Genomic DNA, 57,002 nt, shown 5'->3' on the forward strand with positions numbered 1-57,002 from the left:
CGAGATGCGCGGGTTCCTTCATCGCTTTGAACGAAAGTAGGCGAACGTCGTAAGGCTGGCCAACTTCTTCGAGCGCCCAGCGAACGCGCATATCACGCGCCAGACCCTTGCCGCCATCAGGCGACCGCTCAAAGGCGGTAATAGTAATCGTCATTTTGTTCTCCACAGCTTGTCTGTCTCTAAGACGACCGGCTAAACGAGATTCCGACGCTTATGCTCGAGATAGTTCTTGCGGTCAGCGTAGTGGGTTCGGTCCCGCCGCTGTTGTGCGCGTCAGGTTTCTCCGCAATACAGTTTGGCAAACTCAGTTTCCACCTGATGTAACATCGTGATTCAAGTGCGGCAGTAGGACCTGCCAAGGATCCGGAATGGGCGGCGCGGACTGATTCATCCCGAATCTAGATGCGAGCTTCTTTATGACCAGCTTCTCGAGAAACCGGAATAAGCCACGTTGTCGCGAATGCAAGCATTGCCACGATGAATACGCCCCAGAAAGTCCAATGCAATGCCGAATGAAACACCGTGCGGATCGCCGGCGTTGTGGCAAGGTCAGTCAGCCCAGCAGGTTGGTTGAGGACCTCTTGGAGTTTCGTGGCAAGATCGCCGCTACCAAAATAGAATATGCCCATGTTAAGAATTGCACCAAGTATCGTTGCTCCGAGGGTATTTCCGAGGCTCCTTGAAAAGATAATCGAAGCAGTCGCGCTGCCCCGCATTGACCATTCAACGCTTTCCTGGACAAGCACCACGCTCGTGATGCTGATAAGGCCCATGCCAAACCCCATCAGGAATGAACCGAGACCAGCCGAAACGGGGCTGCTGTCGGGGGTGAGGAATAGGAGAAACGCAGCGCCAACCGGAAACAACAGGCTACCAGAGCGCAGGGTATTGCGGATTCCAAAGGCGCGATAGAACCGATTTGACAACATAACCGCCATTGGCCACCCGACAACCAGCATAGTAAGCGTAAATCCCGCGACGAGCGGCGATTTACCGAGCACGCCTTGCACGTAAATAGGAAGGACCGTTGTAAGTCCGATGAGCGCCATACCGGCAAGCAGTGTAGCAACATTGCTGGTTGCGATCAGCCGTTGGCTCCAAAGGGCTAATGAAATGATGGGTTCAGGGGCACGCCGCTCTTGTGCCAGGAACAGAGTACCACTGACGCAAAAAACGGCTGCAAGACTGGCAATGGTACCAAAGCTTGAGGTTGTTTCGGTCAGCATAACCAGAAGGGAAATAATGGCGACCGAAAAAAATAGCGTCCCAAGATAATCGATTTGAACCCTTCGCGGTTTAACAGATTCATGCAGAAAGAGCACGAACCCAACAATTGTCAAAAGACCAAGTGGGAGGTTAATCCAGAAAATCCATCCCCAGGAAACGTTATCGACGATGACACCGCCTGCAACGGGTCCGGTAACCGCCGATATCGCCCAAACACTGGCGAGCACACCCTGCACCCTGGCCCGCTCTTCCAGCTTATAGAGGTCTCCGACAACCGTCATCGTTACCGGTTGGATCGCCCCTGCACCAACGCCCTGCAGGAGACGGAATGCGATCAGCGAGCTCATCGACCAAGCGAAGCCGGCAGCGGCGGAAGCGATGAGGAATATAATAATGCCCCCGATAAGAATTGGCTTCCGACCGAACACGTCGGACAATTTGCCGTAGATGACAGTTGTCGTGGATTGCGCCAGAAGAAACGCCGAGAACACCCAACTGTAATATGTGAAGCCGCCGAGTTGGCCGACAATTCGCGGCATCGCCGTTGCCACGATTGTGGCCTCTATCGCTACCATGAATGTCGCGAGGACAATGGAGGCAATAATCCAGGGGCGTTTCGTTTTGTCGACTGTTCCAGACATGGCATCTTCTTCTGACTGTCCACCCGGCGAAATCACGGGGACCGCTGGCGAGAAAGCCAGCGAACGAAAAAAACAATGGGGAAGTTGGGTCTCGCGGAGGCAACGTGTTGCTTGTCAAAGCAGCGCAAGTTCAATCCCTCCTGACGGTGAATGTCAAATCATAGTTGGACGATGTCAGGACACTGCTGCCACAAGATCGTGCTGCGAATGAACTTGTCTATCCATCGCGCCTGAAGATGCTCCGCCATATGCGCGAGCAGTTACGGGCGGCAGAAGCTGTCTTGCCGACCCGCCAACAACGTCGGGCTTGCCGCCAGGCACTGAGCATAAGCCCGTATCAGCTTTGTCAGTTCGTCTGAGACAGCTATTGCCCTGTCGGCAATAATTGTCGTCTCCCTTGCTTGGCGGCTGTCCAACCTTGTTTGACGGGTACTTCTGCAAAATTGCACGCCTGCCGATCCAGTCATAAACTACCCGGTCAAGCGGTCCCTGGGGTCGACTCGGCCCTCGGTATGCATACGACTCTGCCGCAGCCATGACCGTCGGGGCCTCGAACAGGAGACACCAGAATGACAACGCCGCGGTTTCCCGTCTCGCACCTCCGCTTGAAACGGGCTTACGAGCCGGTCACGCCCGACGACGGCATGCGGATCCTTGTCGATCGGCTTTGGCCTCGCGGGCTGAGCAAGGCCGAAGCCGCTATCGACGACTGGGCAAAGGATATCGCCCCGAGCACCGAACTTCGAAAATGGTTTAATCACGATGCCGGTCGCTGGCTGGAGTTTCAGCGCCGATACAGAGCGGAACTTCAGCCACATTCACCGCAACTTGACCGCATCCGGAGCATGGCAGAAAAACAAACGATCACTCTGGTCTACAGCGCGCGTGACGAACTGCACAATGATGCAATCGTATTGAAAGAAGTGCTTCTTGAAGGCTAGACGTTTGTCCCGGCATTTGATGGATCGGATTTAGCCTGAATCGTTTTGGCTGATTTGTCCATTGTTTGCAGATGAACTGGTAGGGCGTGAGACCGACCTCGAAGCGTCTTGAGCCTGCGGCCGAGATTGTAGGCTGCTATGAAGTCTACCCGGTGCCGACGCAGTTGTTCATGATCGTCGTAGTGAAAAGCGTTTGACAGTTACGTCCTTTAGCGTTTGCCGCGAAAGTCTCGTGAGAGGGCGATTTATTCATTCTCGTTGTCCAACATCGCTCTGGATCGAAGTGCAGTCGGTCGAGGGCGATGGATGCGTTCGCATCTGATGCGCAAAAGGCCGACCGCCAGAAGGTGCTACCAGTCAAATCATCGCAGCGGCTCATGCGCTTCACCTCCCAAGCAACCAGACCCGGGTAGGGGGTATTTGACGCAAACGCTACCGGCTTTATTCGTCGGGTTTTGTCAGCTGGGTCTCATCGGTATCGACTACGAAAACCGCGAGTATCTTCGCAGGTTCCGTCTCGCTGGCGTTGGCGCTGACGCGGTGGTGATCGCCCGGAACTTCAATCCAGTTTTCACCAGTATTGTAAACCTTCACCTTGCCGTCGTTGATCTGGCTTTTGATGCGCCCCTGGATGACCGTGGCATAGATAAAGGCGCTCTTGGCGTGAGTGTGTGACGGGTTGGATCCACCGGGACCGTATTCAACCAATACGCCGCGCATGCTCTTTCCTGGCACGTTCGGAAGCTTGTGATCGAAGACTACCGTAACTTTGGCATTGTGTGGTTTGTCGGCTGCTGCTGCGGGTAAAGCAACCAGTGCCGCGCAGAAACAAACACTCGCGAGTATTCGCATCGAAGTTCTCCTTCGTCAGATCGGACATGGCGGACTATATGCGACGTGCATGGGGAGAAATAACTATACGCACGTCTAGAGCACCGGATCCTTCGGTAGTGGTCGCAGTTGCTTTTGGATTAGTTCGGTGCAACGCTCGATGATGTTGTTGAGGAAACGCTCTACGTGCTTGACATCGAATCTGCATTTGCGGCGGCCAGCAAAGTTCGTAAAGAAATGTTCGGAACCGAGAGCACGCAATGCGCGACCTCATTGGTACCACCCGGCTCGCTTTTCCCCAACAACTGGTAGAGGTAACATTTCGGGGCGTCCTCGGCTGCCCCGTCGGTTAACAAAGCTGGGCAACTTCCGGTTGCATTGTTTTTATGCCTGGCTTTCCTGGTTGGCAGTTATGGCGAAAACGTCGTGCTTACCGCCCAGGCCTTTCAGTTCGAACTGACCAATGTTTCGCACGATCGTTGCGGGTAGATCGGAGGCAAAGGATCCGGAGCAAACCAATGTCTGCCCGTTCGCCTTGGCAATCGCCTCCAGACGGCTGACAACGTTCACCGCGAGACCGACTACCGTAAAATCCAGGCGATTGATACTTCCAATATTTCCGTACATGACCGGCCCGACGTGCAGAGCACCCACGAAGGGAGGCAGACCCTCCGCCCGCGCCCGCGCGACGGCCTGCGACGCGGCACACACGGCCGCGGCACAGGCGGCGGCACGGCCGGTATCCGTAACCTCGAAGGCTGACAAGACCCCATCGCCCATAAACTTGAGAACATCGCCTTCCTCTGCCCGCACAGCATCCACAACTACCTCGAAGTAACGTCCAAGGGTGGTCAATAATTGGAATGGTGATGAGGAAAGCGAGAGCGGGGTGAATCCGCGCATATCGGTGAGCAGAATGGCCGCTTCGGTCTCGACGATATCGCCACGTCGGATTGCGCCGGCCTGCACACGTGCTGCCGGCCCTTCGCCGAGGAAGGTTGCCAGTAGGCTTGCGGTCGAGCGGCGCATGGCGATTGGTTCGAGCGCGGCCGATAGCGGAACGGAGAGGTCCTTGATCAATGTTGCGTGGCTGTCGGCAAACCCCCTACCGTGGCGCGTTGCGAACATCGCGGCTTGGGTGATTCCATTCCCGAATGCGATCGGAACCGCGATGTAATCTGTAAAGCCCTCACGCGCCAACTCCCGGAGAACTGTGTGATCTTCAGGTCCCAGATGGTCAAGCCGCTGCCGGAGCCACGTTCCCTTCTGAATGACCTGCTGGGCGGGGCTGCCGATGTAGGCTGGCGTATCCAGTAGAGCGCGGCTGATGGAAAAAATCTCGGCGGCCTTTTCCGGTGTCCAGACAATACCCCATGCAGTCACCAGTGGATTATCGACCCGCATGGCGATCCGCAGCCGATGCAATGGAACATCCATCCCAGTCAACCACTGTGCGAGGCCGGATGTCACTGTAACAGCGTCGCCGGACAAGCGCCCAGGGCCGATCAGCCACGCCGCTAGTTCTTCCGATTCCCGTGAGATCCTGTGCATGAGATAGACCTTAACCCGCTTTGTCCAACATTAGGCCATCAAGAGGTGGGGGAGGGCCTTAAAAACAAGTCCACTTTAATGGATGTCCACGAACCCCATTTCAAAACAAGATGTTGTTCGTCTCCCTCAATAGGTTTCAGGTCGCTTGAGTTGCCAATCATGCCCCGCATGGTTGTATCGATTTTTCGGGTGATGGACGAGATCGGCACGTCAGAACTTCATGGCCTTTATTGCGCGAACGTAGCGGGCTCTTGGATCCCATCAGTCCGGTTCCACCGATAATAACTATTTTCATAACCTATCTCCTTGCCTTACTCTCTATCCCCCGATCATGAGTCAGGGGCGCGACGGCTATCTGATTTCTCACCTGGGCCTGCCGCCTTATCCGCTTTTCTTTAGGACCGCTTCGGTTATCGAGTTGGGCAGCCGTCGCGGTGTCTCGATCAGACCCAGCAGCGGCAGGATGACAATGAAGAACGTGAAATAGTAAAGCGTCGCCATCTGGGACAGGATGACGTAGGCGCCTTCCGGTGGCCGCGAGCCCAGCCAGCCAAGGAAAAGACCGTTGGCGACGAAAAGCATGAAGAACAGCCTGTACCAGGGCCGGTAGACCGCCGAGCGCACCTTTGCCGTGTCGAGCCACGGCACGAAGAACAGAACGGCGATGGCGGCGAACATGGCCAAGACGCCGCCGAGCTTGGAATCGATCGGTCCGATGTTGAACGTAATGGCCCGCAGGATTGCGTAGAATGGCAGAAAGTACCATTCGGGCACGATGTGGGCCGGCGTCTTCAGCGGGTCGGCATTCGTGTAATTGTCCGGGTGGCCGAGAAAGTTCGGTATGTAGAAGACGAAATAAGCCAGAACGAGCAGAAAGATCACAATCCCGAAGGCGTCTTTGACGGTCGCGTGCGGTGTGAAGTCGACGACATCGGTTGCCGACTTTACGTCGACGCCGGTTGGATTGTTCTGGCCGACCACGTGCAGCGCCCAGATGTGCAAGGCTACGACGCCCGCAAGCATGAATGGCAGCAGGTAGTGCAGCGCAAAGAAGCGATTGAGGGTTGGATTGTCGACCGCAAAGCCGCCTAAAAGCAGTTGCTGTATCCAGTGTCCGACCACCGGGATGGCCGTGAAGAAGTTGGTGATCACCGTAGCGCCCCAGAACGACATCTGTCCCCAAGGCAAGACGTAGCCCATGAAGGCCGTCGCCATCATCAACAAAAAGTTGGTGCAGCCGAGCACCCATAAAAGCTCGCGTGGCGCCTTGAACGAGCCGTAATAAAGGCCTCGGCCGATGTGGATGTAGACGGCGATGAAGAAGAACGAGGCGCCGTTCGAATGCAGATAGCGCAAGAGCCAGCCGGAATTCACGTCGCGCATGATCGTCTCGACTGAACTGAAGGCGAGGATCGTATCGGGAGCATAGTGCATTGCCAGAACGACGCCGGTGAGGATCTGCGAGGCCAGCATGACCGTGAGAATGCCGCCAAACGTATAGGCGTAGTTCAGATTGCGCGGGACCGGATAAACGATGAAGGAATCGTACACTAGCCGTGGCAACGGAAGACGGGCATCAACCCAGCGTTCGGTGCTTGTCTTTGGCGTATACGGCGAACCCACACCGCGCATCGAATTTCTCCCCGTGGCTTGAATTTCAGCAATCGGTGATAGAGCGGTGTTCTCTGCCGGTTGGCTTTTTCTCCAGGGAGACGCACCTTCGACGGCTGCGTGCATACGATAGCTGAGCCGCCGCGTTTATTAAGTGATCCGAACTGCAATCCTGTCTTTCCAGCAGCATCGCCGCGTCAACGCCCCAAAGTCTCAAGATCGCCGGCACCAATTTTGAAAGTACGAAACGTTGCGTCATTTTCGATCTTCCTCGTACTAATTTGCGGACCCCAGTCTGCCGTGACTTGGAGATGTCAACAATTGTGCCGAGGAAGTGGGCGTTGGATACTTTGGTATATGGATGCCTGCGTGTAGAACTATAAAGTGGACTGTCGAAAACGCCATGGACAATGGCTTTAATCATCAGTTGCGATCAAGATAATGAATGTGGTGAGGATCGCTAAAACGGCCTGAAAAATCCCATCGATGCCGGTCATCAAGCCTCTTTCCACCAGCAGTCTATCACTGAACGGCGCGCTCACCGCCTAACGACAACCATTCGAAAAACCGTTACTGCGACGCTGCCGCCGGTATCCGCTCCGTTTATTCGCCGCCCACCAACCTCAATTACCGGGCCTATACCTCTGTATGGCTTGCCCTGTCCTCGGCCCCCAATTGTCCGAAGACATGCCCCGACGTAGCCTCGTCGATGCCGTTCTAGGCGGCGCTCAGCAGGAGACAATCAACAGGAGGCAGTCATGAACATACAGCAGACCTCACACCCCGTTAGACCGGGGTCCGACGAGCTGGTTCCGTCGCGCTACGCGCTGCGCGTCGGCGAGATTGACGTAATGGTGGTTAGCGATGGGGTGATATCGATACCAGCCGAGACGATGGCCACCAACGCGGACCCGGCCGTACGGTCGGCATGGCTGCACGAGAGGCTCCAGCCGGAGGTAATGGATTGGGCGCTGAATGAGGTCGTGGTGAGTAGCGGTGGCCGGACCATACTCATCGACTCTGGGCTAGGATTGGAGGCCCCTAATTTCCCGCGAACCGGACAGTTGGCCCATCGACTGGAGGTCGCTGGCATCGATCTTGCGTCCGTGACCGACGTGGTGCTCACCCATATGCACTTCGACCACATTGGCGGACTACTCGTCGACGGGGTGAAGGATCAGCTGCGTCCGGACCTGCGAATCCACGTCGCGGCCGCCGAGGCCGAGTTCTGGGAGAAGCCCGATTTTTCCCGCACCGCCATGCCGGGGTCAATTCCGGACATGATTCGGTCAGCCGCCAAGCGGTTCTTGACCCAGTACGGCGGCAAGTTGCGGACATTTGAGGCGGACTACGAGGTTGCGCCGGGGGTGGTCGTCACCCGTACAGGTGGCCACACCCCCGGGCACAGCGTGGTGCGCCTCGCGTCCGGCGGCGACCGCCTGACGTTCGTCGGCGACGCCGTGTTCCATCACGGGTTCGAACACCCAGACTGGCACAACGGCTTCGAACACGACCCCGAGGAGGCGGTCCGCGTCCGGGTTCGTCTTTTGCGGGAGCTTGCGGCGACCGGCGAGCCGCTGTTGGCCACTCACCTGTCGTTTCCGTCCGTCTGCCGGGTGGCCGTGGTCGGCGGCGGCTATCGTTGGGTACCAGCCTTTTGGGACTACTGACCGCTTGTTGGGTTAGGGCGCGTATTCATAGCCTCAATGGCTCCGCGCCCTGGATGACTTGTCTCCATCTGCGCCACACGGGCACGGCGTCGCAGTAAATGCTGGACTGCGATCGGCTGGCTCGCGCATTCAATCGTCTCCCCGTCTTATTTTGATGACGAATAAGCCATGTCGATGACTTTTCCCGCGTTGCACTCCTGACCAAAAGCTCCCCCCGATTGCCAAGCACCTCCAAGACCGGATCTCATAATGCGTGTCGATCGCATCAATTGACTGTTGCGATGGTCGCAACGGCGAGGATTCGACACGGCTTGCGATCCGGGAGGTAGGTGGCTGAGTTCGTAGATTCGCTAACCACAGGCTGCGAAGGCCCTCCTACGCCTTTTTCTATAAAAATTTACCGTTTATTAACCACACATTGTTGCAATGCGTTATAGAATGTTACTAATGGATGATGACTATGATTGGGGGCCTACCAGTTCAGAAGAAAAGTCAGCGGGAAAATATCCCGTCGAAGATCGTATCCGATGGCATCTCTGTGTCTTCGATGAGAACTTTCTGGGGGCTGATGCGGGCCTATTGGGTCTCGGGCCAGTGGATGGAGGCATGGACGCTGTCAGCCGCGATTGCGCTTCTGACTGCGGCCTCGAGCAAGGCCAGCGTATGGATGGCGGAGGCTTCGGGCGAATTCCTCAACTCTCTCGTCAATATCCATGATCCCTTCAACCAGAATCCGCTCGGCCTTATACTGACCAACGCTGGAGTTCTCGTCTTGCTCCTAGTGATGAAGGAAGCGGGTTTCGTCGGATTGCGTCATCTGCTTTCGACTACTTTGCACCGTAAATGGCGCGGATGGTTAAACGCACGGTTCAATGATGCTCTCCTCGACGCCAATCATGCGCATTACCATCTGCAGCAGGGCGACCGTGAGGCAATGCCCGACAATATAGACCAGCGCATGCAGGAATCGATTAAGGGCATGACAGGTGGCGCTATTGGTCTTTCCATGGGTGTGCTCGGCGTGGCGATGTCCGTCATCTTTGTCGGTCAAAAGCTCATCGAGATGTCCACGGAAGTGGGCGGGCTCGAATTTCTCGGTTCATACGGCAGCGCAGTTCTCGCTTTTTCTGCCATCGCTGTTTATGTGCCGTTGAGCACATGGATCGCCGTGCGTATCGGCAGGGTCCTCGAGCAACTGACACTTCAGATGCAGCAGACGGAGGGGAGCTACCGCAGTGAGCTTACCACTTTTCTGCGCCGCAGCTTCCAAGTCGCCGCCTCCGGAGGTGAAGGCGTTCAGAGAAGGGTGAACGCCAGAGTTTATGCGGGTGTCGACGGCACATGGGCAAAGCTGAACGTCTTCGATGCCGCCTATTTGTCTTTCACGGCGGTGTACAATTTCTTTGCAGCGCGTGTCGTGGCATATCTTCCGGGTCTCCTCCCGTACATGAGCAATACGATCAGCCTCAAAAGCTATATCACGGGGGCTGAACTTGTCGGGTCGATGATTAACGAATGCTCGTGGTTCATTCAGGTAATGCCAGCGATAGCAAATCTGAAGGCTAACGTACGGCGCATCACCGAGCTCGCTTGCGCGGTGGACGCGGTCGGCGTTTCTGCTGCCTTCTACAGGACGAGCGGCGTCAGCGAATTCGCTTACAGCACCCAGCACGAACTGTTTGGTCTCACACTTAAGAATGTTGAGCTGATGCACCGGTCAGATGAAGCCTTCTTGAAGGCGGATCACATCCACTTTCATAAAGGTGACTGGATTTATCTCAGGGGCGAATCCGGTTGTGGCAAGACGAGCCTGCTCAAGGCAATGAACGGTCTCTGGCCCTACGGCCGAGGCGAAATCATTTTTCCGGAGAATGCCCGCACGATGTATGCGGCTCAGGAAGTGAAGCTTCCTGGCGTTACGCTCAAGCAGCTAATAAGCTTGCCATTGAACGATGCCGCCTTCAGTGATGCAGCCGCGGCTGCTGCTCTCCACCGTGCCGGCATGGGAGAGTTTATCGAGCACCTCGCTCAGGAGGAGCGGGATGGAACATCATGGGACCTTCTCCTTTCAGGCGGCCAGAAGCAGAAGCTGGTGCTTGCTAGAATTCTTCTTCACAAGCCGAGTATCCTGTTCCTCGATGAAGCGACCGGAGCTTTGGATCCCGAGTCCAAAATCGCTTTCCATCAAGCGATAAAAGACAACTGTCGGGGCGTGACGGTTATCAGTGTCATGCACGAGCTGGAGCCTCCAAAGTCGGTCGACGGCCAGGATTTCTATTCACGGGTACTCGATATCAGCAGCGGCCGGGCGGATCTGAATAGACTCCGGATGGTCACCGTTCACAACCAGAACGAAGATGTCGTCCGGCCCCTCATTGCGGCCGAATAGGCGCCCGTACGGATCCGTGTTTCAGTTCGCCTTAAGGTCCAATCGCTGCGGCAGCGGCCGACTTTAGCTTTTCGGCGTCGCCTCGAGCAGCGTATGAGAGTGCTTGCACTTGCGGTGTTCGCCCGCCATAAAGCCTGTAATGGCTCTGACCAGGGCGCCACTTTGGAGGAGGGTGTCATCCATGCGCGTAGCAACATGCCGATGCGGACAGTTTCAGGCGACCTGCGAAGGTGAACCGGTCCGCGTCTCGGTTTGTCATTGCCTGGATTGCCAAAAGAGAACCGGAAGTGCGTTCTCCGCTCAGGCGCGATGGCCTGATGAGCGCGTGAGGGTGACAGGCGAGTTTCGTACCTGGGTGCGGGTAGCTGACAGCGGCCATAAGGCCACGTACCAGTTCTGTCCGGTTTGCGGGTCGACCGTCGCATACATTATCGAAGGCTGGCCCGGCGTCACGGCTGTACCTCTCGGCGCGTTTGCCGATCCGAGCTTTCCCGCTCCCAAATTTTCCGTGTACGAGCATTGTAAGCACGTTTGGACTACGGTTTTAGGCAACGAGGTCGAGCACTCGTCCACTCCAAGTACCCAGCGGCGTCCGGGTGATGGATTGCATGACGTCGCCGGCCGATAAATGGTATTGTGACATACACCTGCAATCCCGACTCAACCAAGGTCCGGTATAACGTATTCCGGTCCGCAGACGCGTTATATCGAGCACCAAGGGCGCTGCGATCGCCCAGCCAGGACGCGTTGTCCACGATGTTCCATTTACGCTCACTCGACGAAGGTAATGGCGACGCGGCGCAAACGATTGAGGTAAAGCATCCGGACAATAGAGAAAATGAAGGGCGCGAAATGACGGCCCAAGGACAAGGATCGTTGCGATCTACCAGTAGAAAGAGGGATTTCGAGAGCGTTAAAATCCGTTCTGCCCAGTATTTTTGCGGTCACACCAATAGCATTTTTACGAGTCGGTAAAGCCGCTGTGATCGACGTGGGTTACGCTCGTTTATAGTAGCTTGATTTTTGTGGAGGCAAACAAGGCGGAGCAATTCGTGCATTCTTGTGAGTTTTCCGGGTTCAACGACCTAAGCAAAGCTGAGTGCCTGCCATGCGGCCATTTTCTGCGTTTCACGCCGGTGATAACGCTTCGCTAAAGTGGAGGATAGCTTCGAAGCCGTCATTTCGATTTGTTGCTGGAGAACGAAAGTTCAATGTTGCATTCATTTGCCGGGCCAGGGCCAGGACGATGGAAAGGCCGAGCCCCGCACCTGACGCAGAGGTCGTTCCTCGGGCAAACCGCCTTTGATTAAGTTCGATCTCATCCGGGGTCAGTACCGGACCACCATTTGCCACACTTATTGTCCCTTGGGCATCAAGATGAATGGAGACCGCCTCGTCCTGACTACCATGCTTGAGAGCATTTTCGATCAGGTTACGCAGCGCGATGGCGAATATATCTTCGCTGATGAAACGCCGCAGTTCCGCTCCTTCCTCTCGAATATATTCGATCCGCGCTCCATCGTGGCTGGCACGCTGGAATTCATCAACAATCAGGTCCAGAACGTGGGCGAGATCGACAAGTTCGCTTGTTTGTCCGAGATCGGCTTCTGCTCGTGCCAGCTGCATCAGCTTTTCAACAAGTCCGTTCAGTTTCTGGAGCGCTGTTTCAATTTGAAGCGCCCTGAATTTGGTTTCCCGACCACGAACTTCCATTTTGAGCAACTGCGTCTGCGCCAGTGCGCCAGCAAGCGGCGTCCTTAATTCGTGAGCGCTATTGGCGGTAAATTCCCGCTCGGCGGCCAAGGCGGATCGTAACCGCCCCAACAGCCGATTGACGGAATGTGCGATCGGCTGGAGTTCGCGCGGCAGTGCGATCGGCGCGAGGGGGGCAAGGTTTCCGCTGTCCTTGCTTGCGATCGCCTTGCCCAAGGCATTGACGGGCGCAAGGGATCTGCGGATGACAAACCTCACCACAAAGATACTCAACGGAATGAGAATAAGTAATGGAAGGAGAAGGGCAGTCCCCCCTTCGATAGCCGCCTCGTTACGATGGGCTTTTAAATCGGCGACCTGAACAAAAATGCTGCCTTCAAGTGCGGCGACGGTATAGAATCGCGTATAATCGTCTTCCCAAAACCCCTGCTCCAAAGGAGCGGAGAACGGCCTTGGCGAAATGTCCTCCGAGTGCAGCACAACTGTTCCGGTGGCGTCCCTAACCTGATAGGTGAGATAACTTTCATCGCGCGACCGTGTCACATTCTGTAGTCTTCTGGGCGCCAGGTCGCCTTCATTCTGCAAAAGATCGTCAACGACGAGAGAGGCTAGTCTCTCTGTTGTCTCCTTCAGTGAACTGTCGAATATTTCCCCGAACTCGTCCTGCATTACGTAGACGCCTGCCGCGACGGCGACAAGCCAGAAGCCAATCAGGGCTAGTGTCAGTGAAAAAATCAGGCGACCCGTCATGCCAAGGCTGCTCATGTGCGCCCTTCTATCCTGTAACCGACCCCCCACACCGTTGCCACATATTCACGCCCAAGCTTTTTGCGCAGGCGGCTAATATAGACTTCGACAGTGTTGCTTTCGATTTCCCAGCCGAAGGAGTAGAGGGTCTCTTCAATTTGGCCTTTGGATACCACTGCCCCCGCGCGCGCCAACAATCTTTCAAATACCGCCCATTCACGGCCCGATAGGACTATTTCTCCCTTCGTAGAAATAATCCGCCGGTCGGCCAGGTGGACTTCAATTTCGCCCAATCTGACTACTTCGCCAGAATTTCCGGCGTGCCTCCTTGCCACTGCATGCATCCGGGCGGTCAATTCATCGAGATCGAATGGCTTGACCAGATAGTCATCTGCCCCAGCATTCAGCCCCCGGATCCGTTCAGAGATCTGATCGTGTGCGGTCAGGATGATAACGGGTGTAGTAACGCCGCTTGCACGAAGCTCCTTGAGAAGGTCCACTCCACTCCCGTCAGGGAGCCGGATATCCAGCAATACGAGACCATAGCTTGTCACGCGGATGGACGTTCGTGCGTCCTCTATGGCCTTCATCCAGTCGACGGCGTGATTATTACGCACGACATGATCACGAACCGCCGCCCCGAGAGTCGCGTCGTCTTCAACAAGAAGGACTCTCAAAACCTGCTCCTCATAGCGATCGTCCACGCCATACGATCGACCGACACGATCGGATTTTCAAGCCAAGTTTTGAGTTGTCCTGATGAAGTCTGCGTCGAGTGCGGTGTCAGCTGGCCCCGCGCTGCTCTAAGTCCCCCGCGGACCGGTGTTATTAGGAGGTCCCGCTTCGGCACGAAGACAGGGTATCGACAGCCGCATCGTGAACAACGGTTTCCACGTGCATCATGCCCAACACCGTATGGAAGAGGTTATCGTGCGATTGCTGCTTGAGTGCCTCAACGCTCAGGCAATTGGCATCTATTTGCGATTTCGCGTCGGCACCCAGCCAAAGAACGAATGGCACATGCGTTTGCTGTGACGGTGCCACGAGGTACGGCGCTCCGTGCAGATACAATCCATACTCGCCCGTCGACTCCCCGTGATCCGACATATAGATCATGGAGGGTGACAACTTCGACTCTCGATCTTTCAGCTTCTCAATGACGCTCGCGAGGATATGATCCGTATAAAGGATGGTATTGTCGTAGGCATTGATAATCTCTTCGCGCGAGCATTTTGCGAAGTCTGGGGTCCGGCAATCAGGGGTGAAATGACGAAATTCATCGGGATAACGCGAATAGTATGCGGGCCCATGGCTCCCCAGCTGGTGAAAAACCAGTACCGAGTCAGTTTTGACGTTGTCGAGCCATTGATCCAGACGATCAAGGAAGATTGAATCCAGGCACTCTCCCTCGTGGCAGAAGACTTTGTCACCGGACTTGAATAGCGGCTGATACTTTACCCTCGTCGCAACGTTCTTGTCACCCGTGTTGTTGTCCCACCATTCCACCTCGATCCCCGCATGATGAAGAACGTCGAGCAGATTTTCAGTCTGGAGACCCTTCAGATGGGTATAGTTCCTTCGCGTATAGGACGAGAACATGCAAGGGAGAGAAACGGATGTGATGGTGCCGCAGCTGCTTGTCGAGGGAAAATATGTGATATCCTGCTTCGCCAGCTCCGGGTTCGTCATGCGAGCATAACCACCCAGCGAGAAACTCTCGGCCCGTGCGGTCTCCCCGGCAATGACGACTGTCACGCGCGGCTTACGCGTGAGAATGCCGGGGCCAGCGACATGCGCGTCGAGACCCAAGGGGGTAATGACAACGTTCGTGTCTGCGCTGGCACGGGCGGCGAGCTTGACCGAGTTTACGATAGGCGCCAACGGATTGAGTGTGGTGAACCAATCGCGATGTTCGCGGATGAGCGACATGTAGATGCTGGCATTGATCAGGCCTGACGCCGCGAGGACCAGAAGCGCAGGCACAATGACAACGAGGTTCCATTTCAATTTTTGCATGCACGTTCGGTGCGAGATTCGCACCAGAAAAACCATGACAGCTGGCAGCACCCCGATCACCAGCATATGCATGAAGAATGGAATCGTAAAAAAGTGGCCAGCTTCCGCATTGGTTGTGTCGACCGCACTTTGCAACATTTCAACATCGATGATGACGCCATAGTGGTCCATGAACCACGCGGTGGCGGCACTCAGGATCAAGAATGTGGCAAAGAGTGGCTTCGCCGCGTACTTTACTGACATGGATACAAAGAGCGCAATGAACCCACACGTTATGCCTATGACAAGGGAGACCAAGGCGAGCGGTTGATCCTGCAGCAAGGTCGCCGCTTTTCCCCAGAATGTCGAGTTTGCCACGGCGAGAATGTACGTCGCCACAACGATGCTGAGAGAAACGCTACCGATTGTTGGACGAACCGAGCGTCGGTCGACATTGCGCACTACGATTGACACGGGCAGACTTCCTCATGCGAATTTCAAACTTGGAAGCCGTCCAATCGGCCGGATTCTTGCAGCCGGCATTCACTGATTTCCTGACAATAACCTGAACGCGGAGACTAAGGCGGATCGCATCACTGCCCGTCGAGAACGGGTGATGGAGGGTTATCCGAGCAGCGTAATTGTGGTGACGAGGATTCGCTCAGCGAAGCGTCCCGGCATGTCAGACACGCGGCGACCCCAAATTAGAGCATCTGCGGTTCGGAAATTGTAAACTCTACGCAAAGGGGTCTGTCTCGGCGGATCAGCCGGAGAACTTCGCGCAGACCAGGACTGAAGGGACCAGCACGTCTCGTAGTGCCGGTTGCGCTGTGACCCTGTAACCTAAATTTCGTGGTCAAAACCGTTGTTTGGAGCCAGGCCGCATAGCGCCTTCTTCGGACTAGTCTCGCCTTCGAGGCGGAATGCGGCGTGAGCGTGCAAGTCGGCGACAATGTGCGACCGTAGGGTGGGGCGCAACTGTTCGCTGATATGGTCGTTTCGGGGAGATGTCGTTTGAGCGCATTCCAGCGGCTTTTGCGCTCATAGCCTCAATGTGATAGCGCAGCATAGGTAACCATAACTTGACAAAGTTCATTTGGATCACAATATAAGCTCATATGAGCCACATGCGATAGGAAGCCGATATGGAAGCCGTTGCAAGAAAATCGCATTCCGACGAGATGGTGCGTGTTGCACTGAAGGCATTTGGCAACATCGCGGCACAGTGGAAACTCTCGGTTGCAGAGGCCGCTGAACTCGCTGACATGTCTGAAAGTACTTGGAAGCGCGCCAGAAAACCTGGTTATACAGGCAGCGTGACCAAGGATCAGATGCTGCGAATCAGCGCCACCGTGGGTATCTACAAGTCGCTCAAACTTTACTTTGGTGATCCGATAGCTGACGAATGGGTCCGTTTGCCCAATCAAGGGCCGGTATTTTATGGGCAGCGGCCGATTGATACTCTTATTCAGGACGGGCTTCCTCAGTTCCTACGTGTCAGAAACTATCTTGATGCGTTGCGGGGCGGCGCGTGAAATTCACGTCGATTGGTGATCGTGCGTTGGTGAGGCTCATTCCTGCCACGTACCATAAGCCTCCAAGCCTACGTGGGCTGATCGATAGCGATGACGAGATGGAGATCCTCGCCGAAATTGAGGGATTGACGAGTGCACGACTGATTGCTGAACGCGGACGCGACCCAAATGTAGACAGGCGAGAACTAGCCTGGCGGCGACAGAAAAATGATCTGCGTATCTACGGCAATTCGCACATCAATGCGGCTTTTACTTACACACGTAGTGGCGGTAATCGCTTCAACGATGAAACAAGGGGCGCTTGGTACTGTAGCTGGGAAAGTATGACGTCCGTTGCCGAGGTGGCGTTTCACAAGACACGCGAACTCGGATATATCAGGCGCTATTACGAGACATCCCGCTATGTTGAGCTACTTGCCGACTTTATCGGTGACTTTCCTGATTTGAGCGATGAACCCAAGCATGTTGCGCTAAATCCCGATACTGTGACCGGTTATCCCGCGGGGCAAGCTCTCGCGCAGAGGCTCAGAAGAGACGGTAACTCTGGGCTGTTATATCCCTCTGTCCGTGCTCGGGGCGGGCGGTGCCTTGTCGCCTTTGAAGCTAGCGTAATCCAGAATGTCCGCCCTGGCGCAAGTTGGGACATCGTTTGGAGTGGAAGCGAACACTACAGCGTAACTGCCATTTGAACACCTTTTTCCGGTGCGGACGTGTGAGTTTGCGGCCAGGCGCAACTTTGTGGCGTCGACAAGCTACTGCTATTTCACTTTGCCAATGTTCACACCGCGTTAGCTCTGAGGGAGCCGGCGGAACGGCTCCTCTTTCTTCCGAACGAGGACTGGATCTAGAGTAACCATCAGGCAATGGCCGCATCAAAAGCATTGAATGCACTCGTACTGCCGGCTTGCGGTAGAAACCGGCACTTGGAGATCTGCGTCCGCAAGCACCCTCGAGAAAGAGTGCAGGACAGCTGGCACGGGGTAATTGCCAGGTTCCTTCCAAGATCACCAGTCGCACGCAGGTCCTTGAGGCCTCGTCATGCAATGCTATGCTCTTGGCGAGCAAACGCAATGAGCGCAAGACCGGCCGGCGTGTGCGGCACTCGTCGAGCAAAGGTACGCCCGAAGACCTGGCTGCCGACACGCTCTCCTAATCGCTTGATCTGCAAGTTTCCCGCAGGGAGAACGACCGCGTGCATCACTATTACAGGCAAATGTCCAGTCGGCGGATAGACGATACCCGTGCAAGTGTCTACGAGAGGACCCCCGTTTGTGTCGGCGGAAATCAACAGTCCCAGGGTTTCGCCAATACAAGGCCGCAACAAAAGGCTTATTCCTGACTGGGCACCTTCAAAATCATCGTATCATCAGGACCAATTGGTCTGCCATTTTGCGCACGTATATCGAGTCGAACTGGCATTCCCGTTTCCCGCTCAACCAGTGACGAGCGTTGCTCCTGAGGTCCGAACAAGTAGCGCTCGCCCCATTGCCTCAACGCTACCATCACCGGAAACAGATCGCGGCCCATTTCTGTCAGACGGTATTCTTGGCGAATACCGCCTTCTCTCGCAGGGACCAGTTCCAAGATGCCACGCGAGACGAGGGTACGGAGCCGATCTGAAAGGATATTCTTGGCAATACCGAGGCTCTTCTCAAACTCGCCGAAGCGCGTCAGTCCATCAAAGGCATCGCGCACAATCAGGAGCGACCACCAGTCGCCAATGACGTCAAGCGATCGCGCGCTCGGACAATAATCCCCCTTCAGGCTCCGTCGTCCGACCATTGGGCACTCCAGCGCATCGAAAGGATCGCCTCTCTTTTAAGTTGCATTATAAAACCAATCAAGATATCCAGCTAGTGGTTTTGTTATGAAACCAAATTCTGCCGGAGTTTGCAATGACAGTTATACGAAATGCTGCGCCAACAGGCGCCGCCGATGACGCGTGCTCGCAAGAATGTGCAATGAAATCCACTCCTGGCGAACGGGCCGCCGCCACCGCGGACCTCCAAGTGTCGCCGCTCACCCGTTCGGTTACGCTTCTGTTCACAGTCGCGAGTGGGCTTGCCGTTGCCAACGCGTACTTCGCGCATCCGCTCCTCGATGTGATGGCCGACGATCTCGGGCTGTCGCCCGCCACCGCAGGTCTGATTGTCGGTGCAACCCAACTGGGCTACGGGTTGGGTCTGATCTTGTTGGTGCCGCTCGGCGACATCATCGATCGTCGCAAACTCATCATCGCCCACGTGTCGCTTTCCGTGCTTGCCCTGATTTCGGTCGGGATCTCGACGACCGGAGCGATGCTCCTTGCATCGATGGCGGCTGTAGGGCTGCTGGCGGTCGTGACCCAATCACTGGTCGCCTATGCCGCGAGCCTGGCACGACCGTCAGAACGCGGACAGGTTGTCGGAGTCGTCACGAGCGGAATCGTGCTGGGGATTCTGTTGGCGCGGACCGTGGCGGGGACGCTGACTGATCTTGCGGGCTGGCGTACGGTCTATTTGGCCTCGGCCGCATGCACTTTGGTGATCGCTGCACTCCTCTATAACAGGCTGCCGCGGCAAGAGACGCGACATACGACAATCTCCTATCCGCGTTTGCTCGGCTCGATTGCTACGCTCCTTTTGGACGAGCGGGTGCTTCGCATTCGCGCGGTGATCGCCATGTTGATCTTCGCCAACATCACGACGCTGCTCACGCCTCTGGCGTTCCCGCTTGGTGCGCCACCGTTCTCATTGTCACATACGGAAATCGGTCTCTTCGGTCTGGCCGGTGCGGCAGGTGCCCTCGGTGCCGCACGGGCCGGGCGCTGGACCGATCGAGGGTTGGGCCAACGCACCACGGGGATAGCGCTCGGGCTGATGTTGTTCGCCTGGCTTCCGATCTCGTTGCTCGGTCAATCGATAGTTTGGCTTGTCGCAGGCGTGATCATCATCGACTTCGGCCTCCAAGCAACTCACGTCACCAATCAGGCAATGATCTACCGCGTCAGGCCCGAGGCACAAAATCGCCTGACTGCCGCCTACATGATCTTTTATTCCATCGGCAGTGCGCTCGGATCGTCCTTTTCGACATTCGTCTATTCTCGCGCCGGTTGGGAAGGCGTCTGTTTGCTCGGGGCAGGCATCAGCACCATGACGCTGATTTTTTGGGCTGCAACGTTGCGGGCTACGCCATCAATGGCCACCCAGCGATTGAATGCTGCGGAATAGACGCTGCCGAATTATCGCTACCGACTGAGACTACGGTGAAAATCGAACCAAACAAACGGCGTGCCAATATGGACATCGTCAAGCGATCTTATCGTTTCTAGAGCCGGTACATCTTGAGAAAATACCTGATTGAGGGCGCGCTGCGGCTGGCTTTGCCCCTCCAGCAACAACAGCTTTCACAGTCCCTCAGCATGCGGATTTCGATGTACCGATTTGCTTCTTGCTGTGCGGCGGACACGTAGGAAGTTGGTTCGGAATCCAGCCCGCCTTCAATTTACAGGCGGACAATCGGGATCGATCCTTCCGCATCGACAACGGGATACTCGTCCGCATCGAGTCGAAGGCAGGAAGTTAGCGATTATCAGCCGTCCATCGGGTTGAACGCCTTCCTCGGATCGACCATGAAACCGCGCAGCGTCGGGCCTTCCTGGCATCTGGCAGCGGCCCATCATCGAGCAAATTTTCGTTATCCGTTGATGTCGTGGTTTTAAAACTGATAGAACGGCTCTGTCGCGCGTGCCCCATCCATCCTCGAAATGGGCAAAAAGCATGTCAGCGAGACCGTGTCACATCGGCTATAATGTTCAACCTATGGAGCACCGACATGGAATATGTACGTTTCGGAAACACCGGCCTGGAGGTGTCGCGGTTATGCCTCGGTTGCATGAGTTATGGCGAACCTGACCGCGGCAACCACCCATGGACGCTTTCCGAAGAGAAAAGTCGACCGTTCATTAAACAGGCTCTGGAACTTGGCATTAACTTTTTCGACACCGCCAATGTCTACTCGGACGGCTCGAGCGAAGAGATCGTCGGTCGCGCACTTAGGGATTTTGCCTCTCGTGAAGATGTTGTCATAGCGACCAAGGTAAACAGCCGGATGCGCCCCGGTCCAAACGGCGCAGGTCTTTCGCGAAAGGCCATTTTTGCGGAGATCGATGCAAGCCTGAAACGGTTGGGCACTGAGTATGTAGACCTCTATCAGATCCATCGCTTTGACTATGACACGCCCATTGAGGAAACGCTGGAAGCGCTTCATGAGGTCGTGAAGTCGGGCAAGGCAAGATACATTGGAGCATCGTCCATGTATGCTTGGCAATTTGCCCAAATGCACGCGACCTCGGAAAAACGTGGATGGACGCGCTTCGTCTCCATGCAAAATTATGTGAACCTGCTTTACCGCGAAGAAGAGCGGGAAATGCTTCCGCTCTGCAAGGCAGAAGGGATTGCTGTCATCCCGTGGAGCCCACTGGCCCGTGGGCGCCTTACCCGCGATTGGGATGAAAGCAGCGCACGATCTGAAACCGATGAATTCGGCAAGACGCTCTATGCGGACACTGAGATTGCCGATAAGAAAGTCGTGAACGCAGTGGCGAAACTCGCAGAAACGCGCGGCTTGCCACGTGCTCAGATAGCGCTTGCCTGGGTTCTCGCCAAGGTTACATCGCCGATCGTAGGTGCCACCAAGCCATCGCATCTGGATGACGCCGTTGCCGCGCTGCAAGTGACCCTTTCGGAAGACGATATTTCTGGGCTTGAGGCGCCATATGTTCCACACCGAGTGATGGGCTTCACATAAACGAAGCCCTTGAGTGCGCGGCGACAATCAAGATGAGACTCGTATTGGCGACCTTTCTGGAAACCCGGCTACGCTCGAGAAACGAACTTCCGGCGTGACTGACAAAATCACACCGGAATTTCCTCGCAGGACTGGCACACACCGAACCTGCAGTACCCTCATGCCAATGAGTGCCTGCGCTCCGTTGGAAGGTTGCTAACCTTGAAATTTTCCGCAAACGCCGCTCAAAGGATTTCGAGGCACAGGCGCGCAATCTTAAGCAGCGGCTTATTCAAGGGGTAAATTCTGATCCTCATGGCGGCCGCCGCAGGTAAGTTGGTCGCGTTCCACGACAGCAGTGCTAAGAAGTGAACATCAGATACGCGCATTATGTCCCCCGGAAATCCGATGCAGACCGGCGAAGTCGGAGACAAAGCAGCTCTGGCTGATACGTCCAAATTTGCACGCGAAGGCGTATTGGATTGACCAAAGTTAAAAAAAGGGTCGACGATGGTAACAGAAGCTAGACCAGTAGATCCCATCGCCTGTAGGTAACACTCATGCTCTCCACCGATCGAAAGAAAAACCGCGTGACGTTGCTCGATGTGGCGCGGCGGGCGAATGTTTCGCGCGCGACCGCGTCTCTTGTCATTCGCGAGAGCGCCCTAGTCGGAGCGGAAACGCGTAAACGAGTCGAGGAGGCAATCCAGGCGCTCGGCTATGTTTACAATATGGGTGCCGCTCGCATGAGGGCGGAACGTAGCCGTACAGTGGGCGTCGTCGTCCCCAACCTCACAAATCCGTTCTTCGGCGAGCTGCTGTCGGGCATCGAAGCTTTGATCGATTCTGCCGGCATGGTGGTGATCGTCGCGAACAGCGGTGATCGCGTCGAGCGGCAGGACATGGTCATGCGGCGGATGCGCGAGCACGGCGTGGACGGCGTCATTATCTGCCCAGCCGCGGACACAGAGCCGGCTTTTCTTGACAGGATCGCTGAATGGGGGCTACCGCTGGTCCAGACGCTTCGTCATGTGTCGCAAGAGATCGATTATGCCGGCGCAGATTACGCCGCCGGCATGCGCCAGGCCGTCGATTATCTAGCTTCCCTCCACCATGAGACGATCGCCTTTGCGGTTCACGGTCCGATCCATTCGGCCTATCATGAACGGGTCGAAGGTTTTCGCGACGCCATGCAATCACTGGGTTTCAACGCCGATATGATCCTTCGCGTCCCGGACCAACTCGCGCAGATAGCCGACGCGACCCATCTTCTCTTCGAACAAGGGGAGCAGCCGACGGCTGTCATCTGCTTCAACGATGTGATCGCGCTCGGTCTGTCTGGCGGGCTCTATGACCGCGGCCTTCAGGTCGGCCGCAACTTTTCGCTGATCGGTTTTGACGACGTAACAGATGCGGAAGCCCTGCGTCCGCGACTCACTTCCGTTTCCACCGCGCCGGTAGCGATCGGCGAGATTGCCGCGCAGCTACTCATAGACCGACTGGCCGATCCGGCACGACCGCCTCGCCGGGTGGTAAAGGAGACGCAGCTGCATGTGCGGCAATCCTGCGGGCCGGTGATGGTTTTGACGCCGTAAGAAATTGTTAATTTGCGATTGACGGTAGTCGGAAAAGCTCTTAGATCGATCTAAATTGACGGGCGCCAAAGAGGAGCGTGGCCTACTTGCGGTAATAGGGGAGGTCCCAAGTTGTATCATTTCAATTTCGAACCCGTCTTTGCGGGTTTCGACCAGCTTCTGATCGGCGCCTGGCTGACGATCCAGCTGTCCGTTGCAGCGATGATGATCGGCCTGGTCGTCTCGATCGTCTGCGCAGCCGGCAAGACGTCCGGCATCGCGCCACTGCGTTGGCTGATCGACGTCTATATCGAGGTTATACGCAACACGCCCTTCCTGGTGCAGATTTTCTTCATTTTTTTTGGTCTGCCGTCGCTTGGGCTTCGACTGACGCCGAACAGCGCGGCTCTCGTGGCGCTCGTGGTCAATTTCGGTGCCTACGGCACGGAAATCATCCGCGCCGGCATCGAGTCGATCCAAAAGGGGCAGGTGGAGGCGGGGACCGCACTCGGTCTCTCGAAGCTGCAGATCTTCCGCTACATCATCATGAAGCCGGCGCTTCGTACCGTCTATCCGTCGCTGACCAGCCAGTTCATCTACCTGATGCTGACCTCGAGCGTTGTATCGGCGATCTCCGCCGATGATCTCGCCGCCGCCGGCAACAATCTGCAGTCGCAGACCTTCGCGAGCTTCGAGGTCTATATCGTCATCACGATCATGTATCTGGTCATGTCGGTTGGTTTTTCGGCGATCTTCTCGGTGATCGAGAAGGCTTCCTTCAAATATCCGCTGAGCCGATAGGAGCCTGAACATGCCACTTATCAGACCGTTCGGCATCAACGAATTCTGGATCATCGTGCTCGCAGCGCAGTGGACCATCGCCCTGTCGGCTATCGCCTTTGCCGGCGGCGGCATTGGCGGTCTGCTGATCGCGCTGTTGCGCGTTTCGGATACGAAATGGCCGCGCCTCATCGCCACCGGCTTCATCCGCGTCTTCCAGGGAACGCCGCTCCTGATGCAGCTCTTTCTTGTGTTCTTCGGCATGAACATCCTCGGCTTCGCCATCAATCCATGGCTTGCCGCCACCGTCGCATTAACCCTGCATGCCAGCGCCTTCCTGGGCGAAATCTGGCGCGGCTGCATCGAGGCGGTTCCGTCCGGCCAGCGGGAGGCCGCGACCGCGCTCGGGCTCAGCTACTACAACCGCATGCGATACATCATCCTCCCGCAGGCCTCGAAGATCGCGGTGGCGCCGACCGTTGGTTTCCTCGTCCAGCTTATCAAGGGCACGTCGCTTGCGGCGATCATCGGCTTCACCGAGCTCACTCGCCAGGGGCAGATCATCAACAACGCAACCTTCAGCCCGTTCCTGGTCTTCTCGACGGTGGCTGCGATTTATTTCATGCTTTGCTGGCCTCTTTCGGTGCTTGCGCGCCGGATGGAGCTGAGATTTTCCCGTGCAACGGCACGTTGATGGGACCCGGGCCGGAGGGAGGAAACCGGCACAAATGAAAGGGTAGGAAAAAAATGAACATTTCCAGACGCACGATGATGGCTGTGATCAGTGCCAGCCTGATGGTTGGCGCAGTGGCGTCCGTCGCAATGGCTCAGACCGTTGAAGACATCAAATCGGCAGGCACCGTCAAGATAGGCATGCTGGTCGATTTCCCGCCATTCGGGATCATGAACACCAACAACCAGCCGGACGGCTATGACGCCGACGTCGCAAAACTGCTCGGCCAGGAGTGGGGCGTGAAGGTGCAGATCGTTCCGGTTACCGGCCCGAACCGCATTCCGTACCTGCAGAGCAATCAGGTCGATCTGCTTGTCGCCTCGCTCGGCATTACCGAAGAGCGGGCCAAGAGCGTCGATTTCTCGACGCCCTATGCCGGTATCTCGATCGGCGTATTCGGCGCAACAGACATTGCTGTCGCCAAGCCGGAAGACCTCTCCGGCAAGACGATCGGCGTCGCTCGCGCCAGCACGCAGGATACGGCAGTCACCAAGATTGCGCCGAAGGATGCCAAGATCCAGCGTTTCGATGACGATTCCAGCGCCGTTCAGGCGTTGCTTTCCGGTCAGGTCGAGCTGATTGGCGTTTCGAACGTCGTCGCAGCCCAGATCGAAAAAGCTGCTCCAGGCCGCTTCAACCAGAAGCTCCAGCTCAGCCAGCAGGTGCAGGGTATTGCCGTTCGAAAGGGCTCGACGGAACTGCTTGCCGCAGTCAACACGTTTGTCGACAAGGTGAAAGCCAATGGCGACCTCAGCAAGATCCACGAAAAGTGGCTCGGCGCCCCGCTGCCGGATTTCGTCGCCGAAGCCAAGAAGTAAGTAAACAAGACTGAAAGGGAGTTCCTCGCAATGACTGAAGTGAACGGTAACGCACCACCGGCAGACGTGCAGGGAGCTTCCGATCTGGCCGTGCGCATGGAAAGCGTCAACAAGTGGTATGGCAACTTCCACGCGCTGAAGGACATCGAGCTTTCTGTCAACCGGGGGGAACGGATCGTCATCTGCGGCCCTTCTGGTTCCGGAAAATCGACGCTCATCCGCTGCATCAACCAGCTTGAGACGATCCAGAAAGGCAGGATTGTCGTCGACGGCCACGATCTGACGGCCGGCGGCAAGAATGTCGACATCGTGCGGCAGGAGACCGGCATGGTCTTCCAGCAGTTCAACCTGTTTCCACATATGACCGTGCTGGAAAACTGCACGCTGGCGCCGATGAAGGTGCGCGGCATCTCCAGAGCCGAGGCGGAAAAGACCGCTCGGAAATTCCTGGAGCGTGTGCGCATTCCCGAGCAGGCGGAGAAATATCCCGCGCAGCTTTCAGGCGGTCAGCAGCAGCGCGTCGCGATTGCGCGTGCGCTGTGCATGAACCCGAAGATTATGCTGTTCGACGAGCCCACCTCGGCGCTCGATCCGGAAATGGTCAAGGAGGTGCTGGACACCATGATTGACCTCGCCCGCGAGGGCATGACCATGCTCTGCGTGACGCACGAAATGGGCTTTGCCCGCCAGGTGGCAGACCGGGTGATCTTTATGGATCTTGGCGAAATCCTCGAGACCGGCACGCCGAAGGATTTCTTTGGTAATCCCAAGAACGAGCGTTTGAAAAACTTCCTTGGCCAGATTTCCTGATCCCGAATTTCTGGCCGGGCCAATCCTTTGAAGTATGGAGTTTCAGACATGAAACCAGATATCCTGCTCGTTGAGCCGATGATGAAATTCATCGAGGACCAACTCGACACGGTCTATACAGTTCACCGGCTCTACGATGCAGCGCAGAAGCCGTCGATGGAGACGGCTTTGCCTGCGATCCGCGCGGTCGCGACTGGCGGCGGCACCGGCATCTCGAACGAGTGGATCGAAAAGATGCCGTCGCTTGGCGTCATCGCCATCAACGGGGTCGGCACCGACAAGGTAGACCTGAAGTTCGCCCGCAGCCGCAATATCGACGTCACCACGACGCCAGGCGTATTGACGGACGACGTCGCCGATATGGGCATGGCGCTGCTGCTCGCCGTTCTCCGCCATATTCCGAAAGGCGACCGGATGGTGCGCGAAGGCCGTTGGGCGAAGGGCGAAGCCTTTCCGCTTGGCAGCAGCCCCAAAGGCAAGCGCGTCGGCATTCTTGGCCTCGGGCAGATCGGCAGGGCATTCGGCAAACGCGCCGAAGCTTTCGGCATGGATGTGCGTTACTGGAACCGTTCATCGGTCACCGACGTCAGCTGGAAATCCTGTGCCTCGCCAGTGGAACTTGCCGCGGACAGTGATATCCTTGCCGTCTGCATAGCCGCCAGTGCCGCAACGCAGAACATCGTCAATGCGGCTGTGCTGAAGACACTGGGCCCCAAGGGCGTTCTGGTCAACATCGCGCGCGGCACCGTCATCGACGAGGATGCGCTGCTCTCCGCCCTGAACGGCGGCATGATCGCGGCGGCCGGCCTCGATGTTTTCGTCGGCGAGCCGAAGATCCGCGAGGAATTCTTCACCGCGCCAAACACCGTGCTGATGCCGCATCAGGGCAGTGCCACTGTTGAAACCCGGGTGGCCATGGGCGAGCTCGTGCTTGCCAATATCGCCGCCCATTTCGCCGGCGAAAAGCCGCCAACCACCGTCAACTGAGCTGGGACGAGACCATGATCATCCGTCAGGCCTTCTTCGAAGGTAGTATTCATGCGGGCTGTGAGCAGGCCTTCAAATCCTATATCGCCGAGAAGCTGTTACCCATGTGGCTCGCTTTTCCTGGCGTCAAGGAAGTGCGCGTGCTCTACAATATCGAACGGGACGAGGGCGCTCCCCACTATCCTCTGGTTTTGTCGACCATGTATGATGGCCGCGACGCACTGGCGGCGGCGCTAGAGTCCCAGGTGCGTTACGAAAGCCGGGAAATGACAAAAGGCCTGCTCGAAATGTTCACTGGCCATATCCATCACCACGTTTTCGATTTGGCCGACGACGGATAAGATCGACAAGCATTTTCGCACCGGCCATGGTATTCTGCACTGGCGCGGGCGACCTCGTGGCGAAGCGCGGTGCATCGGCTGAAAGTGCCGCCAGGTGGCCTTATTCAAGCCTTGCCGGATTGAGGCGTCCGCGCGCCCTTTCCTTTGGCCGGCGCGGGATGAAACGTTCGGCCAGCCCGCACCAGACACGTCATTGGAAGTCGGAAAATATACCTTTAGCGATTCAGCGCTTAGTGAGCCAGTAGCAGGACTGTGGCGCACCCAATCGGTCGTGTCCTCGCGCATGTGGGTGATCACTTGCCTTGTGCGATGTTTTGACGGATCGAACATGAAGTGCCCACGATGGCGATAGGTCTGCATCTCGAGGATATGTATGCGCCTTTGGAGGTCATGTGTAGCGCGGACGTCCATCCCGTCCACTTGTTCGCTGCCAGTTCGGCCTCAACTCCCTCCGGGTCCTAGCCGACGGCCAGCATGTCACCTGGTCGCCGGCTGTCGTTGACTTCTGCTTACTGACAACAATGGCTTCCCGACTGATGAGGTAGCGGAAAAGTCGCGAACCGTACAACTGGCAGGCCTTCGATCGTACCAAAGTGTATCTCGCCTAGTGCGTTCGGGCATTTGCTTACAATCTGAGGGCTTAACAGAAACAATCCATACAAGAAGACCGTGTTTTGTCGCGCGAGCAAGGAGGTCAATGACCTTCGGCAAAAAAACAATCAAGTGTAAAGGACCAAATATGACCGATAAAACAGGACAGTTGTTGGGACACTCCGTTGTGGGGACCAACAACAACTTAGACGCCGCCGCAAACTTCTATGACGAATTGTTCGCACTGTTTGGTGTTGGCCGTATTCTCGAACAGCCTGACAGGGCAGTGTACTTCGGAACGACGATGCTCGAGTTTGGCGTGACCAACCCGTATAATGGCGACCGCGCCACCATTGGCAACGGCAACATGGTCGCGTTGCGCGCGCGTTCTCGTGACCATGTCGATGAAGTCCACGCCCGCGCAATTCAGCTTGGCGGTACCGACGAGGGACATCCCGGGCCACGCGGTCCAAATCAGGATGGTCCGTACTGCGGATATTTTCGTGATCTCGACGGGAACAAGCTTCTGGTCTTCCACGCTGGTTAAGACCGAAGGCCAAGCGTACCAGCGTCAGTATTTCTACAGTTGGTTGGCAAAGCACGGCCGGAGGGCTTCCACGCGCTACGAGGGTACGTGGTCGCAGCCTTGAGAAACGCTGGCTGCACGGTTCAGGCCTTCGACTGGCGAACGAAAAATAAAGGGAAAACAGATGAAACGCTCTTCGATGATTTTGGCCGCGATGGTTCTGGTCGGCAGCAGCTTCACAATGAACCTCGCGGTGGCGCAGCAGGAGGGAATTTCGCGCACCGACCTCTTAAAGGAACCCATCAGCGCCGCCGGGCGCGAGGCGGTGCAGGTTCGAGTCGACTTCGAACCGGGCGCGGTCTCGATCAAGCATTCGCATCCGGGTGAAGAAATCGCATATGTCCTTGAAGGCACCCTTGAGTATACGCTCGAAGGCAGACAGCCCATCACCCTCAAGGGAGGGGCAGCTTTGTTCATTCCATCCGGCGTGGCTCACGTGGCCAAGAATGTCGGTGGAACGAAAGCCTCCGAGCTTGCGACCTACATCGTCGAAACCGGAAAAACGCTCGTCGAGCCGGTTAAATAATCGTTCTACGAGGCTCAGACGATCCAAAGAACAATGAGGCAGAAATGATTGATAAGGAACCAAGAAGGCCAACCGATTTCACCCGCCGCTCATTGCTCGTCGGAGGGTCGGCGCTAGTAGCTCTAGCTGCTCTTGGAACCCAGTTTGCGATTCTTGAGGCAGGTGCTCAAGCTCTGGTCTCAGATGAAATCCGACCTTTCCGCGTCGATATACCCTCGGAGGCGCTGCTTGACCTGCGACGGCGTCTCAGGGCGACGCGGTGGCCAGATGCGGAAACCGTCGATGACCGCTCTCAAGGTGTCCAATTATCCAAGCTTCAGGCACTCGTGCGTTACTGGGAGACCGACTACGACTGGCGCAGGGCAGAGCAAAAACTCAATTCGCTGCCACAGTTCTTAATCGAGATAGACGGGGTGGACATTCACTTCATCCATGTTCGCTCGCCCCATGCTGAAGCGATGCCGCTCATCATGACGCACGGTTGGCCGGGATCGATCTTCGAGTTACTGAAGGTAATCGGACCGCTTACCGATCCGACTGCCCACGGTGGCAGCGCACAGGATGCCTTCCATCTTGTCCTTCCATCGATTCCCGGCTTCGGCTTCTCGGAAAAGCCTAAAGAAGCCGGATGGAACCCTGATCGCATCGCTCGCGCCTGGGATGTCCTGATGAAACGCATTGGATATAACAGCTACGTGTCACAAGGCGGAGATTGGGGTGCTATCATATCCGACAGCATGGGCCGACAGGCACCCGAGGGGCTCCTCGGCATTCACGTCAACAGAATCGAGCGTTCAACGACCATTCCGCCGGAAGTCGGAAAGGCGCTGATGAACGGGGGGCCTCCTCCGGATAATCTCAATGACGAGGAGAAGGCGGTTTTCAATGAGGCCAGGGAGTTTCTGAATAAGGGCTTCGGTTATGCCGCCATCATGGGAACGCGCCCAGAGACTATCGGATATGGCCTTGCCGATTCGCCGGTTGGATTGGCTGCCTGGTTCTACGACAAACTCGCAGACTGGGTATTTACCCGCGGGGATCCGGAGCGCGCTTTCACGCGTGATGAAATCCTGGACGACATCACGCTCTATTGGCTGACAAACACCGGGCCTTCAAGCTCCCGAATTTACTGGGAGAATACGATAAACCCTGCAACGCCCGGCATCATCTCTGTGCCGGTTGCAGTGACGATTTTCCCCGGAGAGGTCTATAGGCCACCTCGACACTGGGTCGAACGAGCCTACCCAAACCTCATTTATTTCAGCAAAGCCGAAAAAGGCGGGCATTTCGCGGCATGGGAAGAGCCGGAACTCTTCAGCATCGAAGTGCGGGCGGCCTTCAGGTCGCTTCGCTGAATCGATCGACGTGCGCCGAATGGATCGCAGAGGGCTCGGGCTTCGGGCCATCTTCGCATGTCAACCTGTAGCGACCGCGCGCTAAAGTTTGGGAAATTCGTCCGTTACGAGCACGATTTTCCCCTTGGGGCGAGGCAGCTGACCCTCGAGCATCAGGTGTGCGTCCCGGGCTTGTTCAAATCGCAATGTTGCCCCGACGTTCATCTTGAGGGCACCTTGAGCGATCAGTGACGAAATCCGGGCCAAACTTTCTGTGGATACATCGACGAGAAAAAACTTCGCCGAGATTTCATGCTTGGCCGCCAAGGTCTGGTCCGGGACGGAAACTGCCGAAATCAGGTTTCCTCCCTTTTTCAGCACTTGGAATGATCGCGTTTGTGTTTCTCCACCGACCAAATCTATTACCGCGTCTACATCACGAACTTGCTCCTCAAAACGAGTCTTGGTGAAGTCGATGACCTTGTCACTGCCGAGACCAACAACACGGTTAACGTCGTCTGGAGAGGCAGTGCACACGGTCTTAAGACCCGCCTCCCTAGCAAACTGCACCGCATATGCGCCCACATTTCCCGCCGCTCCGTGGATCAATACCGTCTGGCCTCTTTCCAATCCGGCCTGATCGAACAGCGCTTGCCATGCTGTCACTGCTATCACCGGCAGCGAAGCTGCTGCGATGTGGTCTATGGAATCTGGTTTATGATCCAGCATCGAGGCAGTGGCGACCGCGTATTGGGCGTAACCACCACAGAAACGCTCGTTGGTGACACCATAGACTTGGTCGCCAATATTGAACTGGGTTACGGCCGCGCCGACAGCAACGACTTCACCCGATATGTCTGAGCCGAGGACAAGGGGTAGGGGTTGGGGCAGCGCACTATTGCCCGAGCGGATCCACCCATCCCACGGGCCAACACCCGCCGCATGCACCCCAACGATGACTTCGCCTGCGCCTGGAGCGGGAGTGTCCGATAACTCCAGCTGCATTACATCCGGCGGGCCAAATTCATGGATGCGCCACACCAAGCCTGAGAAACTCGTTAAACCTGCCGACATTTGGATTCCTTTCGATGCAGGTGGTGCTGGTCGTGGAGGTATGTTAGCGCCGCGGCCGAGCGTTGCCTGTTGCTTGTCACTGCCAATTTGCGTCAAGTGAAAAAACGGCATTTGCGGCCTGGCGACCACCGCCCGACCGCAAACGGTCCTTCCAAGCTATCGTTCGATTGCTGCGTGAGGTGTATTTCGAAAGCTGATAGCCATTCGATTGTAGCTGTTCATCAGACTGATCGCGATCGTGAGATCGACGAGTTCGCGTTCGTCAAACACTGCACGCGCAGCTTCGTAGGCGTCGTTTGGCACGCCTGTCTCCGCTACGCGCGTCACTGTTTCGGCCCATGCAAGGGCGGCACGCTCCCGCTCGTCGAAAAGGTTGCCGGCTTCCGCCCACGCCTGAAGCAATGCGATCTTCTCGATCTGCTGCCCCTTCTTCAGAAGATCCCGGGTATGCATGTCGAGGCAATAAGCGCAATTGTTGATCTGCGAGACCCGCAGATAAACTAGGTCCAATAAAACGGGGGGAAGACCGCTTTGCATGACGTAGCCGTAGACGCCGCCCAGCGCTTTCGCGCCAGCAGGAGCAATTTGATTATAATCCAGACGGCTGGTCATGTTTTTACTCCTTCGGGCCGATGGTGGTAGTTAGTTCCTTGTCGTCGGTGTCCGCGATAAACACCGCAAGCAGCTTCGCGGGCTCTGTCTTGCTGGCGTTGCAGCTCACAAGATGTGTCGAGCCCGGCGTCTCGTAGAAGCTTTCACCGGCGCGATAGATCCGCTTCGGTTCATCATTGACCTGCGACTCGATTTCTCCTGAGAGGACATAGGCAAAAATGAAAGCTGATTTTGCGTGTGTATGCGGGAATGACGCTCCTGCCGGTGGATAATCCACGACCAGCGCGCGAACCGACTTGCCAGGTATGTTGGGGATGACTTGCTCGAACCTTGGCGTGACCGTTTCAACGGGCTCGTGTGCGGCGGCAGGCAGTGCGGCGGCAATGGCGACGGCCGCAGCGGCTCCGCGAATGAAGGATCGTATGTTCATTGGTATCTGTCCTTTGTGAGTGTTTCCTTTCCCGCTACAAATATTCCTCTGCTGGTTCTATAAGAAGCACCAAGAACGCTCAAAAAAAATGTACCACGGATGAACAAGCCGCTTGAGTTGCACCTCGACCGAACAACGAAGATCCCGCTGTCTGACCAGATCTGCATTGGCATAACCAAAGCAATCGAAAGCGGCGTGTTGGCAGCAGGTGCGCGCCTTCCTTCCTGGGTGGACTTGGCAGTCCAACTCGGCGTTGCACGTGGTACCGTGCGAGCTGCATACGACAAGTTGTCAGCAGCACAGCTTATTGTTGCATCGCGGGCGGCCGGGACCCGCGTTTCGGAGAGACCGATTTTGTCCGCGCCAGCGGATCCCGCACCTGAGGCTGGTTCCTTCTTAGAGACCTATCTGGAGATGATCTCGGGTCCGGCAATCTTCCAGATGGGCGTGCCGGCGAAGGAGACTTTTCCTGCCACGCTTTTCGCCAGGATTCGCTCGCATGCTGTGCGCGCCGAAGCAAGTGCCCCGCCGTTGTATCCGGATCCACGTGGAGAACTTGAGTTACGACGCGAGATCGCTGCCTATCTCGCCATCGCTCGCGGAATTGAATGTTCGCCCTCTCAGGTCCTTGTCACCGGCGGCTTTGGAAGTGGTCTCGGACTGGCGCTCCGCGTGCTCGGCCTCGAAGGGCGCAAGGCATGGATGGAAGACCCAGGTTTCCCATTCACGCGACGCGGGCTCGAACTTGCAGGCTTGTCACCAGTTGCTATCCCCGTCGACTCCGGGGGCATCGATGTTGACTACGGCCTGAGATACGCTTCGGACGCGGGGCTCGCCGTTGTGACTCCAGGCCAGCAAGCTCCGTTTGGCACCACGCTGTCACTATCGCGACGATTGCGTCTTCTTGAGTGGGCGGCTCTGGAGGGGGCGTGGGTGATCGAGGATGACTATTTGAGCGAGCTACAATTGACGGGGCGCGCCGCGCCAGCACTCGCCTCGGTCGATCGTGCGGGAAGGGTGATCCATATCGGCTCGTTCAGCAAGACCATAAGCCCTGCCTTGCGCCTTGGTTTCGTGCTTGTTCCCCAGCGTTTGGCGTCCCGTTTTGCCGAGGTGGCGGCATGCTTAGCTCCTCCACCTGGACCATCCGTACAACTTGCGACGGCACAATTCATCAGTGAAGGCCACTACTTGCGCCATCTCCGACGCACCAAGCGTGCATATGCCGCGCAACGAGACGGGTTGTTAAATTATCTTCAAGCGCGCGCAAGCGAGATTGCTGTATCGACCGCCGGATTAGCGGCTCTGCTCCGGTTCAATGATGGCGTCCCGGACGTATCCATCGCGAGGGAAACGTTGCCGTTCGGCCTGTCACCCGTGCCGTTGTCAGTTTGGTACGCATCGGCGTCATCCACGCAATCCGGTCTTTTGCTGGGAATAGCAACGTGCCCTCAACAGCACCTCGCGAAGTCTTGTGACCGCCTGCTTGAAATTATTGATCGCTTCACACTTCCTGCGCAACGTCCGCCAGCCGTGTGAAACTAACGCAACACCGCCTCGGATACTGATTTCACGACCGTTCTTATCTTTGCCACAGCTTCGAGCGTACGATGGACCGGGCATTTGTCGGCAATTTCGGCAATCTTCCCGCGGAGCTCCTCGGTGACTTCGCCATCGACGGAAATGATGCGCTCGAAATGGTCGATCCTGCCGCTACCACTGCGTTCCAATTCGGTGCACTCTTCACAGTCTTTAAAATGAATCTTGGCATGCGAGACGTCGATGCTGATGCGTCCGAGCGTCAGCTTCTTGTAATCGGCATATTGGCGCAGCGTTATCGAGGTGCAAGCGCCGAGCGCGATCGACAGGAAGTCGTAGGGTGACGGTCCAGAATCGAGCCCACCCACGTTTTCGGGTTCATCCGCGAAAAGACGATGGCTGCCAGCTTGAACCGAGTTCTGAAACTTGCCTTCGCCCGTTTCCATCACGCGAACGTGCTCGATTGGTTCCGTACCTTGCTGCGGGTCGGCGGCGAGATACCGCGTCAGCCATCCCGAAATGATCCGTCCGGCGAACGCCGCGTCCTCCAGGTTAGTGAGTAGGTGGTCGGCCTGGTCCAGCGAAACAAAACTTTTTGGGTGTTTGGCAGCAAAGAAGATTTCGGTAGCGTTCTCGATCCCTACCGTCTGGTCCAGCGGTGAATGAAGGATGAGGAGCGGTTTCTTCAGGGATGCGACCGCATCCTTGATGCGCTGTGCACGCGCGTCTTCGACAAATTGCTTTCTGACGAGGAACTTGCGCCCGGCGAGATCGACTTCGGCCGCACCCAGCTTCTCAATCTCCTCGAGGCTCGTTCCGAAGTTCTTCAACACGTGGCCGACATCGGCGGGCGCACCGATCGTGGCGACGGCGCGCACTTCAGGTATGTCCTTAGCCACAGCCAGTACCGCTGCGCCGCCTAGTGAGTGGCCGATCAACAACGAGGGTGCCTGATGATAGTGGCGTAAATAGTCGGCGGCCGAGAGTAGGTCGGCAACATTCGAAGAGAAATTTGTCGAGGCGAATTCGCCTTCACTTGATCCCAAGCCCGTGAAATCGAAGCGCAGGACAGCGATGCCTTCCCGCGCAAGCTCGGCTGCAATGCGGCGCACTGCCGCCAAATCCTTGGAACAGGTGAAGCAATGGGCAAACAGTGCGTAAGCGCGTAAAGCTCCGTTTGGTAGGTCGAGGCGGGCGGCTAGGATCGCACCGGAATGGCCGGCAAACTGAAGCCGTTGCGTGCTGAAGGCCATGATTAGCTCCTTCGCTCAATCGAGTACCTATTTTAACGTCGGCCGCGGTGTCGACTACTGGGTCGCATACTCAATAATTTTGTTGCCGCAGAGAAAACTTCGCCCACGGTTGTGAAAATCCGGCTATGAGCTATTCCTGCCTTGCGACTTTCGTCAAAGAGCGTCGGTAGTGCATAGCAACAACGCCGTTGCGGAGCGGCTTCGCCGAAACCAATTCGAGCTGTCGCGCGCTCGGCAAGCCGCTCTCGTACAGAGTGGGGCCGTGGCCGACGATCCTTGGGTGAACGAGGAACTTGTACTCGTCGATCAAATCCAGCCGATCCAGCTCAGCCGCGAGCTTGCCGCTACCGAGGAGCACGCCCGCCGGGGTCGCACCCTTGAGATTCTGCACGCCTGTTCGCAGATCACCGGCGATGTGGTGGCTATTGTTCCACGGGAAGTCGTTTCGCATTGACGACACCACGTACTTCGGCTTGGCATCCAGCTTAACCGCCCACTCGCGCATCGGCGGTGGTACCTCCGCTTCGCCGCGGGCGACCGCTGGCCAGTAGCTCTCCATCATCTCGTAGGTGACGCGGCCCCATAGCATCGCCCCGCTCTCGTCCATGAGGCGAGTGAAGAAGGCGTGTGTCTCGTTGTCGGCGATTCCTTCTTGGTGGTCGACACAGCCGTCTAAGGTGACGTTGGTGCTGAAGATTAGTAGTCCCATGCGACAGGCATACAATCTTCCGATACCGTAGTCACGCGGTTCAGCTGTGGCTGATGCGGGCAGCAGGACAGCTACGCTAGGTCGCATGTTCATAAGCGATAGGCAAATCGGCTGAAAACTGATTCAAACTCCGAAAGGAGTTTGCTATGGACCACGGACGTTATGACCTGACCGAGTTTGAGTGGAATGTGATCAAGCCGCTTTTGCCGAACAAGGCGCGGGGCGTTCCGAGGGTCGATGACCGGCGCGTGCTGAACGGTATTTTTCTATCAGCTAAGGTCAGGTTCGCCTTTTTGCCCGAGAGATATGGGCCTTACACGACGGTCTACAATCGCTTCAACCGCTGGCGGAAAGCCGATGTCTCTGGAACAGGCTCGTGGATGCAATCATCGCGGCCAATGAGGCCAAAGGCCAGAAGCTGCAAATGATCGACAGCACAAGTGTGCGGTTTCACCAGCAAGCTGCCGCCCAAAAAAACAGGATGGAATTTGTTGTATTAGGTCGTTCGAGAGGAGGACTGACCACCAAGATGCATTTGCGGGTCAACGAACACGGTCTGCCCTGCAGATCGAACTCTCCCCCGGTCAAGCCCATGATGCCCCGATGGCCGAACTGCTCCTGCAAGATTTGCCCAGGGGAACGAGCCTTCTCGCCGACAGAAGCTATGACGCCGACTGGATCAGGGAGATGATCGAAGATCAGAGCTGCACGCCCGTCATTCCGCCAAAATCAAACAGACGTGAAGAAATCCCCTTCTCAAAGCGCAAGTACAAGAAACGCAATCTCGTCGAACGCTGTATCAACAAGCTCGAGCAGTTCAGGCACATCGCAACGCGATGCGACAGGTACGCTTCAGCTTACCTGGCCTTTGCAAAGCTTGGTGCTATCCCACTCTGGGTCAGGTTTTATGAATCCGCAGCCTAATTTCGACCCGCGAGCAATGGGCCGCTGAACAGACTCGCCGCGCGTCATGCTGCTCTGAGTCGCCGCGGAGAATGGAAGGCGTTAATTGCCATGACGACACCGAGAACGAGCACCATCATTCCGGCCGCCTCCGCAATGGTTGGCAAACGATGCTGGACCAACAGCCCAAAACAGGTGGCAAAAACGATCTCGGTCATCAGCAACTGGCCTGCGAGCGCCACTGGCAGTCGCTGTGACGCTATCGTCCAAGCCCACGCTCCCCCGATCGACGCCACAGCTGCCAACATCAAAGCTGGCAGATAGAGATTGCGGGTGGCCCCCAGGCCGAAGCCGAGGTCCGGAGCCCTGAACAAATCCATTCCGTAGCCAATCGGGAGAAATGCCAAAGTCTGGATGCTTCCCCCGATCATCATCAGTGCCGTCCAGACCCGCGCATCCATGTGAGGCCTTTTCAGCAGCGCACTCTGATTGGCGATCCCGAACCAGGTCCACAGTGCTACGGCCGCAATGGCAAAAGCGATGCCGATCGCAAGCGACCTTTCTCCCTGAACATCCGCCTGCATGATACCGCTGCCATTGACCAAGAGCAGGCCTGTCGCCGCCAGAGCAAGGGGAATCAGAAGAGGTCCCCAGGAGATACTCCGCCTGCGAAAATTGCCGGCGATCGCGAGGACAACAGGCACAAGCCCGAGAAAGGCTGGGGGGATCACGGGACCTGCATATACTGCGGCAACCATGACGGTGAGGAAGTAACCCACATATCCGATGAAGCCCAGTCCACCCGCGACAAGCCAATCTTGTAGCGTAAGTCCACGACGTAGATGTGCGCTGGCAAGAAGGATCCCGACCCCTATCAAGCCAGACAGGAGAAACCGACATGCGGCAAGATCGAAGATCGAATAATCTCCGATCACGAAAGGAGCGACAAAATTCATCGACCACGTGAGAGAGGCAAATATGGCTGCCGCGATGCCTACCGCTGATACATTCTTCATGGAAGTTGGCCAATCAGGTTCGAATTAGATGGTCTTGAGATGAGGCTGCGTAAAAGAACGATAAAAAACGATCTTTCAATACGGAGTTTCGAACACTCTATTGCATTCCAATTATGATTGCATGCGGCTATCGTCAGCATCTGATTTTCTGAAAGTAGAAAGAGATGAACTGGAACGACATTCGCTACTTCCTTGCCGTCGCGCGGCATGGCGGCCTGACAGGCGCGGCCAAACAGCTCGGCGTCAGCCAATCCACTGTCGCGAGGCGAGTCGAAACCCTGGAGGCTTCGTTGCGAACCCGTTTCTTCGAACGCCATACCCACGGATATCATTTGACCGAAGACGGGCGTGAGATGTTGGAAAAGGCCATCGCAATTGAGGGGAGCATGGCGGAGATTGCGGATGATCTCGGCGAGCGTGATGTACAGCCATCCGGAACAGTCCGCATCGCAACCATTGAGACGCTGGCCAACCAAATCATTATACCCAACTTTCCAGCATTGCAGAACGCCAACCCAGAACTTCAACTCGGCATATCGATCAACGCATCGCTTTCGCGACTGCCACAACGCGAGGCCGATGTCGCCTTGCGGCTTTGCCGACCGGAACAAGGACCTTACGTCGTCAAACGTGTCGGCGGCATGTCTTTCGGCTTGTATGCGTCCAGCGCGTATCTGGAGCGTCATCCGATCGCAAGGAACGCCACACCCATCACCGGGCATCGCCTGATCATGTGGGGCGACCCTATGGCTTATACCGCCTTGCCGCGGGCAATGCGTTCATGGGCTGGCGGCGGCGTGGCCACGCTGGTTTTGGATTCTGTTCAAGCGCAGCTGCTTGCCGTAAAAGCCGGGGTGGGTATCGGGATCCTACCCTGCGTCACCGCCGACGCCGAAGGTGAATTGGTGAGAATCAACCCTGCCCATTGCCAGCAGGACGAAGATATCTGGTTGATCATTCCAAACGACATGCGAAACGCAAAGCGTATTCGCATCGTTTCCGAGTTCCTCACGCAGATCGTTCAGCAGAACCAAGGCATTTTGGCCGGAAGATCTAACAGGAGCAAGGCGGCTTGACGGTGAAGCTGACCAGATCAGCGACGGGCGATGGTGTCTTATTGCAGATGCTGCAAAGCATTCGGGCTACCAAAGTGGGACGTCATCCATGGACATCAATCAAGTCAAGTACTTCCTTAATCTGGCAGAAACATTGAACTTCACTGAGGCGGCCCGTCGTAGTGGGGTCTCGCAGCCAAGCCTGACGCGGGCGATCCAGCGTCTCGAGGACGAATTGGGAAGCCCACTCATCTATCGCGATGGCAAGGACAGCCGCCTAACGGCGCTTGGTCGGGATATCGAAGCCGAATTCATGCGGGTCGAACTCGCTCTCCGAAACGTGCGCGAGCGTTCCGAAAGGACGGTACTGGGCAGAAGCCGCGTTCTTGACATCGCCGTTGCCACGACCATTGGACCTGCCAAGTTTAGCGCGTTCTTTGCCGACGTATTTGGCCAGCTTCCCTCCGTCAGGATAAATTTGCATCAGTTAGGGGCGGGAGAGAGTGCGGACGAAGTGCTGTCGGGCAAATACCACGCCTGTATCCTGCCTGGGATGCCGCGTCCCAACCCCAAGCTCAAGGTCGTTCCGCTGTTTCATGAGCGATTTCTCTTGGCCTGCGCGAAGGATCATCCGCTGGCCAAAAATGATGTCGTTTCCACCGAGGCCCTGGCTTCCTATCCATATGTCGATCGGCTGGCGTGCGAGTTTCACACCCAAATCACGCAGCATCTGATGGACGATGAGGTGGTGATGCAGCCGCGGTTCAGTGCCGAGCGCGAAGACTGGGTCCAGCAGATGGTGGCAGACGGCCTCGCGATCTGCATCATGCCCGAGCATTCCGTCGTGGTGCAGGGAATAGTAACCCGACCAATCCAGGGCATGTCGTTGGAACGCGGTCTCGTATTTGTAACGGTTTCAGGTTCCGGTACCCCGCTCGAGATTCGCAAGATTGCACATATGGCGGTGCGGCATGACTGGACTAGGGCGGCCAAACCTCCCGAATCGCGCAGCTATTGAATCTATGCACACCCTGTATTGGGAATCGTCTCGGCCGCTCGCCATATTCAGGCAGAACCAACAATGGAGGTAATGCAATGAAGTACGCAAAGACTGATGAGGCGGTCGGCAAACTGACGCCTGCGCAATATCGGGTTACTCAGGAAAACGGCACCGAGCGCCCCTTTACTGGCGAGTACAACGACTACAAGGAACCGGGAATTTATGTCGACATCGTTTCTGGCGAACCGCTGTTCGCGTCGTCCGACAAGTTCGATTCCGGCTGTGGCTGGCCTAGCTTCACCAAGCCCATAGTGCCCACTAATGTGAATGAACTGCGGGACGATGCGCATGGCATGGTGCGCACGGAGGTTCGCTCGGTGCATGGCGACAGTCACCTCGGCCACGTGTTTGCCGATGGGCCACAAGACCGAGGCGGACTTCGTTACTGCATCAACTCTGCCTCGCTTCGCTTCATTCCGCGCAATGAAATGGAGGCTAAGGGCTACGGAGAGTACCTAGACCAGGTGGAGGATATTTAGATGACCGAGAAAGCTGTTTTGGCTGGTGGCTGCTTTTGGGGCATGCAGGACTTGACCCGCAAGCTTCCCGGGGTAATCGACACACGCGTCGGCTACACGGGTGGTGACGTGCCCAATGCGACCTACCGCAACCACGGCACCCACGCCGAGGGCATCGAGATCACTTTCGATCCCGAGATCATCAGCTATAGGCGCATACTGGAGTATTTCTTTCAGATCCACGATCCATCCACGAGAAACCGACAGGGCAACGACGTGGGCGGTTCATACCGATCGGCGATCTACTACGTGGACGATGAACAGAAGCGAATAGCTGAGGACACCATCGCAGACGTCGACGCATCGGGCTTATGGCCGGGCAAGGCTGTGACCGAGGTCGAACGGTTGGGAGATTTTTGGCAAGCGGAGCCGGAGCATCAGGATTACCTAGAGCGATACCCCAGCGGCTATACTTGCCATTTCCCGCGCTCAGGCTGGGTGCTGCCCAAGCGACGGGCTGCCGAATAGGGGACGTGTCTTTCATCAATTGGGAACACCGTCGCAGTCCAATCGACTCCTTGTGTCCGGTACAGCACCGGGCGCAAGGATGGATTGGGATGCCCCATACCGCCAGATACTCAAGCGCCAATAGTCTCTGAGGCAGAATGAGGCGATCCTGTGGCGTATTGTGAAGATTGGACCTACTATAACTTGCGGAAATTGTCCGGCCGGCACACTGCGCCTTTACGGCATTATTCGCAGGAGCAGCAGTAGCGAGAATCGCAGTGATCGTAATCAATGCGAATTCTGGACGTGTCTCAAACCGGAAGCAGGTTGGAGTGAGCGAGTTCCTCGCTGGCATATTTGGGGCTGGTTTCTCTGGCATAGAGCTTTGGGTGGGCATGGCTACGCTCGGAGTGCTGGCATTTGTTCTCGGCTTCGCGCTTAACAATGGATCAATTTGTACTGTCATCGCCACGAGAGAGCTGGTGCTGGAAAGGCGGCCGGCGCGATTCATCGCTATCGTTGAATGTGCTGTCTGGGCTGCCATCGTATATGCAATCCTCGAAACGTCGCCGACGATGCAGTCGGGTTGGTCACCCTTCGGATATTTGGTTCCGGCAGCCATATTGTTTGGAATCGGCCTCCATGTGAACGGCGCTTGTGTATTCGGATCCGTTGGACATTTCGGAAATGGCGACTCCGAGTTCTTGTTCACGTTTGTGGGCATCTTTGCAGTGCTGTACATCGACTCTGCGTTTGACCTCCTTCCGGAGCGGTCGCCGATAAGTGCTTCTGTACCATTTGGCCCCTTGCTTCTCTCAATCGCGCTTTTGGCCGCCCTGGCGCTGAGGTTCGGTGCGTCGTTGAAATCCAAGCCCAATTTTGCACGGCTGACAGTATGTATGGTCGCGATCGGAAGCACCTTTACGATCTTGGCAGTTTTCGCGCCTGGCTTCTCGATTACAGCCTCGCTTGGGTCAATCATTTCGATACCTGTGGTGGGCCCCATGACATTGGTCTGCATGTTTTGTGGCAGCATTGTTTCAGCGCGATTCAGGAAGCGTCGGTTTCTGTTCAAATGGCCCACAATCAAGACCCTAGCCTGGAGAACGTTGGGGGGTACCCTGATGGGAGTTGGAGCGTTGCTGATTCCTGGCGGCAACGACACGCTGCTGATGATTGGCTTTCCCATGGGGGCATGGCAGGCGGCTCTGGCCTACGGTCTGTTCGTCGTAACTCTTGCAGTGCTCATCGCGAAGTTCGGTTCGACGGCTCGAGCTTGGTCATGACTAAGGAATCAGTACCGAAAGAAAATGGCGTCTTGCTTTGAGGTCAGGTTCAGGCTTCATCGCCAGCCCGAGCTTGGGAATGTGTCGGATTCAAGAGGCACCCTCTCGCAATCTCGGTCTACTCGTGGCGGCCTGCAATGTTCTATTCTTGACTGTAACAATCACCAGTTTGTCGACTACCTGCTCGCATCAGCGAGGCGTCGAAAAACAACATGTTGGAGAAGGAAGATGAATACACAATTCAAACGCAAGATCGCCTTCGCCTTGTCGATGGGTGTTGTCACGACCGGGATCATTTCCTTTGTCCTGCTCGCGCTCAATTTCGGATTTGCGGAAGGTTTTGCCCTGACGTGGCTGCGCTCCTGGACCATCGGCTATGCCATTGTCATACCAACCATTCTTCTGGTCGGTCCGAGGCTGCAGACTCGCCTCGATCGTCTGATTTCTTGAATTTCAGAAAGGATCACGGAAATGTTGAAGCCATGTACGGCCGATGTCGGGTTCATCGAAATCGACAAGGACATCACGCTCCGCAGAATGATAGTGCACAACCCGAGCCCGAAAGGAACGGTACTCTTTCTGCACGGTTTCCCTGAAACGTTATATGTCTGGAAAGATATTTCGACCGCCCTCGGGGACGACTACGAAGTCCATGCGTTCGACTGGCCGGGATATGGCAAATCCTCCAGACCAGCTATCGGGAACTTCTCGTACGCGCCAAAAAGCTACGCCGATGTGCTCAAAGCCTACATCGAAAAAGCCGGCATAGATCAATCGCATCTGACGATCCATGCGACGGATATTGGTGCCCTGCCTGCTCTGTTGCTTGCTCTCGACGAGCCTAGTATCGCTAAAAGCATAGTCGTCGGAGACTTCGCGCCATTCAACAGGCCCGCGTATATGTTCGAGAGTCTGCAGAACCTTAAAGCGGAACCCGGCGCGTCGATAACTCGCGCCTATATGAACAAAACGAGTGCTGAAATACTTGCTAACGCCTACAGGCGGGATCTTCCGAAGGAACAACAGTTCGATCTCAAGGTGGACGTAAATGACGACATGATCCGCAGCTGGGGCCATGGGAATCTCACCTCGGCTGACGCATTTTACTACTATTACTCCAACTTCACACGGGACCAGGAATATTTCGAGGCAAATCTCGACAAGCTGACGACGCCGGTGAAAGTGATTTGGGGTGAAAGAGATCTCTACATCAAGAAGGAGATGGGGGGTGAGTTCGCGGACAAGGTCGGGGCAAAATTCGATGTTCTTCCCGGTGTCGGCCACTATCCTCACTTGCAGAAACCGGAGCAGACCATCGCTGAGGTTCGCGCTTCATTCAGGTGAGCGTCTCGATCCTTCTGCCGCTTCGTTTTCACCGCTGCATACCGCTCGAAGCCGGGGTAGTGCAAAGTCTATGAACGAGCGCACCTTGAGCGCGAGGAGACCCTGGCGAGGATACACAATGTGGATTGGCTTGGGCTTTCCGCCAAATTCGTTCAGGATCGGGACAAGCGCACCTGAAGACAATTCGTCAGGTACCTGATAGTCGAAGAGCCTGGCGATACCAACGCCGCTGAGAGCCGCGGCGACACAATTGGCCGCGGTGTTGACCTCGATCCGACTGCGCGGAACCGCCTCGGTCGGCACACCCTCGACATCAAACGTCCAGAAGAATGTTCGCTTGTTGAAAATGATACCATCGTGGTTCGGCAGTTCGGACGGATGTAGTGGAAGTCCGAATCGCTTCAGATAGCTAGGGCTGGCACATGTCAGTAGGCGAAACTGTCCAACCTTGACCACGTAAAGGGAACTGTCCGCGAGTTCGCCGAGGCGAATGGCAATGTCGACCTGCTCGCTGACAAGATGAACCGAGCGGTCGAGTGACAGGAGGTTTAACGAAACCTCCGGATGTTGATCAATAAATTCCAGTGCTATCGGAAGCACGTGACGGTTGCCAAACTCGACGGGCATTGTAATCGTCAGAATTCCCCGAGGCGTCTGATATTCCCCGGAAGCACGACGCTCGATCTCCTCGAGGTCTGCCATGATCTTTCGGGCCGACTCGACGTAATCTCGTCCGGCATCAGTCAGTTGCAGGTTCCGACTTGTGCGGATTATGAGATTTGCGCCGAGATGACGCTCAAGGTCGGCCACTTTGCGGCTGACACTTGGCAACGGAGCATTCAACTTTCGACTGCCTGCGGAAAGGCTGCCGGCGTCGACCACCGCAAGCAGTACGCGCATTGCATCAAATCGGTCCATTGGACACCGCACCTGGAGTTTGATTTTATTTAGACCAATTCGCGTTCGGCGACTAGCGTAATGCTAGTTGTTGCGAGGCAAGAATCGCGATGCCCCGATCCACAGCACATGCTGTTTGGCTATCCGACGGGCGCAGTCGGCAATGTGATCAACGCCGGGACCAACGAATTGGTGCTTCCCAACTACAAGCAGACTTGGGCCAACATTCGGAAAGTTTCGATGGACCGGAGAACGTGAAGCATCTGTCGTTCAAATCGAACGAATATTCGACAATCTAACGCCTATGTTTCGTGCTCGCTTCATCAAATGGTGGAGCGGGCCTTAGTGCTGTACAACCCCGGTTCTGCGCTCAGCTCCACCTACAGGAAACCTTTGCGCGCGTTGACCGTTGTAGCCACAATACAGAGGAGAAGGTTGAATGGTATCCGTCCGATACATCGTTGCGGACGTCAACGAGGCGGTCGCATTCTATCGAGACAATCTCGATTTCAAGATCGACAAGCACACTCCGGGCAAGTTCGCCGCGCTGCTGCGCGACGACTTGACGTTGTATCTTAGCGCCCCAGGTGCGGGGAGCGGTGGTCAGGCGGGCGGCGATCCGAAACCGGGCGGGTGGAACCGATTTATGATCGTTACGAACGAGGTCGATGTCCTTATTGAGCGTTTGCGCCGGGCGGACCACGGCTGATGAAACACCCTCTAATAGCGAGGGCCATAGCCACAAAGTAGCTGTTGAACAGGAATCGCGACCGTGCAGGCGCTGCGGGTGGTGCGGACTGACCAAGGAAGGCGCAGCATTTCCAGCAAGCTTGAAAGGCGCTCGACGCGCTGGCCGGATATGCCCCGCAACTGAAGTCGGCGAAAACTTCGTCCAGCGCGGCCTCGAAAATCGGAAGCCCGAGATAAAGTTTAGAACTGTAACCACTTTCAAAAGCCTGACTCACCCGCCCGCCAAAACGCCAGCAAAATGGGCGTTCTATATTTTGCTGGTGGATGGAAAAGCGCGACTACGACACGATCGGCGGTGAGGTCACTGTCGCCTCACTGGCGGGTCGCCAGCTCGTGTAATTAGGCACCTAAACTACCCGATAGGGCGCAAATTTAAATCTTTCTGGCATTCCTCTCTAGGAACAACACTCCCCATAGCTGAGGTCTGGCGGTCGAGCTCTCGTCTTTTCACCCCCGCCAGACCTAGTGCCCTCCAGCGCGCCAGCCTCATCGGAGGCTTGCAACTAACATGGAAATAACCATGCATCCCGACCCCTTGGACTCGAAAGATACGGTCATTATCACTGAGGACCCCTTGTGATGAAGGCAAGAGGCTTTGAACCACTGCATAGGCAAAACGAGGAAGCCACGGCCAAAATTGATTACGGCGAGCGCGAGGACCCAAGCCTAGCAATCGATTTTGCCATTGATTTTGCCCCTCACGATGGATTGGCGTTTTTAAAAGCATGGCGCGCAGGCAAATGGATATTTTTGCGGAACAACTGGACCGAGTGGGTCCCGTTTCTTCGCCGCAGGTTTCCGCAATATTTCATGGACTAAGCCCCGCCGCAGCCGCTGGAATGCAACATTTCCTCAGTGTTTGAGCGACGTTTGCGCCCGCAGAAATGTGAATTTGTTATGCCGCCAGACGATCCCCTGCGCACCAGAGATTTATTTCTCATTGCGACACTGATCTTGGTTGCCATTTCGCGTTCGGGGCAGTGGCATTGGCTGTTGGCAAAGCAAAGCCAGTGTTCGACGCACCCCCGATCAGCGCCAGGCCCAAACTGGATGCTCAGGCTGCCAAACAATGGGCCTAAAAACATACTGTTTACTGGACCATTCCGTTAATGAGCTGGCCCCTTATCAAATTGCAACACCAAAGGTCATTCTCACACCGAACACTCCCATCTGACATGGACCGATCGGTGTTGCATGGTTGTTAGACCACCGGCGGAGCTGGGAGGAGGTGTCGACGATTGCTGCACATGGGCTGCGGAACAAATGGCAGCGCAGCCGAATTTTGGGGGTGCGGCGCTTTGTAAGGTCTTTGAGGCACACTATGAGGGAGATTCGACCTAACTATGTGTCGGTTGATAACAAGAAGTGAAAACTGACCGTCAAAAGAACCCATCAAAACAACTCAAAAAGAGTTGCACACCTCATTCGGTTGATCTAAGACTTCAGGCGGAGGAGAGTTCTCGTGGGGAAAATGACGCTTGAAGACGTCGCCCGAGAAGCCGGCGTAAGTCTTGCAACGGTTGATCGCGTCGTGAACGGGAGGATGGGTGTGCATGCGCGCACCATCGAACGTGTCAACGCGGCCATAAAGCAGCTCGGTTTTCTGTCCGACCCCCATGCATCACGCCTTGCACGCGGGCGTGATTACGATTTCCGCATCATCCTGCCGACCGGTGAAAACGAGTTCATGCAGAACCTCGCCGCCGAATTTCGCGCGACCCGCGAGCGACATATTGAAGATCGTGTGCGCCTTTCGATCAAGCATGTCGATACGTTCGATGGTATGGCTGTAGCTGCTGCCCTCGAAGACCTGCCTTCCGGAATTGATGGCGTCGCCGTCGTCGCACTCGATCATCCGGCGGTTACGGAGGCCATCAACGCGCTCGCCGATGCAGGGGTGGTGGTGCTGACCCTCGTTTCGGACGTTCCAAACTCGCGCCGGGCCCACTATGTCGGCATCGACAATTTTGCTGCCGGGCGCACCGCCGCCTCGCTCATTGGCAGGTTCGTCGGACCGCGCAAGGGCAAGGTTGGCATGATTGCCGGCTCGCTCGCCTTGCGGGACCACATCGAGCGCCAGTTCGGCTTTGAACAGATCATTTCGCGCGAATACCCGAACCTCGATGTTCTTCCTGTGCGCGAAGCCCGGGACGAGAATGCGCGCGTCGAGGCCGCAGCCAGCGCTCTGCTGAAAGACCATCCCGATCTCGTTGCGATCTATAATGCCGGCGGCGGGCAGGCTGGCGTCATTGCCGCGTTGGAGGCGACGGGACACGTTTCCGACGTGATTTTCGTTGCCCATGAACTGACGGCCTCGACCCGGCGCCATCTGGTGCGCGGGACCGTCGATGCCCTAATCAATCAGGATGCCGGCCATATGGCGCGCAGCACTGCGCGGATCCTCACCGCCTTGCGTGAGGGACGACCGATCGTGCCAGGCCAGGAGCATATCCGCATCGACATTTTTCTCAGGGACAACATGCCCTGACGGCAGACAGATTGAAGGGAGGAACGATATGAAAACGATCAAGGGACCAGCCATTTTTCTCGCGCAGTTCGCAGGCGATACGGCGCCATTCAATTCCTTCGATGCCATCTGCGCCTGGGCCGCGTCCCTCGGCTACAAGGGCATACAGATCCCGGCCTGGGATGGACGTCTGATCGATCTGAAAAATGCGTCCGATTCAAAGGACTATTGCGACGAGCTCGCCGGGACGGCCGCCGCACACGGGCTGACCATCACCGAGCTTTCAACCCACCTGCAGGGCCAGCTCGTTGCGGTCCATCCCGCCTATGACGAGATGATGGATGGTTTTGCAGCGCCGGAAGTTCATGGCAATCCGAAAGCAAGGCAGGAATGGGCAGTTGACCAGTTGAAGCGCGCGGCCCGCGCCTCGCGGCACCTCGGCCTCAAATCGATGCCGACGTTCTCCGGCGCACTCGCCTGGCCGTATATTTATCCGTTTCCACAGCGCCCTGCGGGTCTCGTCGAAGCGGCCTTTGATGAACTTGCCAAGCGCTGGACACCGATCCTCAATTACCTCGATGAGCAGGGCATTGACGCAGCCTATGAGATTCATCCTTCGGAAGACCTCCATGATGGCATCAGCTATGAGATGTTCCTTGAACGTGTGAACAATCACCCGCGTGCCAACCTGCTCTATGATCCCTCACATTTCGTGCTGCAACAGCTCGATTATCTGGACTACATCGACATCTATCATGAACGGATCAGAGCTTTCCACGTCAAGGATGCCGAGTTCAATCCGACGGGGCGCCAGGGCGTCTATGGCGGCTTCCAGTCCTGGGTCAACCGCGCCGGCCGCTTCCGCTCGCTTGGCGATGGTCAGGTTGATTTCGGCGCGGTATTTTCGAAACTCACGGCCCATGATTTCGATGGCTGGGCGGTTCTCGAATGGGAGTGCGCGCTCAAGCATCCGGAGGATGGCGCGCGTGAGGGCGCCGAATTCATCAACGCACATCTGATCCGCGTCACCGAGCGCGCATTCGATGATTTTGCCGGCGCCGGCACTGATGATGCCGCCAATCGCCGTATTCTTGGCTTGAACTGAGGGGGTAAGGATGGCCATCGGAGCATCGAAAGAAAAACCGGCGTCGCGCCGCATCCGCATCGGCATGGTCGGCGGCGGGCAGGGCGCCTTCATCGGTGCGGTGCATCGCATTGCCTTGCGCCTGGATGACCAATACGAACTGGTCGCCGGCGCGCTATCGTCCGAGGCGGCGCGAGCCAAGTTATCGGCGCGCGAGATCGGCATTGCGGATGAGCGTGCCTATACATCCTTCGAGGAAATGGCAAAGATCGAGGCCAGACGGGCCGACGGCATTGAGGCGGTCTCGATCGTCACGCCCAACCACATGCATGCGCCCGCCGCCAAGGCATTCCTGAAAGCCGGCATCCACGTGATCTGCGACAAGCCGCTGACGAGGACGGTCAAGGAGGCCAAGGAACTCGTCTCCCTTGCTGCCAAGAGTGGCAAGCTGTTCATTCTTACCCACAATTACACCGGCTACCCGATGATCCGCCAGGCGCGGGCAATGGTGCACAAGGGACTGCTTGGCGATTTGCGTGTCGTTCAGGCCGAATACCCGCAGGACTGGATGACCGAAAAGACCGAGGCCACAGGTTCCAAGCAGGCCGAATGGCGCGTCGATCCGAAACGTTCGGGTGCGGGCGGCGCCATCGGCGACATAGGAACGCACGCCTATAACCTGGCCTGCTTCGTCTCCGGTCTGAAATTGAAGCAGCTATGCGCCGAACTGACCAGCTTCGGCGAGGGCAGGGTGCTCGACGACGATGTGCAAATCCTCTTGCGTTTTGATGGCGGGGCAAAGGGCATGATCTGGGCAAGCCAGGTAGCGCCCGGCAACGAGAACGGCCTGAAGCTGCGCGTTTACGGCACCAAGGGCGGCCTCGAATGGACCCAGGCTGATCCGAACTATCTTTGGTACACGCCGTTCGGCAAGCCAAAGCAGTTGCTTACCCGCGGCGGCGCCGGCGCGACGCCGGAGGCCGCGCGTTTGACCCGCGTGCCGAGCGGTCATCCCGAAGGCTATCTTGAGGGTTTTGCCAACATATACAGCGAGGCGGCACAGGCGATTATTGCGGCGCGCACCGGCAAGAAGGCGCCGAAAGACGTTATCTTCCCGACGGTAGAGGACGGCCTTACCGGCATGGAATTCATCGAAGCTGCGGTAAGGTCCTCAAAGGCCGGCGGCGTCTGGACCAAGGTGTAATGGCTTATCTTGCCTCATCCCCCTTCCTCCTGCGGGAGCCCGGATCATGACGGAGACACCCGTTCTTGAAGCGCGCGGCATTGCCAAGGCATTCGGACCCGTCGAGGTCCTGACCGATATCAGCCTGTCGGTGATGCCGGGCGAGGTCCATGCCATCATTGGAGAGAACGGTGCGGGCAAGTCGACCCTGATGAAGCTTCTGAGCGGCCACCTTGCGCCCACGCGGGGCACGGTCGCAATTGACGGTGAGCCCATCACCTTCCACGGTCCCGTCGATGCGGAACATCGCGGTCTCGTCCTCGTGCATCAGGAAATATTGCTCGCACCGGACCTGACGGTCGCGCAGAACATTTTCATGGGCCGCGAATTGAAGCGCGGCCTCATGGTCAACGACCGCGAGATGAACCTAAAGTCCGCCGAGGCCGTGCGCAGCCTTGGCGCCGAAATAGAGCCGACGACCCAGATCGCCCGGCTTTCCATCGCCCGCCGCCAGTTGGTGCAGATCGCAAGGGCATTGCAGGTTCCGCATCGTGTTGTCATCTTCGATGAACCGACGGCGTCGCTGACGCCCTTCGAGACCGAAGCCCTGCTTAAGGTTATCCGTGATCTGCGCGACAAGGGTGTTGCGGTGCTTTACATTTCACATCGTCTACCTGAAGTGGCGGCAATAGCCGACCGCATCACCATTCTGCGCGACGGCAAGCTGATAGCGACGCGCAGTGCCGCCGAACTCGAACCGGTCGATATGGCAAGGCTCATGGTTGGTCGCGACATGTCCAAGCTTTACCCTGAGCGCGAGGATACCGCGACCCGTGAAACCGTGCTCGAGGTAAAGAACTTCGATGTCCCCGGCTATGCCCGCGATGCGAATTTTGCCTTGCGAAAAGGTGAGATTCTGGGGTTTGCCGGCCTGATCGGCGCCGGGCGCACGGAGCTCTTCGAGGGTATCGTTGGCCTGCGCACCGCCCATGGCGAAATCAAGCTCAACGGCAGCCCGGTCAAGTTCCACAGCGTGCGTGACAGCATGGCCGCGGGCATCGTCTATTTGAGCGAAGACCGCAAGGGCAAGGGCCTTTTGCTAGCGCAGGATCTTCGAACCAACCTCACGCTGGCAACGCTCGATAAGTTTACCAATGGACCGCTCATCGAGCGCAAGCGCGAGGATAAAAGCCTCGACAAGGCCATTTCGGATTTCGATATAAGGGCGCGGCGACGCGATCTTCTCGCCGGCCAGCTTTCGGGCGGTAACCAGCAAAAACTGCTCCTGGCTAAGATGATGCTGCTTGAACCGAGTATCGTCATCATCGACGAACCGACACGCGGTATCGACATCGGCACCAAGGAGCAAATCTACAGGTTCATCGCCGATCTTGCCAAGGCCGGCAAGTCGGTCGTCGTCATTTCCTCCGAGATGCAGGAACTCATCGGCATCTGTCACCGCATTCTCGTCATGCGTTCATCGCGCATAGTCGGCGAGGTAACCGGAGATGCGATGACGGAAGATGAAATCGTCGTCTACGCGACCGGCGTCAAGATCAATGAAGCTGAGCTTTACAGTGCGGGGAACGCATGAACGACACCAAGGTAATCACCGACACACGCGGTTTTGGCCGCAAACTGGCGGATCTCGACAAGACGGCGGTTGCGCCCTTCCTCGCGCTCGCGGCCCTGTTCATCCTCGGGGCGCTCGTCAATCCGAACTTCCTTTCGATCGACAACCTGCTTAACGTCCTGACGCGGTCGTCGTTCATTGCCATCATTGCCGTTGGGGCAACTTTTGTGATCTCGGCCGGTGGACTTGACCTTTCGGTTGGCTCGATGGCGGCGCTGGTCGCTGGCATCATGATCCTGTTCCTGAACTCGGGCGCCATCGACGGCGACATGGCGATGCTTGCGGCGGGCGTTGTCGTAGCTATTGGCGTGGGCGCACTTGCGGGACTTTTGAACGGCGCTGTCATTACCATCGGCAGGATCGAGCCTTTTATCGTGACGCTCGGCACCATGGCGATTTATCGTTCCGTGACAGTGTGGCTGGCCGATGGCGGCTCGATCGCCATGAAATCGATTGCGATGCGCAACATGTTCCGCCCGGTCTATACCGGTGTGTTGCTTGGCCTGCCGATCCCCGTCTGGATCATCTTCGTTGTTGGCCTCTTCGGCGCATTCATCCTCTACAAGACATCGTTCGGACGCCATGTGATCGCCGTTGGCTCCAACGAAGACGTAGCGCGCTATTCGGGCATCCACGTCAACCGCGTGCGGGCAATGACCTATATTCTGCAGGGCATCTGCGTCGCCATCGCAGTCGTCGTTTATGTTCCGCGGCTCGGCGCCGCGACGACGACAACGGGCATGCTTTGGGAATTGCAGGCGATCACCGCGGTCGTCATCGGGGGCACGGCACTGCGAGGCGGGGTCGGCCGCATCTGGGGCACGATCTGCGGCGCCTTCATGCTGGAGGTCGTCGGTAATATCATGGTGCTTTCCAATATCGTCAGCGAATACCTAATCGGTGCCGTCCAGGGCACGATCATCATCATTGCCATGCTTGTGCAGCGCACGCTGCAGAAGAAAAAAGCCTGATGCCAACAAAAGGGGCGGCCAGGCCGCCCAAACGAGACCGGACGGGGGATGAGGGCCACCCACCGCGCCGCAATCAAGGCCCGAGCAGAAAATTGGGAGAAGACAAATGCGTAAACTCTTGATCGGTCTTGTTGGAGCGGCGCTCGCTTCGACGATGACCCTCGCCTACGCGCAGGACAAGAAGGTCAATATCGCCGTGTCGATTCCGGCGGCCGACCATGGTTGGACTGGCGGCGTCGTCTATCACGCGGAACGTGCCGCCAAGCTTCTCGAAGCCGCTCACCCCGGCCTGAAGATCACCATCAAAACCTCGCCCGACGGCGCTTCGCAGGCCAATGCCCTCGAAGATCTGACGACCCAGGGCATCGATGCGCTGGTGACCCTGCCGCATAATTCGGACGAATTGACCGATCCGATCCGCGCCGTGAAAGAGAAGGGCATCTTCGTCACCGTCGTCGACCGCGCTCTTTCCGATCCGACGATCCAAGATCTTTACGTTGCCGGCAACAATCCCGAACTCGGCCGCGTCGCTGGCGAGTACCTGAAGGATACACTGAAGACCGGCGACGTCGCGGTTATTCGTGGCCTGCCGATCGTCATTGACGAAGAGCGGCAGAAAGGCTTCGACGACGCCATCGCCGGCAGCGGCATCAAGGTTCTCGACAAGCAGTTCGGCAATTGGTCGCGCGATGATGCCTTCAAGATTATGCAGGACTATCTGACCAAATTCCCGAAGATCGATGCCGTATGGTGCCAGGACGATGACATGGCAGTTGGCGTACTCGAAGCCATTGACCAGGCCAAGCGCACCGATATCAAGATGGTCATCGGCGGCGCCGGCATGAAGGATATGATCAAGCGCGTTGCTGACGGCGACAAGATGACCCCGATCAACGTCCTTTATCCGCCGTCAATGGTAGCAACGGCGATGGAACTGACGGTGGCAAACTTCTATGACCAGGTTCCAGTGCGCGGCAAGTACATCCTCGACGCGACCCTTGTCACCAAGGACAATGCCAAGGAATTCTACTTCCCGGACTCTCCGTTCTGATCCGTCGGTTTAACGACTTCTGATCCCTGGAAAGGCCCCGTTAGGGCCTTTCTTTTTTGCGTAACATTTTTTTGGACAGCCTATGTTATTGGGCTCCCCTGGAGCGGCATTTGTAAATTTGGAAGCTGACAGCCCCGCCGCGCTTTAGTTTCCGGCGGTCCGAGCGATAGGTAAGCATGGATTTACGAAACGATGCCTGCCATTCGGTATGGCCAGAGCCCTAAATCCCGCTGCGGGGCTGTCATGCGTCCTTTGGACAATCTGTCAACGTCCGTCGGCGAGCGCCCCGACGGGATTTGGCTTCGAAGCTTGCTGGGCGCGTGTCTAGAGCGTCACAGGGCGACTTAACGGCCGTCGTCCGATCGGCATTCTAGTGCGGTCCAACTGCACTGCGATCCATTGGCGGTGGCCCGCTGGATGCACCAAGCTGCCTCTAAAGCAATGCCAAAAAGCGACTTGGACGATGTTGCCGATATCACTACCATCAGAATCGAGAATTAACGGAAAATTCCGCGAAGCGGCTTAGGGTCGAGCGGTTTCCGGAAAGCCTGGGGGACGAAACGGGCGGCGAACGGCGATGCCAGTACCTGAAATGAAAGGCATGCCAACATTGCCAGCAAGAGCAACCGCGATCATGGCGGCGGAACTTCAGTTTGCGACCCGCCCTCAATCGGGTCGTACCGCAGCCACTCCATGAGCAGTACGTAACCAACGGCCAGGAGCACTGGGCCCACAAACAGGCCGAGGAGCCCGTCAGCGATCATGCCGCCAATAACGCCAATGAGGATGATCGGCATTGGAACTTCAAGTCCGCGGCCGAGCATCAATGGTTTAAGCACGTTGTCGCTGAGCCCGGCAATGATCGTCCAGATCGAAAAAATGATCGCCGGCGTGGTCGCTTCCGTTGCAAGAACATAGGCTATGATAGGGAGCGTTATCAGCACCGCCGGCACCTGCACGATGGCAAACAATAGCACCACCAGGGTCAAAACGCCGGCTGACGCAAGGCCGATGGCGAAAAAGCCTATTCCGATCAGCAGCGACTGGATGACCGCCACGCCGACTACTCCAACCGCCACACCTCGGATCGTAGCGGCGGTCATCGCAACCAGCCGGGGGCCTTGTGCCTTGCTGCCGGTGATGCGTTCCAACATGCGACTGGCGAATTCGGTGGCGCCGTCGCCATAGGCGATAATTACGGCAGCGACTGCGAACGAAAGTACGAACGAGAGTTGACCAGCGGCCAAACCGCCCGCGAATGATGCCAGCGATGATGCAATCCCACCGAGCATCTTGCCATACTTGGCAAGCGCCGCCGGCATGTTTGTCGCGACGAGCGCCCATGTCTCGGTCAGTTTCTGGCCGACCAGCGGCAGGTCGCCAAGCCATAGCGGCGGCGGCGGCACCGTCAGACTGCTGTCTTGCAGGCCCGAGACAAACTCAAGTATAGAAGACCCAAGCGACGTCACCACCAGAATCAATGGTACGAGCATTAGCGCGACGCTGACCAACCCGATTAACGTCGCCGACCAGCGATTGCCGACCCGGACGACCAAGCGTTGGTGCAGGGGATAGAGCATGACCGCAAGGATCACCGACCAGAGCAGGATGCCCGTAAAGGGCAATATGATGCGGCTACACGCAAAGATCAGTAAGGCCACGAGGCCGATCTGAAGCGCTGAATCGAGCATCCTCAAGAGCGACGGCGCACGCTCAGGGATTGTAACGTTCGGCTCCATTGCTACTGCCCCCTTCCCAGTCAACCTGGATTCCCACGTAGCTCGGTCGTCCTGTTGATTATTTACCTGTTTCGGCGTTCCTGCAAGACAGACGCAAACATGTTTGCTCTGAGCACGCCTCGGACGGGCCATGAGAAGCCTAATGTAGCTTGAGCCTCACGCTGTTATGTCGGGCGCATTCATTGGGTTAGGCATCGTATCGGTGTCCGTTGCGAAGGCGACAGCTTAGGACTAAATTGCTTTCCAACGCAGTGCGGGGCGCGAGGAAAGGCGCAACGCGACAGTCGCGATCTTTGGGGGGAACCGTCATGGCGTCGGATGCAACTGGGGCTCCTCATGATGATGCTCCAAGTAGAGTGCGCGCACCTCTGAAAGAGAAAAACCCCCAGCGCAGGGTCGCGATTACCGTGCTCCTGGTAGCACTCCTTCTCTTCGTCGTGACGGTTTTCATGGAGCGGCGCACTCCGTCTTCCTCGAAGGCGACCGTCAGTGCATATGTCGTTGCCATAGCGCCGGAGGTTACCGGGCGAGTCATTGAAGTGGGCGTGACCGACAACAGCGCCGTGACGCCCGGCCAGATGCTGTTTCGCCTGGACCCCGAACAGTACCGTCTTGCAGTTGCGGAGGCGGAAGCACGACTTGCAGGGGTAGGTCAGACGATCGGCGCTTCGACAGCGGCCGTCGATGCCGCCCAAGCTAGGGTGGTGGAGACGAAGGCGGTCCGCGTCAATGTCCAGGATCAAGCCACCCGCGCCATGGAACTTGTCAAGCGCGGTATCTACGCCCAGGCAAAATATGATGAGGCTGCGTCCGCGCTGGACCAGGCAGATGCAGGCGTGGATGCCGCCGAAGCCGAACTTGCACGGGCTCAGGAGGAACTTGGACCCTCAGGAAAGGACAATCCGCAATTGAAGGAAGCGCTCGCGGCGCTTGAAACGGCTCAGCTTGATCTGCTGCGCACGACGGTTTCAGCGCCCGCAGAAGGCGTCGTCACCAATCTTCAGCTTTCCGTCGGGGGCATGGTGAGCGCAGGCGAGAGTGCAATGACCTTCATCGATACCGGCACCATTTGGATCACGGCCGCGTTTAAGGAGAACAGCCTTGAGATGGTTACCGCCGGTGACCATGCGGAGGTGCTTTTCGATGTACTCCCCGGGCAGATTTTCGCCGCCACCGTTGAAGGCATCGGGATGGGGGTGGCTCAGGGAAGTGTCGACCCAGCGACGGGCCTACCGAAGATTTCCACAGACACCGGCTGGGTTAGAACGCCGCAAAGCTTTCCC

General features: G+C 56.8%; 51 protein-coding genes and 4 pseudogenes (1 of these 55 running past the window's edge). 36 read left to right on the plus strand and 19 right to left on the minus strand.

What is annotated here, in order from left to right:
• Positions 1-154: pseudogene (locus AAAB35_RS04960) on the minus strand (glutathione S-transferase family protein); the annotation flags it as partial.
• A gap of 244 nt (positions 155-398) precedes the next feature.
• Entirely contained in the window at positions 399-1,868 is a 1,470-nt protein-coding gene (locus AAAB35_RS04965; protein ID WP_340667113.1) for an MFS transporter, read from the minus strand.
• Between the two features lie 569 nt (positions 1,869-2,437).
• Here AAAB35_RS04965 and AAAB35_RS04970 point away from each other — a divergent pair.
• A complete protein-coding gene (locus tag AAAB35_RS04970; RefSeq protein ID WP_340667114.1) occupies positions 2,438-2,809 on the plus strand; it encodes a DUF488 family protein in 372 nt (123 codons plus the stop codon).
• Here AAAB35_RS04970 and AAAB35_RS04975 read toward each other — a convergent pair.
• From AAAB35_RS04975 to AAAB35_RS04995, 5 genes and pseudogenes are all read right to left on the minus strand, one after another.
• Positions 2,733-3,025 (minus strand): annotated as a pseudogene (locus AAAB35_RS04975) (IS3 family transposase); the annotation flags it as partial. The gene AAAB35_RS04970 and the pseudogene AAAB35_RS04975 sit on opposite strands and share 77 nt — an antisense overlap.
• A gap of 225 nt (positions 3,026-3,250) precedes the next feature.
• The gene (locus AAAB35_RS04980; protein WP_340667115.1) at positions 3,251-3,661 is read right to left on the minus strand and encodes a cupin domain-containing protein; all 411 of its coding nucleotides are present in this window, start codon (positions 3,659-3,661) and stop codon (positions 3,251-3,253) included.
• Between the two features lie 363 nt (positions 3,662-4,024).
• Positions 4,025-5,191 carry an adenylate/guanylate cyclase domain-containing protein gene (locus tag AAAB35_RS04985; RefSeq protein WP_340667116.1) on the minus strand — a complete coding sequence of 389 codons (1,167 nt, stop codon included), beginning with the start codon at positions 5,189-5,191 and terminating at the stop codon, positions 4,025-4,027.
• A gap of 211 nt (positions 5,192-5,402) precedes the next feature.
• Positions 5,403-5,486 (minus strand): annotated as a pseudogene (locus AAAB35_RS04990) (NmrA family transcriptional regulator); the annotation flags it as partial.
• Positions 5,487-5,572: 86 nt separating this feature from the next.
• Positions 5,573-6,823, minus strand: coding sequence for a cytochrome b N-terminal domain-containing protein (locus AAAB35_RS04995; protein ID WP_340667117.1), 1,251 nt, complete (start codon positions 6,821-6,823; stop codon positions 5,573-5,575).
• 737 nt (positions 6,824-7,560) lie between these two features.
• Between AAAB35_RS04995 and AAAB35_RS05000 the strand changes: the two genes are divergently transcribed.
• From AAAB35_RS05000 to AAAB35_RS05010, 3 genes are all read left to right on the plus strand, one after another.
• The gene (locus AAAB35_RS05000; protein WP_340667118.1) at positions 7,561-8,472 is read left to right on the plus strand and encodes an MBL fold metallo-hydrolase; all 912 of its coding nucleotides are present in this window, start codon (positions 7,561-7,563) and stop codon (positions 8,470-8,472) included.
• A gap of 547 nt (positions 8,473-9,019) precedes the next feature.
• Positions 9,020-10,861 (plus strand): ABC transporter ATP-binding protein/permease, encoded by a 1,842-nt coding sequence (locus tag AAAB35_RS05005; protein WP_340667119.1) that lies wholly within the window; start codon positions 9,020-9,022, stop codon positions 10,859-10,861.
• A 181-nt stretch (positions 10,862-11,042) separates the two neighbouring features.
• Positions 11,043-11,489, plus strand: a complete 447-nt coding sequence (locus AAAB35_RS05010; RefSeq protein ID WP_340667120.1) for a GFA family protein — start codon at positions 11,043-11,045, stop codon at positions 11,487-11,489.
• Positions 11,490-11,989: 500 nt separating this feature from the next.
• Here the strand turns inward: AAAB35_RS05010 and AAAB35_RS05015 are convergent, their stop codons facing one another.
• The 3 genes from AAAB35_RS05015 to AAAB35_RS05025 all read right to left on the minus strand — a co-directional run bounded on the left by AAAB35_RS05015 (position 11,990) and on the right by AAAB35_RS05025 (position 15,790).
• A complete protein-coding gene (locus AAAB35_RS05015) occupies positions 11,990-13,339 on the minus strand; it encodes an ATP-binding protein (RefSeq protein WP_340667121.1) in 1,350 nt (449 codons plus the stop codon).
• Positions 13,336-13,998, minus strand: a complete 663-nt coding sequence (locus AAAB35_RS05020) for a response regulator transcription factor (protein WP_340667212.1) — start codon at positions 13,996-13,998, stop codon at positions 13,336-13,338. Before AAAB35_RS05020 ends, AAAB35_RS05015 begins: the two co-directional genes overlap by 4 nt.
• A 151-nt stretch (positions 13,999-14,149) precedes the next feature.
• Positions 14,150-15,790, minus strand: coding sequence for a phosphoethanolamine--lipid A transferase (locus tag AAAB35_RS05025; protein ID WP_340667122.1), 1,641 nt, complete (start codon positions 15,788-15,790; stop codon positions 14,150-14,152).
• Positions 15,791-16,461: 671 nt separating this feature from the next.
• Between AAAB35_RS05025 and AAAB35_RS05030 the strand changes: the two genes are divergently transcribed.
• Both AAAB35_RS05030 and AAAB35_RS05035 read left to right on the plus strand, forming a co-directional pair.
• Positions 16,462-16,851 (plus strand): MbcA/ParS/Xre antitoxin family protein, encoded by a 390-nt coding sequence (locus tag AAAB35_RS05030; protein ID WP_340667123.1) that lies wholly within the window; start codon positions 16,462-16,464, stop codon positions 16,849-16,851.
• Positions 16,848-17,540, plus strand: coding sequence for an RES family NAD+ phosphorylase (locus AAAB35_RS05035; RefSeq protein ID WP_340667124.1), 693 nt, complete (start codon positions 16,848-16,850; stop codon positions 17,538-17,540). The genes AAAB35_RS05030 and AAAB35_RS05035 overlap by 4 nt, the downstream gene beginning before the upstream one ends.
• A gap of 640 nt (positions 17,541-18,180) precedes the next feature.
• Here AAAB35_RS05035 and AAAB35_RS05040 read toward each other — a convergent pair.
• Positions 18,181-18,633, minus strand: coding sequence for a helix-turn-helix domain-containing protein (locus AAAB35_RS05040; protein WP_340667125.1), 453 nt, complete (start codon positions 18,631-18,633; stop codon positions 18,181-18,183).
• Positions 18,634-18,812: 179 nt separating this feature from the next.
• Between AAAB35_RS05040 and AAAB35_RS05045 the strand changes: the two genes are divergently transcribed.
• From AAAB35_RS05045 to AAAB35_RS05100, 12 genes are all read left to right on the plus strand, one after another.
• Positions 18,813-20,060, plus strand: a complete 1,248-nt coding sequence (locus AAAB35_RS05045) for an MFS transporter (RefSeq protein ID WP_340667126.1) — start codon at positions 18,813-18,815, stop codon at positions 20,058-20,060.
• Between the two features lie 604 nt (positions 20,061-20,664).
• Positions 20,665-21,639: an aldo/keto reductase gene (locus AAAB35_RS05050; RefSeq protein ID WP_340667213.1), complete on the plus strand. Its 975-nt coding sequence runs from the start codon at positions 20,665-20,667 to the stop codon at positions 21,637-21,639.
• A 539-nt stretch (positions 21,640-22,178) separates the two neighbouring features.
• Entirely contained in the window at positions 22,179-23,213 is a 1,035-nt protein-coding gene (locus tag AAAB35_RS05055) for a LacI family DNA-binding transcriptional regulator (protein ID WP_340667127.1), read from the plus strand.
• Between the two features lie 111 nt (positions 23,214-23,324).
• On the plus strand, positions 23,325-23,993 hold the full coding sequence (locus AAAB35_RS05060) for an amino acid ABC transporter permease (protein WP_340667128.1): 669 nt from the start codon (positions 23,325-23,327) through the stop codon (positions 23,991-23,993).
• 10 nt (positions 23,994-24,003) lie between these two features.
• Positions 24,004-24,666 (plus strand): amino acid ABC transporter permease, encoded by a 663-nt coding sequence (locus AAAB35_RS05065; protein ID WP_340667129.1) that lies wholly within the window; start codon positions 24,004-24,006, stop codon positions 24,664-24,666.
• A gap of 53 nt (positions 24,667-24,719) precedes the next feature.
• Positions 24,720-25,523 (plus strand): transporter substrate-binding domain-containing protein, encoded by an 804-nt coding sequence (locus tag AAAB35_RS05070; protein WP_340667130.1) that lies wholly within the window; start codon positions 24,720-24,722, stop codon positions 25,521-25,523.
• A 30-nt stretch (positions 25,524-25,553) separates the two neighbouring features.
• On the plus strand, positions 25,554-26,333 hold the full coding sequence (locus AAAB35_RS05075; RefSeq protein ID WP_340667131.1) for an amino acid ABC transporter ATP-binding protein: 780 nt from the start codon (positions 25,554-25,556) through the stop codon (positions 26,331-26,333).
• Between the two features lie 78 nt (positions 26,334-26,411).
• Positions 26,412-27,320, plus strand: a complete 909-nt coding sequence (locus AAAB35_RS05080; protein WP_340667214.1) for a 2-hydroxyacid dehydrogenase — start codon at positions 26,412-26,414, stop codon at positions 27,318-27,320.
• A gap of 14 nt (positions 27,321-27,334) precedes the next feature.
• A complete protein-coding gene (locus tag AAAB35_RS05085) occupies positions 27,335-27,661 on the plus strand; it encodes a hypothetical protein (protein WP_340667132.1) in 327 nt (108 codons plus the stop codon).
• 739 nt (positions 27,662-28,400) lie between these two features.
• Positions 28,401-28,799, plus strand: coding sequence for a VOC family protein (locus AAAB35_RS05090; protein ID WP_340667215.1), 399 nt, complete (start codon positions 28,401-28,403; stop codon positions 28,797-28,799).
• A 163-nt stretch (positions 28,800-28,962) separates the two neighbouring features.
• Positions 28,963-29,364: a cupin domain-containing protein gene (locus AAAB35_RS05095; protein WP_340667133.1), complete on the plus strand. Its 402-nt coding sequence runs from the start codon at positions 28,963-28,965 to the stop codon at positions 29,362-29,364.
• A 44-nt stretch (positions 29,365-29,408) separates the two neighbouring features.
• Positions 29,409-30,719 carry an epoxide hydrolase family protein gene (locus AAAB35_RS05100; RefSeq protein WP_340667134.1) on the plus strand — a complete coding sequence of 437 codons (1,311 nt, stop codon included), beginning with the start codon at positions 29,409-29,411 and terminating at the stop codon, positions 30,717-30,719.
• 81 nt (positions 30,720-30,800) lie between these two features.
• Here AAAB35_RS05100 and AAAB35_RS05105 read toward each other — a convergent pair whose 3' ends face one another.
• The 3 genes from AAAB35_RS05105 to AAAB35_RS05115 form a co-directional block, all read right to left on the minus strand.
• On the minus strand, positions 30,801-31,772 hold the full coding sequence (locus AAAB35_RS05105) for an NADP-dependent oxidoreductase (protein WP_340667135.1): 972 nt from the start codon (positions 31,770-31,772) through the stop codon (positions 30,801-30,803).
• A gap of 156 nt (positions 31,773-31,928) precedes the next feature.
• Positions 31,929-32,384, minus strand: coding sequence for a carboxymuconolactone decarboxylase family protein (locus tag AAAB35_RS05110; protein ID WP_340667136.1), 456 nt, complete (start codon positions 32,382-32,384; stop codon positions 31,929-31,931).
• A gap of 4 nt (positions 32,385-32,388) precedes the next feature.
• Positions 32,389-32,814, minus strand: a complete 426-nt coding sequence (locus AAAB35_RS05115) for a cupin domain-containing protein (RefSeq protein ID WP_340667137.1) — start codon at positions 32,812-32,814, stop codon at positions 32,389-32,391.
• Between the two features lie 99 nt (positions 32,815-32,913).
• Here AAAB35_RS05115 and AAAB35_RS05120 point away from each other — a divergent pair, with 99 nt between their 5' ends.
• The gene (locus AAAB35_RS05120; protein ID WP_340667138.1) at positions 32,914-34,353 is read left to right on the plus strand and encodes a PLP-dependent aminotransferase family protein; all 1,440 of its coding nucleotides are present in this window, start codon (positions 32,914-32,916) and stop codon (positions 34,351-34,353) included.
• 2 nt (positions 34,354-34,355) lie between these two features.
• On the opposite strand, the gene AAAB35_RS05125 is transcribed toward AAAB35_RS05120, so the two are convergent.
• Together AAAB35_RS05125 and AAAB35_RS05130 are read right to left on the minus strand one after the other, a co-directional pair.
• Positions 34,356-35,606: a bifunctional alpha/beta hydrolase/OsmC family protein gene (locus AAAB35_RS05125; protein WP_340667139.1), complete on the minus strand. Its 1,251-nt coding sequence runs from the start codon at positions 35,604-35,606 to the stop codon at positions 34,356-34,358.
• A 130-nt stretch (positions 35,607-35,736) separates the two neighbouring features.
• Positions 35,737-36,315 (minus strand): dihydrofolate reductase family protein, encoded by a 579-nt coding sequence (locus tag AAAB35_RS05130; protein ID WP_340667140.1) that lies wholly within the window; start codon positions 36,313-36,315, stop codon positions 35,737-35,739.
• A 146-nt stretch (positions 36,316-36,461) separates the two neighbouring features.
• On the opposite strand from AAAB35_RS05130, the pseudogene AAAB35_RS05135 reads away from it, so the two are divergent.
• Positions 36,462-37,239 (plus strand): annotated as a pseudogene (locus tag AAAB35_RS05135) (IS5 family transposase).
• Positions 37,240-37,283: 44 nt separating this feature from the next.
• Here the strand turns inward: AAAB35_RS05135 and AAAB35_RS05140 are convergent.
• Positions 37,284-38,234, minus strand: a complete 951-nt coding sequence (locus AAAB35_RS05140; protein WP_340667141.1) for a DMT family transporter — start codon at positions 38,232-38,234, stop codon at positions 37,284-37,286.
• A 164-nt stretch (positions 38,235-38,398) separates the two neighbouring features.
• Here AAAB35_RS05140 and AAAB35_RS05145 point away from each other — a divergent pair, with 164 nt between their 5' ends.
• From AAAB35_RS05145 to AAAB35_RS05175, 7 genes are all read left to right on the plus strand, one after another.
• Complete coding sequence (locus AAAB35_RS05145) at positions 38,399-39,310, plus strand: LysR family transcriptional regulator (RefSeq protein ID WP_340667142.1); 912 nt, start codon at positions 38,399-38,401, stop codon at positions 39,308-39,310.
• A gap of 88 nt (positions 39,311-39,398) precedes the next feature.
• Positions 39,399-40,307, plus strand: coding sequence for a LysR family transcriptional regulator (locus tag AAAB35_RS05150; RefSeq protein ID WP_340667143.1), 909 nt, complete (start codon positions 39,399-39,401; stop codon positions 40,305-40,307).
• 77 nt (positions 40,308-40,384) lie between these two features.
• A complete protein-coding gene (gene msrB, locus AAAB35_RS05155; RefSeq protein ID WP_340667144.1) occupies positions 40,385-40,828 on the plus strand; it encodes a peptide-methionine (R)-S-oxide reductase MsrB in 444 nt (147 codons plus the stop codon).
• On the plus strand, positions 40,829-41,335 hold the full coding sequence (gene msrA / locus AAAB35_RS05160) for a peptide-methionine (S)-S-oxide reductase MsrA (RefSeq protein WP_340667145.1): 507 nt from the start codon (positions 40,829-40,831) through the stop codon (positions 41,333-41,335).
• 311 nt (positions 41,336-41,646) lie between these two features.
• A complete protein-coding gene (locus AAAB35_RS05165; protein WP_340667146.1) occupies positions 41,647-42,600 on the plus strand; it encodes a YeeE/YedE thiosulfate transporter family protein in 954 nt (317 codons plus the stop codon).
• Between the two features lie 228 nt (positions 42,601-42,828).
• Positions 42,829-43,050, plus strand: coding sequence for a DUF2798 domain-containing protein (locus AAAB35_RS05170; protein WP_340667147.1), 222 nt, complete (start codon positions 42,829-42,831; stop codon positions 43,048-43,050).
• Between the two features lie 21 nt (positions 43,051-43,071).
• Positions 43,072-43,944, plus strand: a complete 873-nt coding sequence (locus AAAB35_RS05175) for an alpha/beta hydrolase (protein ID WP_340667148.1) — start codon at positions 43,072-43,074, stop codon at positions 43,942-43,944.
• On the opposite strand, the gene AAAB35_RS05180 is transcribed toward AAAB35_RS05175, so the two are convergent.
• Positions 43,933-44,862, minus strand: coding sequence for a LysR family transcriptional regulator (locus tag AAAB35_RS05180; protein ID WP_340667149.1), 930 nt, complete (start codon positions 44,860-44,862; stop codon positions 43,933-43,935). The genes AAAB35_RS05175 and AAAB35_RS05180 overlap by 12 nt on opposite strands.
• Before the next feature lie 418 nt (positions 44,863-45,280).
• Between AAAB35_RS05180 and AAAB35_RS05185 the strand changes: the two genes are divergently transcribed.
• From AAAB35_RS05185 to AAAB35_RS05220, 8 genes are all read left to right on the plus strand, one after another.
• On the plus strand, positions 45,281-45,550 hold the full coding sequence (locus tag AAAB35_RS05185) for a VOC family protein (RefSeq protein WP_340667150.1): 270 nt from the start codon (positions 45,281-45,283) through the stop codon (positions 45,548-45,550).
• Positions 45,551-46,170: 620 nt separating this feature from the next.
• Positions 46,171-46,410 (plus strand): hypothetical protein, encoded by a 240-nt coding sequence (locus AAAB35_RS05190; RefSeq protein WP_340667151.1) that lies wholly within the window; start codon positions 46,171-46,173, stop codon positions 46,408-46,410.
• A gap of 652 nt (positions 46,411-47,062) precedes the next feature.
• A complete protein-coding gene (locus tag AAAB35_RS05195; protein WP_340667216.1) occupies positions 47,063-48,079 on the plus strand; it encodes a LacI family DNA-binding transcriptional regulator in 1,017 nt (338 codons plus the stop codon).
• A gap of 28 nt (positions 48,080-48,107) precedes the next feature.
• On the plus strand, positions 48,108-49,163 hold the full coding sequence (locus AAAB35_RS05200) for a sugar phosphate isomerase/epimerase (protein ID WP_340667152.1): 1,056 nt from the start codon (positions 48,108-48,110) through the stop codon (positions 49,161-49,163).
• A 10-nt stretch (positions 49,164-49,173) separates the two neighbouring features.
• Positions 49,174-50,346, plus strand: a complete 1,173-nt coding sequence (locus AAAB35_RS05205; RefSeq protein ID WP_340667153.1) for a Gfo/Idh/MocA family oxidoreductase — start codon at positions 49,174-49,176, stop codon at positions 50,344-50,346.
• 46 nt (positions 50,347-50,392) lie between these two features.
• On the plus strand, positions 50,393-51,919 hold the full coding sequence (locus tag AAAB35_RS05210; protein ID WP_340667154.1) for a sugar ABC transporter ATP-binding protein: 1,527 nt from the start codon (positions 50,393-50,395) through the stop codon (positions 51,917-51,919).
• Complete coding sequence (locus AAAB35_RS05215) at positions 51,916-52,929, plus strand: ABC transporter permease (protein WP_340667155.1); 1,014 nt, start codon at positions 51,916-51,918, stop codon at positions 52,927-52,929. The genes AAAB35_RS05210 and AAAB35_RS05215 overlap by 4 nt, the downstream gene beginning before the upstream one ends.
• A gap of 106 nt (positions 52,930-53,035) precedes the next feature.
• The gene (locus AAAB35_RS05220; protein WP_340667156.1) at positions 53,036-53,980 is read left to right on the plus strand and encodes a substrate-binding domain-containing protein; all 945 of its coding nucleotides are present in this window, start codon (positions 53,036-53,038) and stop codon (positions 53,978-53,980) included.
• 632 nt (positions 53,981-54,612) lie between these two features.
• Here AAAB35_RS05220 and AAAB35_RS05225 read toward each other — a convergent pair.
• The gene (locus AAAB35_RS05225; RefSeq protein WP_340667157.1) at positions 54,613-55,719 is read right to left on the minus strand and encodes an AI-2E family transporter; all 1,107 of its coding nucleotides are present in this window, start codon (positions 55,717-55,719) and stop codon (positions 54,613-54,615) included.
• Positions 55,720-56,027: 308 nt separating this feature from the next.
• Between AAAB35_RS05225 and AAAB35_RS05230 the strand changes: the two genes are divergently transcribed.
• Positions 56,028-57,002 carry the 5' portion of an HlyD family secretion protein gene (locus AAAB35_RS05230; RefSeq protein ID WP_340667158.1) on the plus strand. It continues 150 nt past the right edge of the window, so 975 of the gene's 1,125 nt are visible here — the first part of the coding sequence; the start codon lies at positions 56,028-56,030; its stop codon lies off the right edge, out of view.

The sequence above is a fragment of the Phyllobacterium sp. genome, from assembly GCF_037994425.1.
Classification (GTDB): Bacteria; Pseudomonadota; Alphaproteobacteria; order Rhizobiales; family Rhizobiaceae; genus Phyllobacterium.

What these genes read in the sequence shown, in the direction of transcription:
- AAAB35_RS04965 (WP_340667113.1), bottom strand. Translation starts at nt 1,868, where the DNA reads ATGTCTGGAACAGTCGACAAAACGAAACGCCCCTGGATTATTGCCTCC.
- AAAB35_RS04970 (WP_340667114.1), top strand. Translation starts at nt 2,438, where the DNA reads ATGACAACGCCGCGGTTTCCCGTCTCGCACCTCCGCTTGAAACGGGCT.
- AAAB35_RS04980 (WP_340667115.1), bottom strand. Translation starts at nt 3,661, where the DNA reads ATGCGAATACTCGCGAGTGTTTGTTTCTGCGCGGCACTGGTTGCTTTA.
- AAAB35_RS04985 (WP_340667116.1), bottom strand. Translation starts at nt 5,191, where the DNA reads ATGCACAGGATCTCACGGGAATCGGAAGAACTAGCGGCGTGGCTGATC.
- AAAB35_RS04995 (WP_340667117.1), bottom strand. Translation starts at nt 6,823, where the DNA reads ATGCGCGGTGTGGGTTCGCCGTATACGCCAAAGACAAGCACCGAACGC.
- AAAB35_RS05000 (WP_340667118.1), top strand. Translation starts at nt 7,561, where the DNA reads ATGAACATACAGCAGACCTCACACCCCGTTAGACCGGGGTCCGACGAG.
- AAAB35_RS05005 (WP_340667119.1), top strand. Translation starts at nt 9,020, where the DNA reads ATGAGAACTTTCTGGGGGCTGATGCGGGCCTATTGGGTCTCGGGCCAG.
- AAAB35_RS05010 (WP_340667120.1), top strand. Translation starts at nt 11,043, where the DNA reads ATGCGCGTAGCAACATGCCGATGCGGACAGTTTCAGGCGACCTGCGAA.
- AAAB35_RS05015 (WP_340667121.1), bottom strand. Translation starts at nt 13,339, where the DNA reads ATGAGCAGCCTTGGCATGACGGGTCGCCTGATTTTTTCACTGACACTA.
- AAAB35_RS05030 (WP_340667123.1), top strand. Translation starts at nt 16,462, where the DNA reads ATGGAAGCCGTTGCAAGAAAATCGCATTCCGACGAGATGGTGCGTGTT.
- AAAB35_RS05040 (WP_340667125.1), bottom strand. Translation starts at nt 18,633, where the DNA reads ATGGTCGGACGACGGAGCCTGAAGGGGGATTATTGTCCGAGCGCGCGA.
- AAAB35_RS05045 (WP_340667126.1), top strand. Translation starts at nt 18,813, where the DNA reads ATGAAATCCACTCCTGGCGAACGGGCCGCCGCCACCGCGGACCTCCAA.
- AAAB35_RS05050 (WP_340667213.1), top strand. Translation starts at nt 20,665, where the DNA reads ATGGAATATGTACGTTTCGGAAACACCGGCCTGGAGGTGTCGCGGTTA.
- AAAB35_RS05055 (WP_340667127.1), top strand. Translation starts at nt 22,179, where the DNA reads ATGCTCTCCACCGATCGAAAGAAAAACCGCGTGACGTTGCTCGATGTG.
- AAAB35_RS05065 (WP_340667129.1), top strand. Translation starts at nt 24,004, where the DNA reads ATGCCACTTATCAGACCGTTCGGCATCAACGAATTCTGGATCATCGTG.
- AAAB35_RS05070 (WP_340667130.1), top strand. Translation starts at nt 24,720, where the DNA reads ATGAACATTTCCAGACGCACGATGATGGCTGTGATCAGTGCCAGCCTG.
- AAAB35_RS05075 (WP_340667131.1), top strand. Translation starts at nt 25,554, where the DNA reads ATGACTGAAGTGAACGGTAACGCACCACCGGCAGACGTGCAGGGAGCT.
- AAAB35_RS05080 (WP_340667214.1), top strand. Translation starts at nt 26,412, where the DNA reads ATGATGAAATTCATCGAGGACCAACTCGACACGGTCTATACAGTTCAC.
- AAAB35_RS05085 (WP_340667132.1), top strand. Translation starts at nt 27,335, where the DNA reads ATGATCATCCGTCAGGCCTTCTTCGAAGGTAGTATTCATGCGGGCTGT.
- AAAB35_RS05090 (WP_340667215.1), top strand. Translation starts at nt 28,401, where the DNA reads ATGACCGATAAAACAGGACAGTTGTTGGGACACTCCGTTGTGGGGACC.
- AAAB35_RS05095 (WP_340667133.1), top strand. Translation starts at nt 28,963, where the DNA reads ATGAAACGCTCTTCGATGATTTTGGCCGCGATGGTTCTGGTCGGCAGC.
- AAAB35_RS05100 (WP_340667134.1), top strand. Translation starts at nt 29,409, where the DNA reads ATGATTGATAAGGAACCAAGAAGGCCAACCGATTTCACCCGCCGCTCA.
- AAAB35_RS05105 (WP_340667135.1), bottom strand. Translation starts at nt 31,772, where the DNA reads ATGTCGGCAGGTTTAACGAGTTTCTCAGGCTTGGTGTGGCGCATCCAT.
- AAAB35_RS05110 (WP_340667136.1), bottom strand. Translation starts at nt 32,384, where the DNA reads ATGACCAGCCGTCTGGATTATAATCAAATTGCTCCTGCTGGCGCGAAA.
- AAAB35_RS05115 (WP_340667137.1), bottom strand. Translation starts at nt 32,814, where the DNA reads ATGAACATACGATCCTTCATTCGCGGAGCCGCTGCGGCCGTCGCCATT.
- AAAB35_RS05120 (WP_340667138.1), top strand. Translation starts at nt 32,914, where the DNA reads ATGAACAAGCCGCTTGAGTTGCACCTCGACCGAACAACGAAGATCCCG.
- AAAB35_RS05125 (WP_340667139.1), bottom strand. Translation starts at nt 35,606, where the DNA reads ATGGCCTTCAGCACGCAACGGCTTCAGTTTGCCGGCCATTCCGGTGCG.
- AAAB35_RS05130 (WP_340667140.1), bottom strand. Translation starts at nt 36,315, where the DNA reads ATGGGACTACTAATCTTCAGCACCAACGTCACCTTAGACGGCTGTGTC.
- AAAB35_RS05140 (WP_340667141.1), bottom strand. Translation starts at nt 38,234, where the DNA reads ATGAAGAATGTATCAGCGGTAGGCATCGCGGCAGCCATATTTGCCTCT.
- AAAB35_RS05145 (WP_340667142.1), top strand. Translation starts at nt 38,399, where the DNA reads ATGAACTGGAACGACATTCGCTACTTCCTTGCCGTCGCGCGGCATGGC.
- AAAB35_RS05150 (WP_340667143.1), top strand. Translation starts at nt 39,399, where the DNA reads ATGGACATCAATCAAGTCAAGTACTTCCTTAATCTGGCAGAAACATTG.
- msrB (WP_340667144.1), top strand. Translation starts at nt 40,385, where the DNA reads ATGAAGTACGCAAAGACTGATGAGGCGGTCGGCAAACTGACGCCTGCG.
- msrA (WP_340667145.1), top strand. Translation starts at nt 40,829, where the DNA reads ATGACCGAGAAAGCTGTTTTGGCTGGTGGCTGCTTTTGGGGCATGCAG.
- AAAB35_RS05170 (WP_340667147.1), top strand. Translation starts at nt 42,829, where the DNA reads ATGAATACACAATTCAAACGCAAGATCGCCTTCGCCTTGTCGATGGGT.
- AAAB35_RS05175 (WP_340667148.1), top strand. Translation starts at nt 43,072, where the DNA reads ATGTTGAAGCCATGTACGGCCGATGTCGGGTTCATCGAAATCGACAAG.
- AAAB35_RS05180 (WP_340667149.1), bottom strand. Translation starts at nt 44,862, where the DNA reads ATGGACCGATTTGATGCAATGCGCGTACTGCTTGCGGTGGTCGACGCC.
- AAAB35_RS05185 (WP_340667150.1), top strand. Translation starts at nt 45,281, where the DNA reads ATGGTATCCGTCCGATACATCGTTGCGGACGTCAACGAGGCGGTCGCA.
- AAAB35_RS05190 (WP_340667151.1), top strand. Translation starts at nt 46,171, where the DNA reads ATGAAGGCAAGAGGCTTTGAACCACTGCATAGGCAAAACGAGGAAGCC.
- AAAB35_RS05195 (WP_340667216.1), top strand. Translation starts at nt 47,063, where the DNA reads ATGACGCTTGAAGACGTCGCCCGAGAAGCCGGCGTAAGTCTTGCAACG.
- AAAB35_RS05200 (WP_340667152.1), top strand. Translation starts at nt 48,108, where the DNA reads ATGAAAACGATCAAGGGACCAGCCATTTTTCTCGCGCAGTTCGCAGGC.
- AAAB35_RS05205 (WP_340667153.1), top strand. Translation starts at nt 49,174, where the DNA reads ATGGCCATCGGAGCATCGAAAGAAAAACCGGCGTCGCGCCGCATCCGC.
- AAAB35_RS05210 (WP_340667154.1), top strand. Translation starts at nt 50,393, where the DNA reads ATGACGGAGACACCCGTTCTTGAAGCGCGCGGCATTGCCAAGGCATTC.
- AAAB35_RS05215 (WP_340667155.1), top strand. Translation starts at nt 51,916, where the DNA reads ATGAACGACACCAAGGTAATCACCGACACACGCGGTTTTGGCCGCAAA.
- AAAB35_RS05220 (WP_340667156.1), top strand. Translation starts at nt 53,036, where the DNA reads ATGCGTAAACTCTTGATCGGTCTTGTTGGAGCGGCGCTCGCTTCGACG.
- AAAB35_RS05225 (WP_340667157.1), bottom strand. Translation starts at nt 55,719, where the DNA reads ATGGAGCCGAACGTTACAATCCCTGAGCGTGCGCCGTCGCTCTTGAGG.